53 protein-coding genes, 3 tRNA genes and 1 rRNA gene (1 of these 57 running past the window's edge) are annotated in these 55,316 nt (G+C 62.6%); 26 read left to right on the plus strand and 31 right to left on the minus strand.

The features are described 5' to 3' along the window. Positions 1-6: 6 nt before the first annotated feature. Positions 7-122, plus strand: a 5S ribosomal RNA gene (rrf, locus tag C9F12_RS06610). A gap of 489 nt (positions 123-611) precedes the next feature. On the opposite strand, the gene C9F12_RS06615 is transcribed toward rrf, so the two are convergent. The 3 genes from C9F12_RS06615 to hisC form a co-directional block, all read right to left on the minus strand. Further along, complete coding sequence (locus C9F12_RS06615; protein WP_108448383.1) at positions 612-1,604, minus strand: 2-hydroxyacid dehydrogenase; 993 nt, start codon at positions 1,602-1,604, stop codon at positions 612-614. 66 nt (positions 1,605-1,670) lie between these two features. Next, the gene (locus C9F12_RS06620) at positions 1,671-2,075 is read right to left on the minus strand and encodes a VOC family protein (RefSeq protein WP_108448384.1); all 405 of its coding nucleotides are present in this window, start codon (positions 2,073-2,075) and stop codon (positions 1,671-1,673) included. Between the two features lie 49 nt (positions 2,076-2,124). Beyond that, positions 2,125-3,180 (minus strand): histidinol-phosphate transaminase, encoded by a 1,056-nt coding sequence (hisC, locus tag C9F12_RS06625; RefSeq protein WP_045994655.1) that lies wholly within the window; start codon positions 3,178-3,180, stop codon positions 2,125-2,127. Between the two features lie 136 nt (positions 3,181-3,316). Between hisC and C9F12_RS06630 the strand changes: the two genes are divergently transcribed. Both C9F12_RS06630 and C9F12_RS06635 read left to right on the plus strand, forming a co-directional pair. Continuing rightward, the gene (locus C9F12_RS06630) at positions 3,317-4,213 is read left to right on the plus strand and encodes an AEC family transporter (protein WP_045994656.1); all 897 of its coding nucleotides are present in this window, start codon (positions 3,317-3,319) and stop codon (positions 4,211-4,213) included. Positions 4,214-4,314: 101 nt separating this feature from the next. Beyond that, positions 4,315-4,770 carry a copper resistance protein NlpE N-terminal domain-containing protein gene (locus C9F12_RS06635; protein WP_108448385.1) on the plus strand — a complete coding sequence of 152 codons (456 nt, stop codon included), beginning with the start codon at positions 4,315-4,317 and terminating at the stop codon, positions 4,768-4,770. A 151-nt stretch (positions 4,771-4,921) separates the two neighbouring features. Here the strand turns inward: C9F12_RS06635 and C9F12_RS06640 are convergent, their stop codons facing one another. After that, positions 4,922-5,647 (minus strand): PspA/IM30 family protein, encoded by a 726-nt coding sequence (locus C9F12_RS06640; RefSeq protein ID WP_108131086.1) that lies wholly within the window; start codon positions 5,645-5,647, stop codon positions 4,922-4,924. 5 nt (positions 5,648-5,652) lie between these two features. Then, a complete protein-coding gene (locus C9F12_RS06645; protein WP_045994659.1) occupies positions 5,653-5,922 on the minus strand; it encodes a YiaA/YiaB family inner membrane protein in 270 nt (89 codons plus the stop codon). Positions 5,923-6,112: 190 nt separating this feature from the next. Between C9F12_RS06645 and C9F12_RS06650 the strand changes: the two genes are divergently transcribed. The 4 genes from C9F12_RS06650 to mnmH all read left to right on the plus strand — a co-directional run bounded on the left by C9F12_RS06650 (position 6,113) and on the right by mnmH (position 10,604). Continuing rightward, positions 6,113-6,889, plus strand: coding sequence for a helix-turn-helix transcriptional regulator (locus tag C9F12_RS06650; protein WP_108448386.1), 777 nt, complete (start codon positions 6,113-6,115; stop codon positions 6,887-6,889). A gap of 46 nt (positions 6,890-6,935) precedes the next feature. After that, the gene (gene radA / locus C9F12_RS06655; RefSeq protein ID WP_108448387.1) at positions 6,936-8,312 is read left to right on the plus strand and encodes a DNA repair protein RadA; all 1,377 of its coding nucleotides are present in this window, start codon (positions 6,936-6,938) and stop codon (positions 8,310-8,312) included. A gap of 151 nt (positions 8,313-8,463) precedes the next feature. Then, complete coding sequence (selD, locus tag C9F12_RS06660; protein ID WP_045994662.1) at positions 8,464-9,501, plus strand: selenide, water dikinase SelD; 1,038 nt, start codon at positions 8,464-8,466, stop codon at positions 9,499-9,501. Continuing rightward, positions 9,498-10,604 carry a tRNA 2-selenouridine(34) synthase MnmH gene (gene mnmH, locus C9F12_RS06665; RefSeq protein ID WP_108448388.1) on the plus strand — a complete coding sequence of 369 codons (1,107 nt, stop codon included), beginning with the start codon at positions 9,498-9,500 and terminating at the stop codon, positions 10,602-10,604. Before selD ends, mnmH begins: the two co-directional genes overlap by 4 nt. 4 nt (positions 10,605-10,608) lie before the next feature. On the opposite strand, the gene C9F12_RS06670 is transcribed toward mnmH, so the two are convergent. Beyond that, the gene (locus tag C9F12_RS06670) at positions 10,609-11,298 is read right to left on the minus strand and encodes a type 1 glutamine amidotransferase (protein ID WP_108131591.1); all 690 of its coding nucleotides are present in this window, start codon (positions 11,296-11,298) and stop codon (positions 10,609-10,611) included. Between the two features lie 71 nt (positions 11,299-11,369). On the opposite strand from C9F12_RS06670, the gene C9F12_RS06675 reads away from it, so the two are divergent. Together C9F12_RS06675 and C9F12_RS06680 are read left to right on the plus strand one after the other, a co-directional pair. Further along, entirely contained in the window at positions 11,370-11,663 is a 294-nt protein-coding gene (locus C9F12_RS06675) for an MGMT family protein (RefSeq protein ID WP_045994664.1), read from the plus strand. A gap of 124 nt (positions 11,664-11,787) precedes the next feature. After that, complete coding sequence (locus tag C9F12_RS06680; protein WP_108131089.1) at positions 11,788-12,372, plus strand: YjaG family protein; 585 nt, start codon at positions 11,788-11,790, stop codon at positions 12,370-12,372. Positions 12,373-12,479: 107 nt separating this feature from the next. On the opposite strand, the gene hisF is transcribed toward C9F12_RS06680, so the two are convergent. The 4 genes from hisF to hisB form a co-directional block, all read right to left on the minus strand. Further along, the gene (hisF, locus tag C9F12_RS06685) at positions 12,480-13,253 is read right to left on the minus strand and encodes an imidazole glycerol phosphate synthase subunit HisF (RefSeq protein WP_045994666.1); all 774 of its coding nucleotides are present in this window, start codon (positions 13,251-13,253) and stop codon (positions 12,480-12,482) included. A gap of 9 nt (positions 13,254-13,262) precedes the next feature. Then, positions 13,263-14,003 carry a 1-(5-phosphoribosyl)-5-[(5-phosphoribosylamino)methylideneamino]imidazole-4-carboxamide isomerase gene (hisA, locus tag C9F12_RS06690; protein ID WP_108131090.1) on the minus strand — a complete coding sequence of 247 codons (741 nt, stop codon included), beginning with the start codon at positions 14,001-14,003 and terminating at the stop codon, positions 13,263-13,265. 134 nt (positions 14,004-14,137) lie between these two features. After that, the gene (gene hisH / locus C9F12_RS06695; RefSeq protein WP_108448389.1) at positions 14,138-14,779 is read right to left on the minus strand and encodes an imidazole glycerol phosphate synthase subunit HisH; all 642 of its coding nucleotides are present in this window, start codon (positions 14,777-14,779) and stop codon (positions 14,138-14,140) included. 100 nt (positions 14,780-14,879) lie between these two features. Further along, a complete protein-coding gene (gene hisB / locus C9F12_RS06700; RefSeq protein ID WP_045994669.1) occupies positions 14,880-15,473 on the minus strand; it encodes an imidazoleglycerol-phosphate dehydratase HisB in 594 nt (197 codons plus the stop codon). A gap of 173 nt (positions 15,474-15,646) precedes the next feature. On the opposite strand from hisB, the gene C9F12_RS06705 reads away from it, so the two are divergent. The 7 genes from C9F12_RS06705 to C9F12_RS06735 all read left to right on the plus strand — a co-directional run bounded on the left by C9F12_RS06705 (position 15,647) and on the right by C9F12_RS06735 (position 20,525). Beyond that, positions 15,647-16,096: an acetyl-CoA sensor PanZ family protein gene (locus C9F12_RS06705; protein ID WP_045994670.1), complete on the plus strand. Its 450-nt coding sequence runs from the start codon at positions 15,647-15,649 to the stop codon at positions 16,094-16,096. Beyond that, entirely contained in the window at positions 16,093-18,453 is a 2,361-nt protein-coding gene (locus C9F12_RS06710; RefSeq protein ID WP_108448390.1) for an AsmA family protein, read from the plus strand. The genes C9F12_RS06705 and C9F12_RS06710 overlap by 4 nt, the downstream gene beginning before the upstream one ends. Before the next feature lie 127 nt (positions 18,454-18,580). After that, entirely contained in the window at positions 18,581-19,687 is a 1,107-nt protein-coding gene (mutY, locus tag C9F12_RS06715) for an A/G-specific adenine glycosylase (RefSeq protein ID WP_108448391.1), read from the plus strand. Between the two features lie 164 nt (positions 19,688-19,851). Then, the gene (locus C9F12_RS06720) at positions 19,852-20,124 is read left to right on the plus strand and encodes an oxidative damage protection protein (protein ID WP_045994673.1); all 273 of its coding nucleotides are present in this window, start codon (positions 19,852-19,854) and stop codon (positions 20,122-20,124) included. Positions 20,125-20,219: 95 nt separating this feature from the next. Then, positions 20,220-20,295, plus strand: a tRNA-Phe gene (locus C9F12_RS06725). Between the two features lie 7 nt (positions 20,296-20,302). Continuing rightward, positions 20,303-20,377: transfer RNA gene (locus C9F12_RS06730), tRNA-Gln, on the plus strand. Between the two features lie 72 nt (positions 20,378-20,449). Continuing rightward, positions 20,450-20,525, plus strand: a tRNA-Thr gene (locus C9F12_RS06735). Positions 20,526-20,678: 153 nt separating this feature from the next. Here the strand turns inward: C9F12_RS06735 and C9F12_RS22895 are convergent. Beyond that, entirely contained in the window at positions 20,679-21,326 is a 648-nt protein-coding gene (locus tag C9F12_RS22895; protein ID WP_162816403.1) for a transposase, read from the minus strand. A 566-nt stretch (positions 21,327-21,892) separates the two neighbouring features. Here C9F12_RS22895 and C9F12_RS06750 point away from each other — a divergent pair. The 6 genes from C9F12_RS06750 (at position 21,893) to C9F12_RS06775 (ending at position 28,460) form a co-directional block, all read left to right on the plus strand. Next, entirely contained in the window at positions 21,893-22,975 is a 1,083-nt protein-coding gene (locus C9F12_RS06750) for a hypothetical protein (protein WP_045994473.1), read from the plus strand. Positions 22,976-23,114: 139 nt separating this feature from the next. After that, on the plus strand, positions 23,115-24,233 hold the full coding sequence (locus C9F12_RS06755; protein ID WP_108448394.1) for a hypothetical protein: 1,119 nt from the start codon (positions 23,115-23,117) through the stop codon (positions 24,231-24,233). A gap of 76 nt (positions 24,234-24,309) precedes the next feature. Next, entirely contained in the window at positions 24,310-26,253 is a 1,944-nt protein-coding gene (locus C9F12_RS06760; protein WP_108448395.1) for an ATP-binding protein, read from the plus strand. Next, positions 26,171-27,526: a DUF6638 family protein gene (locus C9F12_RS06765; RefSeq protein ID WP_162816404.1), complete on the plus strand. Its 1,356-nt coding sequence runs from the start codon at positions 26,171-26,173 to the stop codon at positions 27,524-27,526. Before C9F12_RS06760 ends, C9F12_RS06765 begins: the two co-directional genes overlap by 83 nt. A 3-nt stretch (positions 27,527-27,529) precedes the next feature. Next, positions 27,530-27,796 (plus strand): hypothetical protein, encoded by a 267-nt coding sequence (locus C9F12_RS06770; RefSeq protein ID WP_108448397.1) that lies wholly within the window; start codon positions 27,530-27,532, stop codon positions 27,794-27,796. Positions 27,797-27,806: 10 nt separating this feature from the next. Beyond that, positions 27,807-28,460: a DUF1523 family protein gene (locus C9F12_RS06775; RefSeq protein ID WP_108131099.1), complete on the plus strand. Its 654-nt coding sequence runs from the start codon at positions 27,807-27,809 to the stop codon at positions 28,458-28,460. A gap of 540 nt (positions 28,461-29,000) precedes the next feature. Here the strand turns inward: C9F12_RS06775 and C9F12_RS06780 are convergent. The 13 genes from C9F12_RS06780 to C9F12_RS06840 all read right to left on the minus strand — a co-directional run bounded on the left by C9F12_RS06780 (position 29,001) and on the right by C9F12_RS06840 (position 44,076). After that, the gene (locus C9F12_RS06780) at positions 29,001-30,005 is read right to left on the minus strand and encodes an Rpn family recombination-promoting nuclease/putative transposase (RefSeq protein ID WP_108448398.1); all 1,005 of its coding nucleotides are present in this window, start codon (positions 30,003-30,005) and stop codon (positions 29,001-29,003) included. Positions 30,006-30,182: 177 nt separating this feature from the next. Continuing rightward, positions 30,183-31,604 (minus strand): aldehyde dehydrogenase family protein, encoded by a 1,422-nt coding sequence (locus tag C9F12_RS06785; protein ID WP_108448399.1) that lies wholly within the window; start codon positions 31,602-31,604, stop codon positions 30,183-30,185. Between the two features lie 70 nt (positions 31,605-31,674). Continuing rightward, on the minus strand, positions 31,675-32,637 hold the full coding sequence (locus tag C9F12_RS06790; protein WP_108448400.1) for an NAD(P)-dependent oxidoreductase: 963 nt from the start codon (positions 32,635-32,637) through the stop codon (positions 31,675-31,677). 159 nt (positions 32,638-32,796) lie between these two features. Further along, positions 32,797-33,732 carry a LysR substrate-binding domain-containing protein gene (locus C9F12_RS06795; RefSeq protein WP_108448401.1) on the minus strand — a complete coding sequence of 312 codons (936 nt, stop codon included), beginning with the start codon at positions 33,730-33,732 and terminating at the stop codon, positions 32,797-32,799. Then, complete coding sequence (locus C9F12_RS06800) at positions 33,725-34,492, minus strand: IclR family transcriptional regulator (RefSeq protein ID WP_108448402.1); 768 nt, start codon at positions 34,490-34,492, stop codon at positions 33,725-33,727. Before C9F12_RS06800 ends, C9F12_RS06795 begins: the two co-directional genes overlap by 8 nt. A 92-nt stretch (positions 34,493-34,584) precedes the next feature. Next, positions 34,585-36,201: a GMC family oxidoreductase N-terminal domain-containing protein gene (locus C9F12_RS06805; protein ID WP_108448403.1), complete on the minus strand. Its 1,617-nt coding sequence runs from the start codon at positions 36,199-36,201 to the stop codon at positions 34,585-34,587. 4 nt (positions 36,202-36,205) lie between these two features. Further along, complete coding sequence (locus C9F12_RS06810; RefSeq protein ID WP_045992607.1) at positions 36,206-37,441, minus strand: mandelate racemase/muconate lactonizing enzyme family protein; 1,236 nt, start codon at positions 37,439-37,441, stop codon at positions 36,206-36,208. Between the two features lie 95 nt (positions 37,442-37,536). Continuing rightward, positions 37,537-38,961: an aldehyde dehydrogenase gene (gene aldA, locus C9F12_RS06815; protein ID WP_108448404.1), complete on the minus strand. Its 1,425-nt coding sequence runs from the start codon at positions 38,959-38,961 to the stop codon at positions 37,537-37,539. A 231-nt stretch (positions 38,962-39,192) separates the two neighbouring features. Further along, the gene (locus C9F12_RS06820; RefSeq protein WP_108448405.1) at positions 39,193-40,173 is read right to left on the minus strand and encodes an MDR family oxidoreductase; all 981 of its coding nucleotides are present in this window, start codon (positions 40,171-40,173) and stop codon (positions 39,193-39,195) included. 131 nt (positions 40,174-40,304) lie between these two features. Beyond that, positions 40,305-40,973: a TetR/AcrR family transcriptional regulator gene (locus C9F12_RS06825; RefSeq protein ID WP_108448406.1), complete on the minus strand. Its 669-nt coding sequence runs from the start codon at positions 40,971-40,973 to the stop codon at positions 40,305-40,307. 169 nt (positions 40,974-41,142) lie between these two features. Continuing rightward, positions 41,143-42,618 (minus strand): sodium:solute symporter family protein, encoded by a 1,476-nt coding sequence (locus C9F12_RS06830; protein ID WP_108448407.1) that lies wholly within the window; start codon positions 42,616-42,618, stop codon positions 41,143-41,145. Then, the gene (locus C9F12_RS06835; protein ID WP_045992612.1) at positions 42,611-42,835 is read right to left on the minus strand and encodes a DUF3311 domain-containing protein; all 225 of its coding nucleotides are present in this window, start codon (positions 42,833-42,835) and stop codon (positions 42,611-42,613) included. Before C9F12_RS06835 ends, C9F12_RS06830 begins: the two co-directional genes overlap by 8 nt. A 44-nt stretch (positions 42,836-42,879) precedes the next feature. Continuing rightward, positions 42,880-44,076 carry a M20 aminoacylase family protein gene (locus tag C9F12_RS06840; RefSeq protein ID WP_108448408.1) on the minus strand — a complete coding sequence of 399 codons (1,197 nt, stop codon included), beginning with the start codon at positions 44,074-44,076 and terminating at the stop codon, positions 42,880-42,882. Positions 44,077-44,249: 173 nt separating this feature from the next. Between C9F12_RS06840 and C9F12_RS06845 the strand changes: the two genes are divergently transcribed. Then, on the plus strand, positions 44,250-45,140 hold the full coding sequence (locus C9F12_RS06845) for a LysR family transcriptional regulator (protein ID WP_045992614.1): 891 nt from the start codon (positions 44,250-44,252) through the stop codon (positions 45,138-45,140). 103 nt (positions 45,141-45,243) lie between these two features. Here C9F12_RS06845 and C9F12_RS06850 read toward each other — a convergent pair whose 3' ends face one another. The 3 genes from C9F12_RS06850 to C9F12_RS06860 form a co-directional block, all read right to left on the minus strand. Continuing rightward, a complete protein-coding gene (locus tag C9F12_RS06850; protein ID WP_205254648.1) occupies positions 45,244-46,584 on the minus strand; it encodes a Na+/H+ antiporter NhaC family protein in 1,341 nt (446 codons plus the stop codon). Between the two features lie 505 nt (positions 46,585-47,089). Next, positions 47,090-47,308, minus strand: a complete 219-nt coding sequence (locus C9F12_RS06855) for a hypothetical protein (protein WP_108448410.1) — start codon at positions 47,306-47,308, stop codon at positions 47,090-47,092. Next, positions 47,305-47,568: a hypothetical protein gene (locus C9F12_RS06860; RefSeq protein WP_045992616.1), complete on the minus strand. Its 264-nt coding sequence runs from the start codon at positions 47,566-47,568 to the stop codon at positions 47,305-47,307. The genes C9F12_RS06855 and C9F12_RS06860 overlap by 4 nt, the downstream gene beginning before the upstream one ends. 403 nt (positions 47,569-47,971) lie before the next feature. On the opposite strand from C9F12_RS06860, the gene C9F12_RS06870 reads away from it, so the two are divergent. Beyond that, positions 47,972-48,490 carry a fasciclin domain-containing protein gene (locus tag C9F12_RS06870; RefSeq protein ID WP_108448412.1) on the plus strand — a complete coding sequence of 173 codons (519 nt, stop codon included), beginning with the start codon at positions 47,972-47,974 and terminating at the stop codon, positions 48,488-48,490. Between the two features lie 186 nt (positions 48,491-48,676). Here the strand turns inward: C9F12_RS06870 and C9F12_RS06875 are convergent, their stop codons facing one another. Both C9F12_RS06875 and C9F12_RS06880 read right to left on the minus strand, forming a co-directional pair. Then, positions 48,677-49,165, minus strand: a complete 489-nt coding sequence (locus tag C9F12_RS06875) for a phosphatidylglycerophosphatase A (RefSeq protein WP_108448413.1) — start codon at positions 49,163-49,165, stop codon at positions 48,677-48,679. 76 nt (positions 49,166-49,241) lie between these two features. Beyond that, positions 49,242-50,180, minus strand: coding sequence for a transglutaminase family protein (locus C9F12_RS06880; protein WP_108448414.1), 939 nt, complete (start codon positions 50,178-50,180; stop codon positions 49,242-49,244). Between the two features lie 583 nt (positions 50,181-50,763). Between C9F12_RS06880 and C9F12_RS06885 the strand changes: the two genes are divergently transcribed. Together C9F12_RS06885 and C9F12_RS06890 are read left to right on the plus strand one after the other, a co-directional pair. Next, positions 50,764-52,221, plus strand: a complete 1,458-nt coding sequence (locus tag C9F12_RS06885) for a circularly permuted type 2 ATP-grasp protein (RefSeq protein ID WP_108448415.1) — start codon at positions 50,764-50,766, stop codon at positions 52,219-52,221. Positions 52,222-52,225: 4 nt separating this feature from the next. Continuing rightward, positions 52,226-53,212, plus strand: coding sequence for an alpha-E domain-containing protein (locus tag C9F12_RS06890; protein ID WP_240184192.1), 987 nt, complete (start codon positions 52,226-52,228; stop codon positions 53,210-53,212). Between the two features lie 198 nt (positions 53,213-53,410). Here the strand turns inward: C9F12_RS06890 and C9F12_RS06895 are convergent, their stop codons facing one another. Then, the gene (locus C9F12_RS06895) at positions 53,411-54,469 is read right to left on the minus strand and encodes a putative zinc-binding metallopeptidase (protein WP_108448416.1); all 1,059 of its coding nucleotides are present in this window, start codon (positions 54,467-54,469) and stop codon (positions 53,411-53,413) included. A 51-nt stretch (positions 54,470-54,520) separates the two neighbouring features. Beyond that, positions 54,521-55,316, minus strand: partial view of an alpha/beta fold hydrolase gene (locus tag C9F12_RS06900; RefSeq protein WP_108448417.1) — the 3' portion only. It continues 239 nt past the right edge of the window; the window shows 796 of its 1,035 coding nt (coding positions 240-1,035); its start codon lies off the right edge, out of view; it ends in the stop codon at positions 54,521-54,523.

Here is a 55,316-nt window from a genome sequence, read left to right on the forward strand (position 1 = left end):
TTTCCGCCTGACGACCATAGCGAGTGGGAACCACCTGATCCCTTGCCGAACTCAGAAGTGAAACCGCTCAGCGCCGATGGTAGTGTGGGGTCTCCCCATGCGAGAGTAGGTCATCGTCAGGCATTTATTCAGAAGAAGCCCGGTTATCGAGAGATAACCGGGCTTCTTCGCATGCATGGCTCTCTACAAGTTCAGCCCCGCTCTTTATATGTGGGGCCGCACTGCGTGCGGTCCGGCCGCTCGCAAGCTCGCGTCGTTCGTCCCCCCTTGCAGCTTCGCTGCAAAAGCTCGGGGTGACTCACCCCCATGCGAGCGACCTTGCTGTCTAAGCGTCATCGTCAGGCATTTATTCAGAAGTAGGCCCGCTCTTTATTTGTGGGGCCGCGCCGATAACCCCCTAGGTGCGGTCCGGCCTGGCTCTTCTCAAGGGCGGGCTCGCGTCGTTCGTCCCCCCCTTGCGGCGTTGCCGCAGCCCTTGTAAAGAGCGCTGGGGTGACTCACCCCCATGCGAGCGACCTTGCTGTCTAAGTGTCATCGTCAGGTATCTATTCAAAAGAAGGCCCAACTCCAAGAGGAGTCGGGCTTCTTTTGTTCAGGGCAGCGTCGACTCTCTAGAGCTGACAGTGCTGATCGAGAGAACGCCCTTCCTCGAAGGCGGCGAGGCTTTCCAGCGTGGTCGATGCGATCTCGCTCAGGGCTTCCCGGGTGAAGAAGCCCTGGTGGCCGGTGACGACGACATTGGGGAAGCTGATAAGGCGGGCAAAGACGTCGTCCAGCGGGATGTCGTCGCTGCGGTCCTCGAAGAACATGCCGGCTTCCTGCTCGTAGACGTCGAGACCCAGGTAGCCGAGCTTGCGACGTTTCAGGGCTTCGATACAGGCGCGTGTGTCGACCAGGGCGCCGCGGCTTGTGTTGATCAGCATCACCCCGTCCTTCATTCGGGAAAAGGCCGACTCGTCGATCAGGTGGTGGGTGTCTGGGGTGAGCGGACAGTGCAGCGAGATGATGTCGCTGTGTGCCAGCAATTCATCGAACTCGACCTGCGCGATGTCGGCTTGGTTAGGGATGCGGATGGGGGCTGGGTCGGTGACCAGCACGCGGCAGCCAAAGCCGCTCAGGATACCCGCCAGGGAGCGGCCGATCTGGCCGAAGCCGACGATCCCGACGGTCTTGCCGGCGAGGTTGAAGCCGAGCAGGCCATTGAGGTCGAAGTTATCCTCACGCACCCGGTTGTAGGCCTTGTGGATCTTGCGGCTGAGCGTGAGCATCAAAGCGACACAGTGCTCGGCAACGGCGTCGGGGCTGTAGGACGGTACGCGACACACCTGGATGTTAAGCCGGCGAGCGGCGTCGAGGTCAACGTTATTGAATCCTGCGCACCTGAGCGCGACCAGGCGTACCCCTACCACGGCCAAACGCTCGAGCACGGTGCGATCGAGCTCATCGTTGACGAATACGCACACTGCATCGAGTCCCTGGCAGAGGGTCACGGTGCGGGTGCTGAGGCGTTGCTCGAAGTGCACGATACTCAGCTGCGGGTGATGCTCATCGGAAAAGAAGGGGCGTTCGTAGGGCTGAGAGCTGAAGAAGCCTACCTTGAGCATGGTGCTTGCCTCGCGGGTCAGGGACAGTGGCGGAATCGGCTGAAGCGCTGTGTGGTTGCGGTGACGTCAGGCTTGCGTCTCGTAGAGTTCGATAGGTGTTCCGTCAGGGTCTGCGAAGAAGGTGAAGCGGGCACCGGTGAACTCGTCGACTCGGATAGGTTCGGGTCGCGCGCCACGCCGCTTCAGCAACGCGACGCTGGCGTCCAGGTCTGATGTTGCCAGGGCAAGGTGACGAAGACCGCAGGCCTCGGGATAGCTTGGCCGAGGCGGCGGAGAGGGAAAGGAGAACAGCTCGAGCTGGATGCCTCCGGGCAGGGCCAGGTCCAGTTTGTAGCTGTCACGCTCGTGGCGGTAGGCCTCGTTGAGGATGCGGGCGTCGAGCACCTCAAGATAGAAGCGCCGGGCGCGTTCGTAGTCAGCGGTGATCAGGGCGACGTGGTGCACTCCGGTCAACGGCAGACGCTCACTCATGGGGGCCTCTTGCAAAGAAGGGGCGCCGCGCGGCGCCCGATGTTGTGGCCTAGCGACAGAGGTCGCTGAGCACCTCGATCAGCGAGTCCATCTCGTCATCGGTGCCGATGGAAATACGCAGATGATCGCGCAGCGTCTCGGTATTGAAGTGGCGTACCAGGATGCCGCGCTCGCGCAGACCGACGAAAAGCTGGGCTGCGTCGTGCTTGGGGTGTGACGCCAGCACGAAGTTGGTCTGTGACGGCAGCACCTCGAAGCCCAGGTCATCGAGACGCTGGCGAGTACGTTCGCGTGTGGTGATCACCGCCTGACGCGTGGCCTCGAAGTAGTCGCTGTCTTCCAGTGCGGCGATGCCGATGGCGCTGGCCAGGGCGTCCACCGGGTAGGAGTTGAAGGAGTCCTTCACCCGGGTCAGACCCTCGATCAACTCCGGTGAGCCCACCGCATACCCAAGACGAAGCCCTGCCAGGCTGCGCGACTTGGAGAAGGTGCCGGTCACCAGCAGGTTGGGGTAGCGTTCGACCAGGGGGACGGCGCTCTCGCCACCAAAGTCCACGTAGGCTTCGTCCACCAGCACCACGCGGTCGGTGACCTTGTCGAGCAAGGCCGCGATGGCCTCGCGGCCATGGCCGTGACCGGTGGGGGCATTGGGGTTGGCAAAGATCACGCCGCCGCTGTCGCTGGCCAGGGCGTCCAGGTCGACACGCCACTGATCGTCCAGCGCGAAACGCTGGCTGTCGATGTCGTACATGCGGCAGTAGACCGGATAGAAGCTGTAGGAGATATCCGGCATCGCCAGCGGCTTGTCCTGGCGGAAGAAGGCCTGGAAGGCCAGCGCCAGCACTTCGTCGGAGCCATTGCCGGCGAAGACGTTGGCGGAGGTCGTGCCGAGGGCCTGGGCCAGGGCCTCACGCAGGGCGCTCGAGGTGGGGTCCGGGTAGCGCCGCAGATGGTCCGCCGAGAACTCGCGCAGGACCCGTTCCACGCCAGGCGCGGGCGGGTAGGGGTTCTCGTTGGTGTTGAGCTTGATCAGCTTCTCGCGGGGCTGTTCGCCCGGCACGTAGGGGGTCAGTTCCCGAACGTTGGGACTCCACAACTGGCTCATGGTCTCTCGCTTGGCAGGCTTGGCAGAATCGAAGGCTTGATTACCACTTTGGTCATGGTGACCGCTGCCAGAGCCCTGCGCAAGTCGCTGACGTGCTAGGCTGCGAGCGCTGACCGTTTGCCGCCTAAGAGACTCCATGACCGCTCAGATCCTCGCCACTCTGCTACCGGTATTTCTGATTTCGGGGGCCGGTACCCTCTATGGCAAGTTGCGCTCTCCCGACATCCGTAGCCTCAACACCCTCAACATGGAGCTGTTCGTGCCCATGCTGGTATTTGTGGTGCTGGCCGACCGCCAGGCGCCGCTTGAGGACTACGCCTGGCTGGCGTTGGCCGGCGCCGTGGTGGTAGTGGGGTCAGGGCTGCTGGTATGGCCGGTGGTGAAGTGGCTCAGGCTCGAGCCGAAGACCTTTGTGCCTCCGATGATGTTCAACAATTCCGGCAACATGGGCATCCCGCTGCTTATCCTGGCCTTCGGCGAGCAGGCGCTGCCGGCGGCAGTGGTGCTGTTCATCGTCGAAATGCTGCTGCACTTCTCGCTGGGACTGAAGATGCTCAGTCCCCATACGCCGCTTTGGCGCCTTTTGCGCATGCCCATCGTGCTGGCGAGCCTCGCTGGCCTGGCGGTTAATCTGTCCGGGCTTTCGCTGCCGGGCTGGCTGCTGGAGGCGATGCATATGCTGGGTGGTGTGTGCATCCCGCTGTTGCTGTTCGCCCTGGGCGTGCGGATGCTCGATATCGACTTCGGAGACTGGAAGACCGGACTGCTCGGAGCGGTGCTGTGCCCGCTTTCCGGGTTATTGCTGGCCTGGCCGTTGATCATGCTGCTGGAACTCGAGGGACTCAAGGCCGCGTCGCTATGGGTGTTCGCCGCCCTGCCGCCGGCGGTGCTCAACTACCTGGTGGCCGAGCAGTATCGTCAGCAGCCGCATTCGGTGGCGTCGCTGGTGCTGATCGGCAACCTCGGTAGTCTGATCGTGATGCCGATCGTGCTTGGCCTGGTGTTCGCCCACGTGATGCCACCGGTGTCGTGAGCCGGCAGCGATACAGGGCTGTGCGCAACGAAGCTGGGAGGTTATGCTGTCGGCAGGCTGCCGATTCGTCGGTTCCATGCTCAATGGTTAGGAGGACTAATATGCAACTCAGGACTTTGCTGGCGGGATCCGCCATGCTCGCCCTTTTGGCCGGCTGTGCGAGTGGCCCCAGCGACGAGGGAACCGGTGGTGAAGCCATCCAGGCGACCTCGGCGACCTACCAGGGGACCCTGCCGTGCCGTAACTGCGACGGCATCGCCCTGACGGTTACCATGGAAGGTGAAGACCAGAGCGCCCCGGCGCAGCGCACCTTCGATCTGACCGCGGCCTACCAGAACCATCCCCAGAATCCGCCGAACGAGAACTACTCCGGCAACTGGGATGTGCTGACCGGTACCGCCGACAATCCGGAGGCCACCGTCTACGAGCTGGTCCCCAACGGTGAAGGCCAGACCTACTACTTCATGCGCGTCAATCCGCAGACTCTGGAGCTGATCGACCCTCAGCGTCGTCGCTTCCAGAACAACGACATGCTGCAGCTGACCCGCCAGCAGTAAGTCGCACGACATGCAAGTGTCGAACACAAAGGGCGGCCCCAGGTGGGCCGCCCTTTGGCGTCTTGACGTGATGGTATTGTGCCGACAGGTTCGCTCGGCACCGCCTGGAGCTGTTTCGAAGCGCTGGCGGTGCTCGCGCTGATCGCAGGGCTCATGCCCCACTGGGCGATTCGCCTGGAACGGCAGCCGCGCTCCCTTGGGCCTTCAGCCTGGCAAGCACACTCCTGGCGTCCATCGATCCCTCGAGGATACCCGACGTCCTGAGGCGTCGATCCAGATCCTGGCCGCTGGCCTCTTCATCCAGCTCCTTGAGGGCCGTCGTGACCTCTGCCTGGTGTTGCTGGGACGTGCGGATGCGTTCGTAGCTGGTTGCAATTTCGTCCATGTGTCGCTGGAGCCCGGTACTGCAAGCGCCCAGTTTCCGCCCAAGGCCAGCATTGCCACCTCGCGCTTTGGCCAGTTTCATTTCGCGCTGGTAGTGGCGCAGTGACTGAGCCGCTTGCCCGAGCTCCTCGCGCAGGGTCTGTTCCTGTCGCGACAAGGCCTCGGCGTGCTGTCGCTGTGAGGTCAATTGGCTTTCGACCTCGGCGATGCGGCTGGCCACGGCCAAGGCCAGTGCTTCATCGTCCTGTTCGAGGGCCGCGCGAGCCTGGTGCTCTCTGGCTTCGAGCTGCTCGGCCAGTTGCTGGTTGTGGCGCTCGAGCTGTCTGCGTTCGGCGATCAGGCCAGCGAGATCGAGGCGTGCCTGGTGCAAGGCCTGCTCGGCCTCACGGATCTCCTGGGCCATGATCCGCAATGCGTTGGCATCCACCAGCTTCTCTACCGGTTCGTGAGCTGTCGCCCGAACCAGGGTGTGCAGTTTCGTCCAAAGTGACATGGTGGCTACTCCGTGTATTCCTTGAGAAGTTGCTGGGTGCGGGCCTCGGAGATGCGGTTGTGGAAGCGCCGGCTCTCGTGGTCATCGCGTAGCGTCTTGGACAGGGTGATGGTGGTGGAGACCAGAAACAGTGAACACACGCCGAGATAGCCTTTGACCAGCAGGTCGATGGGCGCCATCACGATGCCGACCGCCATGGCGGCCAGCGCGATGGCAAAGGTGACCTTGACGAAGAACAGCCAGCCTGACGAATTGTTGCTCGCTTCATTTTCCATGGAGATCTCCTGCTTACTGGGTGGTGGAGCCGACATCGCCTACAGGGTGTGGCGAGCGCGGCGTCGATGGCACTATGGCGAGGTCGGGGCGCGGTACGCCAGCAGGATCCGGAAGGTAGCGTGTTGTTGAGCCGTGAGTCGCGTATTCTGCTACCTTGGCCGGGGCTTTCGGCGATGAGGGATGTGAGTCATGGCGCAGACGGTGGCGATTGTGGATGCGCTCAAGGCGGCACTGCGGGCCAATGGCGTCACCTATCAGCAGGTGGCGGCGGCGCTTTGCCTGTCCGAGGCCAGCGTCAAGCGGCTGTTCGCCGAGCGCCAGTTTTCGCTGCAGCGCCTGGATCAGGTGTGTGCCCTGGTCGGTCTCGAGATCACAGACCTTGTACGCCAGCTGGAGCCCCAGGCGCTGGTCGACGCGATCGCCCCTGAGCTTGAGCAGGAGCTGGTCTCTGACATGTCGCTGCTGCTGGTGGCCTTCTGTGCGCTTAATCGCTGGCGCTTTGAAGATATCTGTGCGACCTATTCGCTCGGCGAGCCTCAGGTGATAACGCACCTGGTGCGGCTCGATCGTATGGGATTGATCGAGCTGCTGCCGGGCAATCGCATCAAGCTGCTGATCAGCTATGACTTCCAGTGGCAGCCGCAAGGGCCTATCCAGCGCTTCTTCGAGTCCCGGGTCCAGGAGGATTTCCTGGCGTGTCGCTTCGATCGCCCGGGCGAGATAAGACTGTTCGTCAATGGCATGCTGTCGGTGCGCTCCAATGAGGTGATGCAGCAGAAGCTTCGTCGGCTGGCGCTGGACCTTCGCCACTGTCATCAGGAAGATCTGTCGCTGCCGCTCGAGCAGCGCTTTGGTGTCAGCCTGATGATCGCCATGCGCCCCTGGGAGATGGAGGTGTTTCGCCGCTACCGCCGTGTTGAGGACGACAAGTGCTACCCGGGACACGGCGGCAAGCCGCAGTGTTGACCATCGCTGACGAACGAACCCGATTGAACCGATAGAGAGAGGATTCATGGCCAAGGCCAAGAGCGCCTTCGTGTGCACCGAGTGCGGTGCCGAGTACCGCAAATGGCAGGGGCAGTGTTCCAGCTGCCAGGAGTGGAACACCTTGACCGAGGTGCGTCTGTCCTCGCCTGCCAGAAGCGGGTCGAGCGCCGGCGCGACGGCGCGCGGTGGCTACGCCGGCAGCCTGTCGCGTGAGGTGGTGGATCTGGCCAACGTGGATCTGTCGGAGGTGCCGCGGTTGTCGTCGACCTTTGCCGAGTTCGACCGCGTACTCGGCGGCGGTCTGGTGCCGGGCTCCGCGGTGCTGCTGGGCGGCCACCCCGGGGCCGGCAAGTCCACCTTGCTGCTGCAGACCGCCTGCAAGCTGGCTCAGGAGCGCAGCGTTCTCTATGTCACCGGCGAGGAGTCGCTGTCCCAGGTGGCGATGCGCGCCCACCGCCTGCAGTTGCCGACCCAGGGGCTCAAGATGCTGGCAGAGACCAGCGTCGAGACCATCCTGGCGGTGGCCGAGCGTGAGCGCCCCGAGGTGCTGGTGATCGACTCGATCCAGACCATGCATCTGGAGGACATCTCGTCGGCACCGGGTGGTGTGGCCCAGGTGCGCGAATCCGCGGCGGCGCTGACCCGCTTCGCCAAGCAGTCCAGCACGGTGCTGCTGCTGGTCGGCCACGTCACCAAGGACGGTAGTCTGGCAGGGCCCAAGGTACTTGAGCACATGATCGACGCCTCTCTGCTGCTGGAAGGCGGCGCCGACTCACGTTTTCGTACCCTGCGCGGCCAGAAGAACCGCTTCGGCGCGGTCAACGAGCTGGGCGTCTTCGCCATGCTGGAACACGGCATGAAGGAGGTGAAGAACCCCAGCGCGATCTTCCTTTCGCGTCAGCAGGAGCAGGCCCCCGGCAGCCTGGTGATGGTCGTGTGGGAGGGCACCCGGCCGATCCTGGTGGAGGTGCAGGCGCTGCTCGACGAGTCGGCGTTGGGCAACCCGCGCCGTGTCGCGGTTGGCTTGGATGCCAATCGTCTGTCGATGCTGCTGGCGGTGTTGCACCGCCACGGGGGCCTGTTCACCGGCGACCAGGACGTCTTTCTCAACGTCGTCGGCGGGGTCAAGGTGCTGGAGACCAGTGCCGACCTGGCGGTATTGCTGGCGGTGGTGTCGAGCCTGCAGGGCAGGGCATTGCCGCGCGAGCTGGTGGTATTCGGCGAGGTTGGTCTATCCGGTGAGATACGCCCCGTGCCGAGCGGCCAGGAGCGTATCGTCGAGGCCGCCAAGCACGGCTTTACCCGCGCCATCGTGCCCCGGGGCAATGCCCCCAAGACATCCCCGGCGGGGATGGAGGTGGTGGCGGTGGACAAGCTCGCCGACGCCCTCGAAGTGTTGTAACCCCACCCATGAACTGATCACCAGGGCGCCAGACCATACCCTGATCACAGCCTGTTACCCGGGATGTGATCAGGACGATGGTGACTGCGCCGTGCCGATTCCGCCGGTCCTGCTGGTGTAGAATGGGCCCATCATTGCCAAGGAGACTTCCATGAGCGCCATCCGCTTGACCCAATACAGTCACGGTGCCGGCTGTGGCTGCAAGATCGCCCCCGATGTGCTCGACAGCATCCTGGCCAAGGCCGGTCCGGGAGCGAGCCACTCGAAGATGATCGTCGGCAACCAGGGACGAGAGGACGCCGCCGTCTTCGACCTGGGCGACGGGCGCGGCATGATCAGCACCACCGACTTCTTCATGCCGATCGTCGATGACCCCTTCGACTTCGGCCGCATCGCCGCCACCAACGCCATCAGCGACGTCTACGCCATGGGCGGTGACCCGGTGATGGCGTTGGGCATTCTGGGCTGGCCGCTGGACAAGCTGGGCGCGGACATCGCCGGTGACGTGGTGGCCGGGGCTCAGGCGGTATGTCGTGAGCTGGGCCTGGCGCTGGCGGGCGGCCACTCCATCGATGCCCCGGAGCCGATCTTCGGTCTCGCGGTCAACGGTCTGGTGGAACTCAAGCACCTGAAGCTCAACAAGGGCGCCAAGCCCGGCGATCTGCTGTTTCTGACCAAGCCGCTGGGGGTGGGCATGCTGACCACGGCGGAGAAGCAGGGGCTTCTGGAAAGCGGTCACCATGGCCTGGCGCGGGAAACCATGCTGATCAGCAACCGTATCGGTGCCGCCCTTGCGCGCATCGAAGGGGTGCGTGCGATGACCGACGTCACCGGCTTTGGCCTGGCTGGCCACCTGTCCGAGGTGTGCGCGGCCAGTGGCGTGGCGGCTCGCATCGACTTTCGCCGCCTGCCGCGCCTGGCCGAGGCCGAGGCTTACCGGCGCCAGGGCGCGGTACCCGGCGGCACCCGTCGTAACCGTGACGCCCTGGGGGCCAGCCTGCCGCAGATGGATGAGGCCCACTGGCAGTGGCTGTGTGATCCGCAGACCTCGGGCGGTCTGTTGATCTCGGTACACCCGTCCTGGGAGGACGATGTCGAGCGGGTCGGCCGCGAGTTTGGTATCGAGCTTGCACCCTTCGGCGAGGTCGTCGAGGCCAGCGGTGAGGCGCTGATCGAGGTGCGCGGATGAAGCTGCCGCTGGTCCCGGCGGATCCCGCCCTGCTGGTCGAGGGGCGCACCTTGATCGACGTGCGGGCGCCGGTGGAGTTCGCCCAGGGCAGCCTGCCCGGGGCGGTCAACCTGCCGCTGATGAACAACGAGGAACGCCATCAGGTCGGGATCGCCTACAAGCAGTCCGGCCAGCAGGCCGCCATCGCCCTGGGCGAGCGGCTGGTGTCCGGCGAGATCAAGGCCGCGCGCATCGAAGCCTGGAAGCGCCAGCTCGAGGCGGCCCCGGACGCCATCATCTACTGTTTTCGGGGTGGCCTGCGCTCGCAGATCGCCCAGCGCTGGCTGCTTGAGGCCGGCGTCGAACGACCGCGCATCGAGGGTGGCTGGAAGGCAATGCGCCAGACGTTGTGCGCACGCATCGATGACGCCGCCGCCCAGCCCATGCTGGTGGTGGGTGGCCTGACCGGCTGCGCCAAGACGTCCATCGTGCAGGCCCTGGACAACGGTCTGGATCTGGAGGGCTGCGCCCGTCACAAGGGCTCGGCCTTCGGCCGCCATCCACTGATCGCCCCCAGCCAGATCGACTTCGAGCACGCCATGGGCCTGCGACTGCTGTCATTGCACGGGCCGCTGGTGCTGGAAGACGAGTCGCGCCACATCGGCGCGGCCAATATACCGCTCGAGTTCTGGCGGGGAATGGAGCCGGCGCCGAGGATCCGCGTCGAGATGCCGCTGGACTGGCGCCTCAACCAGATCCACAAGGACTACATCGACGACCTGTGGACGATCTATCGCAATCAGTTCGGCGAGCGCCTCGGTTGGTCACTGATGCGCAAGCAGTTGTCGACGGCGCTGGGGCGACTGAAGAAGCGCCTGGGGAGCGCGCGACTGGCCCGCCTGCAGCGGCTGCAGACGCTGGCCTTCCGCGAGCACGAGGCCGGAAACCGCCAGGCCCACGAGGCCTGGCTGGCGCCTTTGCTTACCGAGTACTATGACCCCATGTACCGCTATCAGTTGGAGAAGCACACCGAGCGTCGCTTCCTGCATGTCGGTGACTGGGACAGCTGCCTCGAGTTCGCCAAGACCTGGAGTCAGCAGCAGTGGGACGCGGTGGCGAGTTAGACAATTAGACGTCCGGTGCCGTGCGCAGCCACTGGCTCAGCAGGCGATCCAGCAGCGGCGCCAGGGTATCCAGGCGCCGTGCCTCGGCAAGGATCGTTTCCGGCGACTGGGTCCTGGGGCTTGCGTCGGCGCCTTGCGGCAACGGCATCGTCTCGAGAAAGGCCGTCAGGCTCTCCTGGTGATGATGCAGGTGGCAGGCCAGGCCAACCACCCGGCCGGCGTCCCAGGCGAAGCCGAGCACCGGGCTTGTCGGCGTGCCGCCCAGCGGCAGGGCGTCATCGGGTAGTCCGAACACCTGGCGATGCCACAGCAGGGCGGGGAAGTCGTCGGGCAGGTCGAAGGGGCTGTCGTCGGCCAGGCTGACGGTCTGCCAGCCGGCTTCGGCCTGGGTGCCACGGCCCACCGGAGCGTCCAGCGCTTCGGCGATGCGCCGGGCGCCGGCGCCGAGCCCGAGCAGCGGCTTGTGGCCGTCGAGCATCTGGTCGATCAGCTTGCGTTCGGCCTTGAGCCAGGGCGCCTGGTCGCGGTCCTCGAGATCGTCGAGGATGATCAGGGCGTCGCAGTCCCCGGGGCGCGGCACCAGCTCACCGTCGTAGAGGTGGAAGACGGTGAAGCTGTGGCCCATGCTGGCAAGCCAGTCGCCGATGCGTGCGGGGCCCAGGTCAGGATGGTGCTTGAGCAGATGAAGGTGCATGGGGGCCTCGCTCAGATTGAGGGTGGGCGGCGCCATCCCTCGATGAAAATGCAACCAGAACGAAAGGTTACATGAATCCGGACGTCCGAGAACAGATTCTTACCATCATCAGCGAGATTCCTTCGGGGCGGGTGACCAGCTACGGACGCATCGCCGCCATGACCGATGGGGCCAGCGCACGCATGGTCGCGCGGGCGCTGCGCGATCTGCCGTCGGGGCATGAGCTTCCCTGGTTCAGGGTGGTGACGGCCTCGCGCAAGCTCGCCGACCACGGCGGGGCCGACGAGCAGCGCAAGCGTTTGATCGATGAAGGTGTGGCCTTCGATGAGCGTGGACGGATCGCCCAGGAGCGCTTCTGGCCTTGAGTCGCCCAGTCCGCTTTCGGCCATCGCCGTTTTCCCGACATTCGACACGCGACCCTCGACTCTCGCCCCTTGAACCTTGAATAAAGGGACCGGCAGCCCGTTTATTGCCAGCACAGGAGCCATCATGGCAAAGCCAGGATTTCACCAGCGCCTGCAGGCGCTGACTCTACGTCAGCAACAGGCCTTCATGGCCGCGTTGACCGAGCGCATGCTGCCCAACTATGCGCTCTACGCCGATACCAGCGGTCACGGGGATCTGGCGGGCATGAGGGCGATCCTCGACCTGGTGTGGGAGCAGTTGACGGTCAAGGACGCCAAGATCGACTTCGATCTCCAGGCCGAAAAGCTCGGCGAGCTGGAGCCTCCTCAACAGGACGACAGCTTCGGCGCCCGTCGTGCCCTCGATGGGGTGGTCGCGCTATCGGCGATCCTCGATACCCTGAGAGGCGATGCGCCGGACGCGGTGCTTGAGGTCAGCAAGGTCTCGAAGGCAGCGGTGCGCTCCTTTATCGAGCTGACTGAGGGAGAGGACGACGCCGAAAAGCTCGCGCAACTGGTCAAGCAGCACCCGTTGATGGAAGACGAGAACGACTTTCAGGATGCGGCGCTGGAGGCGGCCGAGGAAGAGCCGAGCAAGAAGCACGTCAAGGCGTTGAGAAAGCTTGGACGCAACGGTGGTGTCAGCAATCTGGGGCTGACCCTGGACTGAGGTCGGTTTCAGTCCGTACAAACGACCACCCCCACCGGGCTACCCGGCGGGGGTGGTTGGTTGCTGGCTCTGCAAGCCCTGGCTGAAGAGCCAGCCAAAGGCGTCGGTCAGAGGCGCATGGTGATGCCCTTGTCGGCCATATAGCGCTTGGCCTCGGGGATGGTGTACTCGGCGAAGTGGAAGATGCTGGCCGCCAGCACCGCATCGGCGTGGCCTTCGGTCACGCCCTCGACCAGGTGGTCGAGGTTGCCGACACCGCCGGAGGCGATGACCGGCACCGCCACCGCATCGCTGATGGCGCGGGTGACGCCCAGGTCGAAGCCGGCCTTGGTGCCGTCGCGGTCCATGCTGGTCAACAGCAGTTCGCCGGCCCCGTACTCGACCATCTTCTTGGCCCATTCCACCGCGTCGAGCCCGGTGGGGCGACGGCCGCCGTGGGTGAATATCTCCCAGCGAGGGGCTTCGCCTTCCTCGCTGACGCGCTTGGCGTCGATCGCCACCACGATGCACTGGCTACCGAAGCGCTCGGCGGCTTCACGCACGAACTCAGGGTTGGTTACCGCTGCGGTATTGATCGAGACCTTGTCGGCGCCGGCGTTGAGCATGGTGCGGATATCGTCACAGGTGCGGATGCCGCCGCCTACCGTCAGCGGGATGAACACTTCGCCGGCGATGCGCTCGACCATCTCCACCGTGGTGTCGCGGTCCTCGTGGCTGGCGGTGATGTCGAGAAAGGTGATCTCGTCGGCGCCCTGCTGGTTGTAGCGCTGCGCCACCTCCACCGGGTCGCCGGCGTCACGGATGCCGACGAAGTTGACACCCTTGACCACTCGGCCGGCGTCGACGTCGAGACACGGGATGATGCGTTTGGAAAGAGCCATGGAGCCTCCTCAGCCTTGGGTCAGTTCGTCGCACAGGCGCTGCCCTTCGGCGACGTCCAGGCTGCCTTCGTAGATGGCGCGTCCGGTGATGGCGCCGAGAATGCCCGGCTCGCCAGCCGCCACCAGGGCGCGCAGGTCATCGAGGTTGGTCACGCCGCCGGAGGCGATGACCGGAATGCCACCGTCCCGGGCCAGGGCTGCCGTGGCCTCGACGTTGACGCCGTTCATCATGCCGTCGCGAGCGATATCGGTGTAGACGATGCTGGAGACGCCGTCGTCGGCAAAGCGCTTGGCCAGATCCACCGCCATCACCTCGGACACCTCGGCCCAGCCGTCGGTGGCCACACGGCCATCATGGGCGTCGAGGCCGACGATGATATGGCCGGGGAAGGCGCGACACATTTCGGTCACGAAGTCAGGCTCCTTGACCGCCTTGGTGCCGATGATCACCTGGGAGACGCCGGCCTTGAGGTAGTGCTCGATGGTCTCGGCGCTGCGAATGCCGCCACCGATCTGGATCGGCAGGTCGGGGTACTGGCGGGCAATGGCGGTCACCGCCTCGCCGTTGACCGGACGCCCCTCGAAGGCGCCGTTGAGGTCGACCAGATGCAGGCGCCGCGCGCCGGCCTCGACCCAGCGAGCGGCCATGGCGACGGGGTCGTCGCCATAGGTGGTGGCCTCGTCCATGCGGCCTTGCTTGAGACGAACGCACTGTCCGTCCTTGAGATCGATGGCGGGAATTACCAGCATGTTGTGTCCTCGGGGTGCCTTTTCAGGGGCGTGCCAGTGTGATCGATGCAGGCAGGGCGTAGGCCGTGCCGATGCAGATGTCGGGCGGCGGCCAGGGCAAGCGAGCGCCTGCCCGGCCGGCGCTCAGGTCTGGGTCAGGGGTTCCACTGGACAAAGTTCTCGAGCAGCCTGAGGCCGGCGCGAGCGCTCTTTTCCGGGTGGAACTGCACCGCAAAGGTGGCGTCACGACCCACCGCCACATGGGCGCTGACGCTGCCGTAGTCGGTGGTACCGAAGACCTCGGCGTCATGCTCGGCGGCCACATAGTAGCTATGCACAAAGTAGAAGTGCGAACCGGGCTCGATACCCTCCCACAGCGGGTGGGCGTTGGGCTGCGCCACCAGATTCCAGCCCATGTGCGGGACCTTCAGGCGAGCGCCGTCACTGTTCTGCATGTCCAGCGGAAACCGCTTCACCTGACCGGCGAGGTGGCCCAGGCAGTCGATGCCGCCGTTCTCGTCGCTGTGGTCCATCAGCATCTGCTGACCCACACAGATGCCCAGCAGCGGCTTGGACTGGCTGGCCAGAAGCTCGCGAACCAGGCCGCTGAGCTCGGTACGCTCCAGTTCGCCCATGCAGTCGCGGATGGCGCCCTGTCCCGGTAGCACGACACGGGTCGCGCCCTGGATCGAACGAGCGTCGCGGGTCACCAGCACGTTCTCGTGGGTGACGTGTTCCAGTGCCTTGGCGACGGAATGGAGGTTGCCCATTCCGTAGTCGATGACGGCAATGGTCATGAAGCGCTCCTTGGTGGTTGGCCCGGAGGGGCGCCGCTGCCGGCGACCGCCTCGCTTGGTGTCTTGTCGTCTTGTTGCTGTTGGACCGCAGCCGGCGGCGTTAGAGGCTACCCTTGGTGGAGGGCAGCTTGCCGGCCATGCGGGGGTCCTCGGCGGCGGCCATGCGCAGGGCGCGGCCGAAGGCCTTGAAGATGGTTTCCGCCTGATGGTGGGCATTGAAGCCCTTCAGGTTGTCGATATGCAGCGTGACCTGGGCGTGATTGACGAAGCCCTGAAAGAACTCCCAGAAAAGCTGGGTGTCGAAACGCCCGATGGTGGCGCGGGTGAACTCGACGTTCATGGACAGGCCGGCACGGCCGGAGAAGTCGATGACCACCCGGGACAGTGCCTCGTCCAGCGGCACATAGGCGTGGCCGTAGCGATAGATGCCGCGCTTGTCGCCGATGGCCTGGTTGAACGCCTGTCCCAGGGTGATGCCGAGGTCCTCGACGGTGTGGTGGTCGTCGATGTGCAAATCGCCGTTGACGCTGATGTCCAGGTCGACCATGCCGTGGCGGGCCACCTGGTCGAGCATATGGTCGAGGAAGGGAACCCCGCTTTCACCCTTGAGGTTGCCCTCGCCGTCGAGGTTGAGGGTGACGCTGATCTGGGTTTCCTTGGTGTCACGGCTGACCGTGGCAATACGCTCGGACATGTCGTCTCCTGCGCTCACGCGCATGTCGGAATTGGGGGCCTTGTTTCTAAGGTGGGCCGGTCGCGGTGCGAGGCGCACAAGACAGCCATTATAGTGAATCGGCACCCCCATCCGCTACAATGCAGCCATTCCAGTGGCGGCCGTCGCCGCCCTCCGGCCAAGGGAGACAGCGTATGCCGGTGACCCTCTTTCGCGTCGACCAGGATGTCTGGGACGCCGATGAACAGGTGCGGATCGATCTGACCCGCATTTATGCCGATGCGCCGGAGGAGCGCATCAAGCTCCCGCCGGGAGCCTACGTGACCCGCCAGCTCGAACATGGTTTCTTCTGGGCGGCGCGCTTCAATGATCGCCTGCTCGGTGCCGTCGCCGTCAGTCCTGGTGACGGGCGCTGGCGCATGTTCGACCTCTGTGTTCGCAAGACCACTCGTCGGCGTGGCGTGGGCTCGCGCCTGCTGGCGCTGATCAGCGCTGCCGCCAACCGTGACGGCGTGGCGCTGAGCGTGGCCGGTTCGCAGCTGACCCTGGCCGACCAGATGCTGCTAAAGCGTCTGGGCTATCAACTGACGCGAAGCGGCGATGATTTCCAACTCGATCTGCCCACCGGAGAAAGCGGCAAATGAAACGACTCGTAAGAACCCTGCTGGCGGTCGTCGGCGTCCTCGCCCTGGTCACGGTGGGCGCGGTGGTCTACGTCACCACCTTCTTCAACCCCGAGGACATGAAGCCGAGGCTGGTGTCCGTGGTGAAGGAGCACACCGGGCTCGAACTGTCGCTGGAAGGCCCATTGGAGTGGTCCTTCTATCCGCGCATTGGTGTCAGCGTGGCCGAGGCCGAAGCGCGCCTGCCGGATCAGGCGGATGACGCTCAGGCCTTTGCTGCCTTCTCCGAGGCCTCGGTCAGCCTGGCGTTCACACCGCTGTTGCGCGGCGAAATCGCCATCGACGGCCTGACCTTGGATGGGCTGTCGCTGAATCTCGAGCGCGACAGTGATGGCACCGGCAATTGGGAGGCGCTGCTCGAACGCCTCGAAAACAGGGCCGATGACGCCGAAAAGGCGCTGGCGCCGGCTAGCGCAGGCCCCAACCCGGATGATGAAGGCGGTCTGTCGGTGGCCCTGAACATCGCCAGCGTCGAGGTGACCAAGGGCCATCTGAGCCTGGTCGATCATCAGGCCGGCCGCGAGTGGCAGGCCGAGAAGCTCACCATCAACGGCAGCAACGTCAATCCGGATACCGCCTTTCCGCTTAGCTCCACCTTCCAGCTGAAGGTGTTCGACCAGCTCGATGGCGGCGGTGAGGGCGAAACAACGGAAGAGCGCACCCCTGGCCTGCAAAGCGATGTCACCCTGGAGAGCGACGTCAATCTGGGGCTCGCCGACAGCCGCCACGTGCTCAGCGACGTGATGCTGGAGACCAGTACTCTCCTGGCCGGTGCCTCGGAACCCCAGGAGGCGACCCTGACCAGCGACGAGGTGGTGCTGAACCTTGGCGAGCAGCGTCTGCACATGGCGCCGAGTCAACTGGACGCCAGCCTGCTGGCACCCCAGTTAGGCGAGAAGCGTGTGGCCATGACGCTTTCGTTCCAGCTGGAGTCGGACTTCGACGCCGGTACCGCCCAGCTGCGCGATATCGCCTTGAGCGGCCCCGATGGTCTGTCGATCAAGGGCAATCTCAACCTGAAGGAGCTGAATTCGGCGCCACGCTATGACGGCCAGGTGCGTCTGGCACCCTTGTCGCTGCGTGCCTGGCTTGCGCGCATGGACGCCATGCCCAGCATGTCCAGCGACGAGGCGCTGTCGGAAGTGGCGCTGACCAGTCCGGTGGAAGGCACCCTCGAGCAGCTCTCGCTCAATGGTCTGACGCTGGTGCTCGATGACAACACCTTCTCCGGTTCCCTCGGTGCACGCTTCGATGGCACCCGGGTCGATCTCGATCTGGAAGGCGACCGCCTCGACGCCGACAGCTATCTGCCGCCGCCCGAGCAGGACACCGCCGCCAACGGCATTCCCGGCATCGCGTCGGCGCTGGCCCAGGACCAGGACGGCGCACCGGCGATCCTGCCGAAAAGCTTTCTGGCCGGGCTGGACGAGAGCGTATCGCTGGCGCTGGGTCAGCTGATCCTGGGCGGCCAGCGCTACCAGGATGTGTCCTTGAGCATGCAGGGCGAGGGTGGAAGGCATCGTCTGACCGGCTTCGAAGCGGGCTTCCATGAAGGTCGGCTTAAGGCCACCGGGGTGATAGACGCCAGCGGCGATGACCTCGCCTGGCAGCTGGCGCCGGAGGTCGAGGGCGTGCGTCTGGAGTCGTTGCTGACATCGCTTGGGCAGGAGCCCGCCCCGCTCAGCGGCTCGCTGCATGCTAGTGGTGAACTGACCACCCGCGGCAATGCTCGCCATGAGCTGACCCGTAACCTCAACGGCACCCTGGACACGCGGATCAACGAGGGCAGCATTCCCCGCGCCAATATTTCGCGTCAGTTGTGTACCGCCGTGGCGCGCCTCGAAGGCGAGCAGACCACCCGCGAGTGGAGCGAGAACACCCGCTTCGAGAACATCAGCGCGCGCTTCACCATCCGTGACGGCGTCGCCCATAACGACGACCTGTTGATCACCCTGCCGGGTATCGAGGTCAGTGGTGGTGGCCAGCTCGATCTGGGCAGCCAGCGTTTTGATGCCAACGGGGCGGCCCGCTTTGTCGACACCGCCGATGCCGCCTGCAGCGTCAATCGGCGTCTCGAAAAGGTGCCCTTCCCGGTGCGCTGCGAAGGCAGCCTGGAGGGTGACAGCAGCCAGTGGTGCGGCTTTGACGCCGACGCCTTCAAGGCCAATCTGGGCGAGCTGGTCGCCGAAGAGGCCCGCTCCCGCGTCAACGAAGAAGTCGAGGAGCGGCTGGGCAAGGAGCTCGAGCGTCTCGACGAACGCATCGGAGAAGAGGCTGGCAAGGAACTTCGTGACGCCGTCCGTGGTCTATTTAATTGAGCATCAAGCAAGCCAGTCACTGCGCCGACCTCCGTGTCGGCGCTTTTTTTCGTGTCTGACTTTTGAGTGATGGTAACTAATTGGTTTTATGAAATATTTATCAGAAGTCTCTGGCCCTGACAGTTGGATGAAAGGCGACAAGGATAGCGGTCGAGTGTCGCCGCTGCTCAGTACAGAGGTGTTTTCCCGGCGCCTGCTCGACTGGTTCGATGTGCACGGTCGCCACGATCTTCCCTGGCAGAATGATCGTACTGCCTATCGGGTGTGGGTCTCGGAAATCATGCTGCAGCAGACCCAGGTTACTACTGTAATTCCCTATTTTGAGCGGTTCATGCAGCGCTTTCCTGATGTGAAGGCCCTCGCCGAGGCCAGCCAGGACGAGGTCCTTCATTTGTGGACCGGGTTGGGCTACTACGCCAGAGGCCGGAATCTGCACAAGGCGGCCCGGGTCGTGGTGGAACAGCATGCAGGCGAGTTTCCCACCGACAGCCTCGATGCTATGGCCGCGCTGCCCGGCATTGGCCGCTCGACCGCCGGGGCGATCATCGCCCAGAGCACCGGCAGGCGAGCCGTCATTCTGGATGGCAACGTCAAGCGCGTACTGACGCGCCTGCACGCGCTGGAAGGCTGGCCCGGTCGGCCAGCGGTGGAACGCGAGCTCTGGCACCTGGCCGAGCACTACACGCCGGAACAGCGAGTGGTGGATTTCACCCAGGGCATGATGGACCTTGGGGCGACACTGTGCCGCCGTGGCCAGCCGGACTGCGAGCGCTGCCCGTTCGCCGATGTCTGTGTGGCCCGCGCCCGGGGGGAACAAAAGCGCTTCCCGGAGTCCAAGCCGAAGAAAGCGATCCCCTTGCGCCATACCCGCATGCTGGTGCTCAGCGACGAGGCCGGGCGCATCCTGCTGGAGCAGCGGCCTTCCCAGGGGCTGTGGGGCGGGCTGTGGGGGCTTCCCCAGTTCGACAGCGACGCCGAGATCGATGCCTGGCTCGATACCCACGCGCCAGGAGCCGAGCGAGACGAGCCTTGGTCGAGCTTCGTTCATGTGTTCAGTCACTTTCGCCTGGAAATCACGCCGGTGCCGGCACGTGGCGGGCGAGTCGATGGCGTTGCCGAGGGACGGCTGTGGTACGACCCCCAGGCGCCGGAGTCGGTGGGGCTTGCCGCACCGGTAAAGAAGCTGCTCGCCTCACTTGCTCCCTTTGCCTTGAGCCAGCCACCGTCGCGTTGACGTCGGTGCTGCCCCCCGCGCTGATCTTGGCGCACAGGGAGCCTGGGACGAGCGCCACGGCTCTGCAGCAACAGAACGCTTAAGTCTGGGCGGGGCACACTGCTATCCTCGTGCCAGCAGGCCACACCGTAGCCAGCAGGCCGTACCATAGAAAGGAGACCGCCATGAGTCAGACCGTGTTTTGCCGCAAGTACCAGAAGGAGCTCGACGCCTTGCCCTTCCCCCCGCTGCCGGGCAAGAAGGGGCAGGAAATCCAGGCGAGCGTGTCACGCCAGGCCTGGGAAGAATGGCAGGCGCTGCAGACCCGTCTGATCAACGAGAAGCATCTGAACATGATGGACCCGGCTAACCGCGAGTACCTGATGGAGCAGATGGAACGCTTCTTCGACAATGAAGAGACCGACCGCGCCGAGGGCTATGTTCCGCGTGACGCCTAGCCTTGCGACGCCTTGAAAAGCGCTCGCCATCATTTTGAAAGAAAAGGGGTTGACGGAAAACGGAGGAATTGGTTTAATACGTCGCGTTGGCAAGGGGCCAGATAGCTCAGTTGGTAGAGCAGGGGATTGAAAATCCCCGTGTCGGCGGTTCGATTCCGTCTCTGGCCACCAACTCTGCTGGGGTATCGCCAAGTGGTAAGGCACCGGTTTTTGGTATCGGCATGCGCAGGTTCGAATCCTGCTACCCCAGCCACGCCAACCCCGTTTCGGGTGAGACGCCCAAGGCGTAACACCAGAGTAGCAAGCGACCTTCCGGTCGGCCCGAGCCGGCATAGCTCAGTTGGTAGAGCAACTGACTTGTAATCAGTAGGTCCCGGGTTCGACTCCTGGTGCCGGCACCATCTAAAAGATGGTTATGGATCAACGACTTGCTGCAACATCAAAACCGCCCAAGAGGCGGTTTTTTTGTGCGTGGGTGAATCATGGTGTCGTGCCCGGCAGCGCGGGGGCACTTCAGGCGTTCGGCACCTGCGCAGGCACTCTTCGTACAAGTCCTAGCGCTTGAGTTCGTCTCTCAGCGTCCTGACCTGCGCGATGTCCAGCCCCGACAGCTCCGACACCGTCTGGTCATCTAGCTGAGTCCGCTCGATCATGTTGCGGGCGACCTCCAGACGAGCCTTCTGTTCGCCCTTCTGTTCGCTTTCCAGCAGGCCTTCCTCACGTCCTTCCTTGCGGCCTTCCTCACGTCCTTGCTTGCGGCCTTCCTCACGTCCTTGCTTGAGGCCTTCTTCAAGACCCTGTTGCTTCCACTGCTCGGGCCATCGTTTTGCACGCTCCGCCAGCATGTTGTGTACCTCATTGAGTTTGTTGAGATTCTGCCACTCAGTTCCTTCGCTCTCGGGTATCCAGTTGGGCAGCAGCACGCGCTTGATCCAGATGGCGAAGTGACGGCGCAGACGAGTCTGGTCCGGCGCTTCGAGCCATCTTGCCAGCAGCCCGATCAGTTCGACCGCCTCCCTGGTGCCACGGTGGTGTTCCAGTCGAAATATGGCGTCTACCACGTTGCGTGCCTCCGGCGACCAATGCTCCGAGTCCACGATGGCGCCTTCGTCCAGCAGAAGATAGGGCATTCGTGGACGGTATCGCTCCAGCTCCCTGGGCACGCTTTGCACGAGGTCCGATACGTCGACGCGGCGTTCCAACGCTTCTCTCCATTGTAGATGAAGCCTGTCAGGAGGACTCGATATTGAGCATTGATTGCCCGGGTTAGGCTGTAGTAGATGGTTTTACTTCTTGATCCACATCATGAAGTTGTATGGCTTTCTCGATGGCGCATTATTCTTGGTGGCGAGATTGACCTGATGTTTGTTTGTCTCTTCTGGTTCCCGCCCACCATTCATGAATCATTGTTGTTGTGTGTGGCAGTTGGCCATGGCTAGTCATGATGGTAAATCATGTGTTTTTTGTATGTTTATGGGTGAAATCTTACAGGTTTGCCACATCCGGGATTAGGCGATGCTTTGAAGAAGATATCGCTGATATTGCAAAGATTACGTGTGCTTTTATGCAAGACGTAGGAATAGGATGGGAGAGAAAGTCGTCCTGATTGAAGATGTGCAGGTATATCACAGGACACATGGTTTTCTCGAAAAAATGTGGCGTTTTGGTTGCTGTTTAACTCAGAAGCGGTATAGGCGCAGTCAAGGTTAGGATTTGGGTCGCGCTAGATGCCTTTTATCCGGACAGATCACAGGGAAATATCGAAAAAATGAAGAAATCCCATTTCGATACCATGATTGAAGAATCGAGCAACAAGGTAAAAGAGTCGCAGCGAAAAATCGCCGAGGTCACTGCCAGTGTTGAAGCCGCTCGTGCCCGCGCAGATGCAGGAGACTCAGTAGGCTTCAACATCGAAGTTGCTACCTTGGATGACGTTCATGCCCACACCGAGACCATGAACGCCAATATCGCAGAGTTGATCATGGGGCTTGATGACACTACTGCCGGTTTTTCCAAAGATTTTGACGAAATGCGCAACAAGTCCAGTATGGAGAAGTTCGTCGGAATCTTTAGCAAGGGGAAGGCTGAGTCCATGCGTCAGGAGCGAATGAGGAGCGCAAGCATAGACGAAAAGCTGCAGGACCTCATCGCCAAATCCGACATCATCGTAAAACTTCTGGATGGCCAATTACAGGAGCTCGAGAGCCAGCAGGAAAAGGTCCAGAAGAATCTGGAACGATCGCTGGGTGATAGAGAGGCAGCGGTAGCAGAGCTTGAGTCGCTGAGAGCCGAAATAGAGGCACTTGACCCACAGCTCATCGATCTGGAGAGCAAGATATCCGTGGAGCAGGATGCAGCGCAGCGTACTCGCCTGGAAACCGAGCTTGCAGACACGAATACACGCTACAACGCGCTGGTCCAGGATGAACAGGTCAGCATCTCCCGCTCGCAAACGCTCGAGCGCTACATCGAGAAGGGGAAAACCTGGTTGGACAGTCTTCAGAATCAGGCAGCGACTCAAAAGGTGCTGATCAACAAGCTCCAGACAGATACTCAGCAAAGAGTTGTGCTATATGACGCCCTGAGTAAGTCGTTGAAGACGGCTCAGCAGCAGGACGTAGCGCACAGGATCAACGAAATTGGCTCGCAGACAGACCAGGAAGCTCAGACTGCGATGGCAGGCATCGGCAGTGCAACCAACCAGCGCATGGCCGATATGCTCGAAGCACATGAAGGCCAGATGGTGTATGCAAGAGACGTCCTGGAGAAAAAGGCCCGCGCTGACGAGCGCTTTGCTCGAAGATTTTCAAAGATCGTCGAGAAACATGACAAGAATCTGTATGGGCGTTGAGGGGTATGTTCCCCATTACTCGAGACGTGATAGGTAGAGGTTTTATACCAGCTTCCTTCTGGAGGCGATCATTCGGTGAATGATGTCATCGTTGAATGAAAATGATGTGCTAGCCGGTACTCGCCGAAAAGAGGGTGCGATGGATTCGTCAGATTGTGATCATCTTGAGTTAGTTGACGTGTATGCTTCGCGTCATTACTTTCGGAGATTCAGCGAGATCCTCCAGCGGCTCGAGCGAGTGGCGGCAGCCATGCATGCCGGCGATCAACTGAACCGCATAGATGCAAGAGCACTGACGGATTATCTGAAGCGTCTTGATTTTACCTTTGACGCCTTGAGCACCAAGTATTTGATGGTGGGGCAAACCCCCTCCCGGAGTCTCGGTAGCCTCACCGTGGACCGGCGCGAGAGTGGCTTTCCGGTCGCCAGCGAGTTGATGCGTATGGCTAATGACGCTCAGCAAGCTTCACGCCATCTGACAAATATGCCAAGTACACGCGAACTCAAGGCTCAGATGATTCGCACCATCCTTGGTGAGTGCCGTTCGCCTACCCGACTTCAGTATGCCATGTCCCAGCGACTCTATTACGAGGAAATCTCTCGAGGCGCTCTTTTCTGGATTCAAAATGACCCTCAGTGCGAGATGCTGGACAGTGACGGTGGGCGAAGGCGTTTTTTCATCCATTGGGCTGTCTATGACAGCCAGGTCAATCTGCCTGTCATCTACTTGATGGAGGTCGATGACAGTGGTTCTGTTCCTCTGCCAAAAGACGAATACCGTTGGCCAGCTGTCCAGGCTCACCTGATGGCCCAGTCCCTTGCTGGACTGACATTGCTGACCATTGCCCGTGGGTTGGATGCGGACTTCGATGACGTTCATCCAAAACGGCTCCACCGCTATCACATTGGGCCCATGTACTCGTCCTCCTATACCGAGCAGGCCGGACCGTTGCGGCAGATTCTCGAGCAGGCCTGTCCAGGGGGAGAGGACGATTGGGCCTTGGCCTGGACCCAAGAGGAGCTCGATAGTGATGGGACGCAAGAAGAACGTAGTGGATGGTTCAGTAAGGTCGAGCGCGAAATCTTTGCCCTGGACCCCTTCTCTGATGGTGCAGGTCATTCCGGAGCTACTCGTACGTTACGCTCCATCATTTTGCCTCAGCGTCCGTATCAGGTTCTGGCTGAGCTGGCCCCCTCCGGGTTTGCCGATGTGCAGAAGTTTGTGGTCAGCCCATCGGGACAGGTGCTGCACTTATAACACGATGACGGCGCCGTCCTGAGGTGCGAAGCAACAATAGATAACCGTGGCAGGAAGGCCCGGTAGCGAGGGATAGATGAGTCTTGACAGCGATCAGATGGAACTGCGCGAAGATGATATCCAGAGGCACTACGCTGCGGCTGAAAGGATGCTGGAGGGCTTTGATCACAGTCCTCGTATCGCCCGCCCACGGCAGCAGCTTACGCTTGACGAGAAAGAAATATCTCCAGGTATAGGTCGTGCTCGCAGGCTTCGATCGACCACGCCGGGGCTCGCCACACGCTCCACGGGGCGCCCGGATGGAGTGCACTTGGGGGAACGGATAGCGACAAGCAATGGAGGAGACCCATTGATGTCTCCGCTCCAGGCGACCGTCCAGCATGGCCTCCGGCGATCCATCGCGATTGCTCTGGCGATTGGCGAATGCTGGGCCGAGCGCAATGGCTTGCTGGAGCTTAAACAGGCCAATCTCTCTGGCTCACTGGCTTCATCGCGGCGTACCGAGTTCACGGAGCTGCTTGCCGCCGAGGCGCTGATCTCCACCCATGTTCTTGCCAACGCCTTGGCATGGCTATTGCTCGATCATGGCAGCGAGACACAGGTTGAGGTGGGCGAGTTACAAGAACTGGTTACTGACAACGCTCAACTGGCTCTTCATGGTGTCTTGTGGGAACTGGATCAGATTGTCGCTTTGCATGCCAGCGATGACGTTCACCTTGTTGCCGCCCTGCTTGCCTGGACCGAACAGTTGTTGGAGAAGGTGGTTCTAAGAGCAGAGAACGCTCCGCGACTGGGAACCTTCACCGCCAGCGTATGGAGAGTAGAGGCAGATAGGCTCACATTGAGAGGTTTCGAGCCGGCGCGTCGAGGTGGATCCAGTAATTTGAACATGGTGTTCAAGCGACCTGAAGAGGTCATCGGAAATCATATCGCCAAACACCAGGCGCAGAGGCTTGCCCGTATGGTGATGGCGTACGACTTTGAACGTCGCATGAACCCCTTCGCCGAGCTGGGAGGTTTTATCTTCACCTTCATGGGGGACGGTAAACCAGGCACCGGCAAGACCACTCTGATCCAGATGATGGCGGGATTGATTCATGACTACTGTCAAGTGGCGGGTTACCCCTTCCGCTACCAGAACTTCGGTGTTGACAATATTGACAGTTATCAAGGCAAGTCGGGACAGAACGCCAAGGCCTTCATTCATCATGTCATGGATCCTTCGGTGATAGGATTTGGAACTATTGATGATATCGACCAGATTGCTGGAAAGCGCGGTGACCGTCAGTCCTCCGCCGGGCAGCAGGAGGTGACTGCCGTGTTGATGGAGGCATTTGCCGGCGCCAATACCGTGGTAAGAGGGAATTGTACTTTCGGAATGTTTTCGAACTATCCGGAAAATGTCGACGACGCTCTTCGCCAGCGGGCGGGTGCCAGATTTCTGGTTGATGGACCAAAAACCAGAGAGGACTATATCGATATTCTGCATCTTTTGCTGGGTAGTCACCATGGTATCCCACTCGGAAAGCACGAACTCTATTCTTCTCAGAGCATAAAGCAAGCAATCGCTCAATCCTTTTCTTCCTACAATAGGCCTGCTGAGCCACGCCTGAAAGAGGTTTTTGATCGAGTTTTCGAGAAATTCGGCGATATTGATTCGGTTGCTGCTTTGGGGACATATCTGAAGGAGATTCAGCAGGTTGATGAGAGATTTACCGGTCGCGCAATAAAAAACATAAGCGACGCGGTTAAAGTTCGCTCGATGGATTTCGATATACCTGATGAGTGGATGGAGGTTCCGGATGTCTTTCTGGCCAAGGACTATGAAACGAAGAAGGCGATGATTTCAGAGCTTCGTGTCCCGATCACTTCAAATATGGTCCTTCAGGAAATCAATCGCTACGCTGACAGCGAGTTTCGCTATGCAGGAAGCTCCGATGAAGCAGCGATTGATGCCTTGGTACGTGATATGGAACGTCGTCACGAAGCTCAGCGTCGCTTCCAGGATGGCAGAGGGTGATCCTATGCAGAGGCTGATCGAAAGTGGTCTGATGTATTCCAATCTTTTCCACGTCGACTCGCCTGTGTTGGTGGATCGCTACAACAGAGCACTCGAGCACCTGACTGGTGCGACCACCCAGCTTTCCGAGTTTCATGTTGATGTTTCCGGGTATTCCCCGGAAGTTGGTTCAGAGTTGGGTGATCATCAGTATTTGAATCATGGTGGAGTCAATCGTCAATTCATTCTATTGAGTAACGAACAAGGCCGATGCCCCTTGCTCAACGCCCATTTTTCCACCAGTCGGCAAATCTTGAACCGATTTATCAGAGAGAATGAACGACAACTATTTGCCTTGACGGCGACCGACGCCATAGCCGGTGAATTGGAGAATTCTGTTTTCAGTGTCGAGAGCCCCCGGGACCTTTTCGATATTCGTCAAATCAAGGTGGTTGCGGACACGACGAATGGCACCATTGCCAAGGCAGGCCACCTTGCCAGGCTGGTGGATCGTTTCCACGATGAGAAGGATGGCTGGTTCAATGAACAACTGATCAACGAAATGATCAATGTTGCTCGTTGTACTGGTGATGTCACGCGGAACCCGGTCCAGCTCCAGCATGCTGTCTTCGAGCAGAGGAATTTCTGGACGTCTTTGTTTGGCGGTCTGTATATCTTTCAAGATATGGAGAAGCCGAGTGTTGTTGTGCGCGAAGAGAAGTACCGGCGCCAGCTGCCGTCGGCGCTTGTAATGCTGCTCGATGATCGACGTGATGTGGCCCGTTTTTTGAGCGACAACGAGCTCGTCGAGACTGTCGTCAAGTTTCCAGGCGATGAGGGTGTTGCTGTCCTGCGCCGAAAGCTGGACCTTATGCTTGGTCTGGAGTTGGCGAAAAAGTCTGTTGATTCAACTGGACATGCCGGGTCTCGACTACGTCGTCTTGCGGCCCGCAATGGCGTCTCACTACCCATGGAGTATGAAGGGCTGGCGTCCATTGTCCGGTGGGCAGAGGCCGGTGGAACAAGGCCAAAGGTCGGCATAAGTCACCCCGCCTACTTTGCCACCCTTCGTGCTGCTGATACGCCGGTGAAGGATCTGGTCAATATGCTGCTGGCGGAACTGGTTCCGAATGACGTTCTACAGCTCTATATCTGTCACAAGGATGAGTTCTATCGCCGCTACCGCAGCTGGCCACGTGAGGTCAGAGATTTTTCCGTCGATGCTATTGTTCGTGAGTATATCTCCGATAAAGACTCCGCTCGCGCCATGCTATTTGGCAGTAACAAGGAATAATGCGTGATTGCTTTTGCTCGCCTGATCCTGGTCGTCATGGTGCTTATGACGATCTGCTATATCATTGTCAATGTTTACCTTTTTTTTCGTTGGCGCAAGGGACTTGAAGATGAATGGAAAAGGCGTTCTTCAGCGGGTGACGAGAGAGTCTTTGTGCGAAGATCGATGCGTCGGTATCGTCGCCGCTGGCGGCCTATATTGATATCCTTGATTTATATCTTTCCCGTCACGTTGATGACTGTTTTGGTGTTTGTTATCAATTTTTTCTAGGGGGCAGTCAATGGCAATCGTGAAGTGGAGTTTCTGGGGTGTTTTCTGGCTGATGGTCGGAGCGGTCATGCATTATAGCCTTCCCCAGTATGACGTCGTTCGTATCGTCGATACCTACGAAAAGCGACAGGATATCAACGATTGGACGCGCATCTTTTGGTCTGATCCGGATGATTTGACCAATACGCTGGAAAATCGTGATGTTCAGTTCATACAAGCAGTTTTTCCCAGTGGTAAAGCGATCGTCTATCGCAATGAGGATACCGGCTGGAGCTGGCCACCTTACTTCAAGTTCGATACCGCAAATCTTTATACGGAGGCCAGTGACCGGATTTCGACACGGGCGGATCCTCAATGGGTTTCTATCATGCATTACGGTTGGCGCAACCAATTCTTTTCCATCTTTCCTAATGCTGTCTCGATTGAGTCGGTCGAAGGTCCCAATGACAAGCCATTCAATTGGTTTACATATGGTTTTCTGGTGCTGATGGGAAGCGCTGTCGCTTTCCTGTGGCGAGCCTGGGTGCGCTTCAGGCGGCGCCATCTCGACCCGGTGATGGAGGAAGTCGAAGGTGGCCTCGATAGTGCTGGTGAAGCTGTAAATCACCGTTGGCACCGTCTACGCCGATGGCTGGATACATGGAAGGGCCGCAACAGGCGCTAGGTGTCGGGTCGCGGATGAACCTCGGTTCTTGGAAAAACCGCATTGAAGGCGGTGTACTCGGAAACTGCGTCCGCGCACGCCCTGCTCGAAGTGCTTTGGCATCAGAGGCAACGACGGTGGAACAGATCGCCGAGCGCCGCCGGCAACGCTAGACCTATTGGTAGATTGCCCAGGCGCTGGGGATTGGCTAGGGCTTGTCTGAAAAGTGCCTGCGCTCGGTAATACGGCGTTAAAAAACGGCTGGTGCGCCAGCCCGGTCAAAATGCTCATTTACACCCCGTAAACTGCGCTTTCTCACCGATTTTTGCCTTGTCTAACCTTCGCTCGTCGACTTTTCGGACAGCGCCTAAAGCACGGTGGCACGTATTTTCAAGCGCGAGTGGGCCTATCCCTGGTTTTACGGAGCTCGGAGGAGTGAGGCCAGCAGCTGCGCGCCTGGCTTCATCAGGACAACTGGCACCGACCACATGCCTTCCTGAATGATCAGTCTCGCGTTGGCCGGCTGGCCCGCTCCGTGAACAACCTGGCGGGTTTTCACACCTAGCGTTTGAGTTCGTCTCTCAGCGTCCTGACCTGCGCGATGTCCAGCCCCGACAGATCCGCCACCGTCTGGTCGTCCAGCTGAGTCCGCTCGATCATGTTGCGGGCGACCTCCAGGCGAGCCTTCTGTTCACCCTTCTGTTCGCCCTTTTGTTCGCCCTCCTGCAGTCCTTCCTGACGTCCTTGCTTGCGGCCTTCCTGGCGGCCTTCTTCAAGACCCTGTTGCTTCCACTGCTCGGGCCATCGTTTTGCACGCTCGGCCAGCATGTTGTGTACCTCATTGAGTTCGTTAAGATTCTGCCACTCGGTTCCTTCGCTCTCGGGTATCCAGTTGGGCAGCAGCACGCGTTTGATCCAGATGGCGAAGTGACGGCGCAGACGAGTCTGGTCCGGCGCTTCGAGCCATCTTGCCAGCAGTCCGATCAGTTCGACCGCCTCCCTGGTGCCACGGTGGTGTTCCAGTCGGAATATGGCGGCTACCACGTTGCGTGCCTCCGGCGACCAATGCTCCGAGTCCACGATGGCGCCTTCGTCCAGCAGAAGATAGGGCATTCGTGGGCGGTATCGCTCCAGCTCCCTGGGCACGCTCTGAACGAGGTCCGATACGTCGACGGCGGCGTTCCAACGCTTCTCTCCATTGTAGAGCACGACGGGCAGCACCGGGGGCAACCTGGCGTGGGGCGAGAGCTTCTGCTGCTTGATCAGGTCCTGATACAGGAGGCCCACGTAGGTCATGATGCGCAGCGCCATGAAGGGATCGATGGTGCTCTGGAATTCGATCAACAGATAGACGTAGATCCAGTCATCGCCGAAGCGTGCGCGCCAGATGACGTCGGACTCCCGATCGCGCAGGTCGTCGCTGACAAAGCTGCTGCTGACCTTCTCCAGTGAGTCGAGGTCGAGATGCGCTATCCAGTCCTCCTTGATGAAGCCTGTCAGGAGGTCTCGAATGACTCTAGGTTCGCTGAACAGCAGTTTGTAGCTGTGGTCGTGCTGGTGGTTCATGGGATATCAGCCGCCGACTGGCGAGAGCCAGTAATGGAAGGAGATGGCAATCATCCTGGCGGCTAATGGCTGGCATGTACGGCTACGGAGTCGATTGGGTGGAAACCTGACCAAATGTCAGAAGTTTGAGCAAAGTCTTGTTCAGATCTTTTTAGAGAGAGGCGTAGTGACAAGCCCTCAGCCCCCCAGGATGGCCTTGGTTTCCAGATATTCCTCCAGGCCCTCTTCGCCCCATTCGCGACCGTTGCCGGATTGGCCGTAGCCGCCGAAGGGGGCATCGAAGGAAAAGTCCGCCCCTTGCAGGTAGCACTGGCCGGCCTTGAGCCGGCGGGCGATGGGCAGGGCGGCTTCGGCGCTGGCGGCGTAGACGGCGGAAGACAGCCCATAGGGCGTGCCGTTGGCGATCTCGATGGCCTGTTCCAGGTCGTCGTAGGGAATCAGGCACAGCACCGGGCCGAAGATTTCTGAGCGTGCGATCGCCATGTGGTTGCTGACGTCGCTGAAGAGGGTGGGGCGAACATAGTAGCCCTGCTCCAGCCCCTCAGGGGCCTCGGTACCACCCAGCATCAAGCGCGCTCCCTCGGCGATACCCTGCTGAATGTATTGGCGTACGCTGTCGCGCTGGCGCCGGGACACCAGCGGCCCCATGGTGGTGGCGGTGTCCGCCGGGTCGCCCACCACCTGCTCCCGGGCGACCGTCAGGGCGATGCGTTCGGCGTCGGCCAGACGAGAACGTGGTATCAGCATGCGGGTGAAGGCGTCGCAGGTCTGACCACTGTTGGCCATCACGTTTTCCACCCCGAAGCGCACCGCCCGGGGCAGGTCCGCGTCCGCGGTGATGATCAGCGGCGACTTACCCCCCAGCTCCTGGCACACTCGCTTGACCCCGGCGGCGGCGTTGATGGCCACCTCGATACCGGCGCGGGTGGAACCGGTGAAAGACACCATGTCGACCCCAGGGTGGCTCGCCAGCAGAGGGCCGATCTCGTTGCCGGAGCCCGTCACCTGGTTGAAGACCCCGGCGGGGAGGCCGACGCTCTGAAAGATCTCGGCCATGATGAAGTCCTGCAGCGGTGTCTGTTCGGCTGGCTTGGTGACCACGGTACAGCCTGCCGCCAGGGCCGGGGCCAGCTTGCCGATCAGCTGATGCAGTGGGTAGTTCCAGGGGTTGATCAGCGCGCACACGCCGACCGGCTCGCGGACGATGGCGACGCCATTGCGGCGTTCGATCTCTTCGGAACGCAAGGCCCGCTCGGCGTAGTAGCGCATGCCTTCGATGGGGCCATCCACGTGCATGGCGGGTGTGATCTGGACCGGGCAGCCCAGGGTGATGACGTGCGCCTCGACCAGGTCTGCGTGGCGCCTTTGCATCTCGTCGGCGACGGCGAGAAGTATCTCGCGCCGTTGCCCGGCGGGGGTCGCCGACCAGTCGGGCAGAGCGCGCCGCGCCGCCTCGACGGCGGCGTCGATGTCCGCTCGGTGCGCTCTTGGCACCGAGGCGCACAGATTCTCGGTGGCAGGGTCGAGGATGCCAAAGCGCTCGCTGTCGCTGGGCGTGTGCCAGCGGCCATCGATAAAGAAGTGTTCTCTGTAGTGCATGGCGAGGTCCTCGTTGGCTCGGATGATGATCAAGACCGGCGTATGCCGTCGCGGTCAGCCTGGCAGCCCTTTATCCGGACCTGCCGCGCACGACCACTTCATGGCCGACCTCTTCCGGCTCGGTGTCGGTCAGTTCGGCGGGGAAGCCGTCGCCGAGCACCTCGACGTCGCAGTCGTCCTCGAGGCGCCGGATGATGTTGGATGACCACTCACGGGGGCCATAGCGCTCTTGGCCATCCTGAAAGATGTCGAGCAGCAGCGGCGATATCTCGAGGGGCACCTCGAGGCTTCTGGCCAGGGCGTCGAACAGGCCCACGTCCTTGAGCACCAGATCCATGGTGAAGCTGATATCGCGGCTACCGTTGAGAATGACCTGGGATTCGGTCTCGTGGACAAAGGAATTGCCCGAGGAGATACGGATGGCCTCGAAGGCGGTGTTCATGTCCAGGCCGGCCTTGCGAGCCACGGTCAAGGCCTCGGCCACCGAACACAGATTGGCGGTGGCGAGGTAGTTGGTCAGTACCTTGAGCATCGAGGCCGTGCCCAGAGGTCCGGTGTGCAGGACCCGACGCCCCAGGGTGGTCAGCACCGGCAACACCCGTTCAAAGGTGTCGCGATCACCGCCGGCGAAGATCGAAATGTTGCCGGTGGCGGCGCGGTGGCAGCCGCCGGAGACCGGTGTCTCCATGGCGAGGGCGCCGGTGGCGGCGACCCTGGCGGCGATGCGTACCAGTTCCTGGGCATCGGTGGTGCTCATCTCCAGCCACACCTTGCCGGCAGAGAGCCCGGCGATGACCCCATCCTCGGCTTCCATTACCGCGCTGCAGGCGCGAGGAGATGGCAGGCAAGTGATGATCATATCGCTGGCCTCGGCCACTGCTCTGGGGCTGCTGGCGGCGGCAGCGCCCTGGTCGATGAAGCGTCGAGTGATCTCGGGGTCGAGGTCGCGGATCGTGACGTGATAGCCGTTGCGCAGCAGGCTGCCGGCGAGCTTGCCGCCGACGTTGCCAAGTCCGATAAAGCCGATGTTCATGGGAGGTCATCTCATGCCGGTGAGCCGATCACCTTGCAGTGACATCCTTGCGCGGTGGCGGATGAAATGCTGCAGGTAGGCTTCACGCTAGGCACGGCGGGGGCAGACGACAATTCATCTTTTCTTGGTGATTGGTCACTTTTGTTGAGTGAAGGCGACTCAGCCCCGCTGACTCAGCAGCCAGGTGCTGAAGGCCTCCACTCGCGGATCGTCGGCCAGATGGGAGGGGTAGGCGATGCCCCATTCGCCGCTGGCGGGCTGTACCTTGCCCGCCGGGTTGATCAGCCGACCCGTCGCCAGGTCATCCTCGGCGAAGGGGCCATTGACCAGGGCGACGCCTTCACCTCGGGCGGCCATCTCGAGCGCCGCCGCCAGGGTGTCGACCTGAAGGGCGCGTGGTGGCGCGGGCCGTGTGGCAGAAGGCGACTGGGTGTCGAACCAGCCCTGCCAGCTCCAGCTCTCGGTGTAGACGCTGATCAGCGGGAAGGCCTGCAGCGCCTCGGGGGATAGCGGCAACGAATGCCCCATCACCAGCGAGGGGCTGCACACAGGGGTCAGCGTCGAGGGAAACAGCGGTGTCCAGTCAAGTCGAGAGGGTAGTGGGCCATCACGGAAGAGGATGGCGATATCGGCGTGAGCGCTGTCGAAGGTCCAGTCCAGGCTGTAGGTCTTTATCCTCAGTTCGGTCTCGGGATAGCGCTGGTGAAATTGTGCCAGTCGTGGGGCCAGCCAGCGGATCGAGGTGGTTACGTAGACCTGCACGCGCAGAGGCTCAAGGCAGGACTGGCGACGCAGTGTTTCGGCGCCCAGGATCAGCGCTTCCAGGGCGTCGCGCACAACAGGGTAGAAACGTCGCCCGGATGCGGTGAGCTCGATATGCCGACCCCGGCGGGCGAACAGTTTCGTCCCCAGGCTCTGCTCCAGACGCTGTATCTGGTTGGCGATGGCGGGGTGGGAGAGGTGCAGCTCCTCGGCTGCGGCGCGCAGGCTTGATAGTCGCGCCGCGGCCTCGAATCCCTTCAGCGCACTCAAGGGCGGCAGGCGATCCAGCGGCAGCGGTGCCGTGGATGTCTGATGACGCGGGACGTCAGACAACGCGGGACGACAGCTGGCGCGCGGCCTGCACCAGGTTCTTGGAGTAGCGGCGCGCCTCCTGGGGGCTCAGGGTGTCGCTGCTGATGGCGGCGCTGATCGCTGCGATGGGCTCGTTGCGCAGGTTGAGCACCGGTGCGGCGATGCAGCTGACGCCCTGCTCAGGCGCGCCGTTGGAGGTGGCGTAACCGAGCCGATGGGCCCGCCCCAGTTCCGCCATGACGCCTTTCACTCCCTTGTTCTCGGGAGCAAGACCAAGCTCGTCGGCGAGATAGCCCTGCCAGGAGTCCTCGTCGCGCATTGCCAGGATGATCTTGCCACTGGCGGCTTCGTGCAGCGCCATGGTCTTGCCCACGTAAAGGTTGAAGTTTGCACCGCTGGCACCGTCGATCTTGGTCACCACCACTACCTTGTTGCCGATGGGCACGCACAGAAAGATGGTCTTGTGGATTTCGTTTTTCAGGATTTCCGCGATCGGATAGAAGTAGGGTATCAGGCTCTGCTTATTATAGATGGTGGAGGATATCTGGAAGATGCGTGAGCCGATGCAGTAGGACTTCTTGCGGCTTGGATCCTGGGCCACCAGCTGGTGGTGAAGCAGGGCGTTGATGACACGGTGACCGGTGGCCGGCGAAATACCGGTAGCGTCACAGATTTCCGAAAGCGTCATGGGATAGCTGGTGGCCGCCAGCAGGTCCAGGATCATGACGCTATGATCGACCGCCGGAGCCTTGGTCTTTTCCGAGGTCCTTTCCGAATTCATGATCAGCCGCGGTCTCCAAAACGCGAATGCGAGGACGAATGCAGATGACTCGTCCGGTCAGGCTCAGGGGCGATGTGGCTCCTGGGCGTCGTTCAGATCGGGTGGTCCTGAAGGATCAGGTCGGCCCCCTTTTCCGCCACCATCATCACCGGTGCATTGAGGTTACCCGAGGTGATGTTGGGAAAGATCGAGGCGTCGATGACCCTGAGCCCGGACACGCCATGCACCCTGAGACTGCCATCGACCACCGCCTCGCGAGGGTCGGGCCCCATGGCGCAGGTACCGCACAGATGATAGATGGAGCCTGCGTTGGCGCGAAAGTACTCTAACATGCTTTGGTCATCGTGGACGGCATCCGCCGGAGTGACCTCGGCGTCGATGACGGCACCCAGGGCCGCCGTTTCGGCCAGCGCGCGAATGAGCCGGCTGCCCTGAATGGCCTCGTCCTGATCTCGCCGGCTTCCCAGATAGTTCGGCCGGATCACCGCCGGCTCATTGGCATCGGCGCTGGCCAGCTCGATGGCGCCACGACTGTCGGGACGGCAGGAATTGAAGGCCAGCAGGAAGCCGGAGTAGGCATCCGCGGTCAGTGTCGTGTCCGGCGGTGCCGGGATGCGATAGGACAGCGGGTTGAAGTAGAGCTGGATATTGGGCACGGGTTCGTCGGCATGGCCGCGAAAGAAGCCGCCGGCCTGGTTGACGCTCATCGCCAGCGGGCCGCTGCGATTGATCAGGTACCTCATCGTTGCCCTGGTCAGGCCGGGCAGAGAGTTGAAGTCGTCGTTCAGGGTCCGGCAGTTGGCGCGATAGAAGTAGCTGACGGCCAGGTGATCCTGCAGGTTTCGGCCCACGCCGGGCAGCTGCTGGAGCGCTGCGATCCCGTGTTGTCGCAGCTTCTCGCTGTCCCCGAGCCCCGATAGCATCAGCAGCTTTGGCGAGTCCACCGCACCGGCGCAGACGATCACCTCGCGGCGTGCGCGCAGGGTCTTCAACTGGCCTTGCTCTCGGTATTCAATGCCGCTGGCGCGACGCTGATCGTCGAACAGCACCCGTTGAACCTGGCTGACGTGCTTGAGGGTGAGATTGGAGCGCTCGAGCGCCGGCTTCAGGTAGGCAGTGTTGCTGGAATCGCGACGGCCTCGGCGGATGTTCGTCTCATAGAGGCCGGCACCTTCGATGGAGGCGCCATTGAAGTCGTCATTGAGCGGGTAGCCGAGTTCATCGGCAGCCCTGAGGTAGGACTGGCAGATCGGATGGGCGATTTCCTTGAGCGGGGTGATGCCGATCAGTCCCTGGCTCGAGTGGAATTCGGTATCGCCCGCAGGGTGCTGCTCGAGTTTCCTGAAATAGGGCAACAGCGCCTGGTAGCCCCACCCCGGGTTGCCCGCGCGCTCCCAGTCATCGAAGTCCGATGGCTGGCCTCGCACATAGATCATGGCGTTGATCGAGCCCGATCCTCCCTGGACCTTGCCCCGGGGTGTGTAGATCCGCCGGTTGGCCAACGCCGGCTCCTCGGCGCTGTAGTACATGTAGTTGTAGCCGGGGTGATAGTAGGTCTTGGCAAAGCCCACCGGCACCCGAAGCCAGGGGGAACTGTCACGGCCGCCGGCCTCGACGATCAGTACCTTGTGGCGTCCGCTGGCACTCAGCCGGTGGGCCAGCACGCAGCCTGCGGAACCTGCACCGACGATGATGAAGTCGTAGTCCATCGCCTCAGGCCTCCGGTCGGGTCTTCCAGCGGGTGCAGGACTGCTGGACGACGTCGTAGGGCGTGGCGTCCATGCTCAGGTGCAGGCGCTTGCCGGTGTAGGGCGAGTGGGCCCTGACCACCGCCATGTCCAGTTCCACCCCGAGCCCCGGTCGATCGGAGGGAATGATAAAGCCGTCACTCCACTCGATCTTGGCTTCGAGCACCTCGGCGTGGAAGCCGTCCCAGGTGCCGATGCTCTCCTGGATCAGGAAGTTGGGTGTGGTGGCGGCGAGCTGAATGCTGGCCGCCGCACCCACCGGGCCGTTGTACAGGTGGGGCGCTATCTGGGCGTAGTGGACCTCGGCCAGGGCGGCGATCTTCTTGCCTTCGAGGATGCCGCCGACCCGGCCAAGGTTCATCTGCAGGATCGAGGCGGCCTGGTGGCGCAGCAGGTCATGGAACTCGTACTTGGTGGTCAGCCGCTCACCGGTGGCCACCGGGATGGAGGTATGGTCGGCGACCCTGGCCATGGCCTCGCTCTGGCCGGGTGGCACCGGCTCCTCGAACCACAGCGGGTCAAAGGGTTCGAGGCGCTTGGCCAGGCGGATCGCCGAGGCCGGCGTCATCTGGCCGTGGGTACCGAACAGCAGGTCGCAGCCGTTGCCGACCGCCTCACGGATGCGCTGGCAGAAGGTTGCGCTCTTTTCCAGCGCCTCCAGTGACAGCATATGCCCGCAGTAGGCGGTGTAGGGGCCCGCCGGATCGAACTTGAGCGCGGTAAAGCCGAGGGCCTTCTGCTCCAGGGCGCACTCCACCGCCAGCTCGACATTGTCGTAGTCATAGTCGCCGCCGGGGGCCCGGGGGTAGAGATAGGTGTAGGAGCGCAGCCGGTCGTGGAGCTTGCCGCCGATCAGTGCATGTACCGGCTGGCCGGCCGCCTTGCCGACGATGTCCCAGCAGGCCATCTCGAGGCCGCTGAGCACCCCCATCATGGTCAGGTCCGGGCGCTGGGTGAAGCCGCTCGAGTAGGTCTCGCGATACAGCCGTTCCAGATGGTGGGGATCCCGTCCCTTCAGGTAGCGCTCGAACACGTCCTCGATGGCGGCGACCACCACCTGCGGGTGGAAGGTCGCCGCATAGACCTCGCCGACGCCCTCGATGCCACAGGCGGTTCCCAGTTTGACGAAGATCCAGTACATGCCGCCGATGTGGGGCGGAGGTGTGGCGACCACATGGCTTTCACAACTGACGACTTTCATGAACGGCGAGTCCTCTGAAAAGGGCAGCAAGCGGCCGACCGCCCGGCGTAGACGCGGCGGTGATGGGCTTGGGTGTGGGGTGGCGCGGGATGGCGTCAGTAGTTCAATACCACCAGCCGGGTCTGGGTGTAGTCCAGCATGCCGTGCTTGCCGTCGTCGCCACCGAGGCCCGAACGCTTCCAGCCGGCGTGGTAGCCCTGGTAGGGGTCCGATGGGGTGCGATTGATGTAGACCTCGCCTGCCTCGATGTTGTGGGCCACCTTCATGGCGGTGCGGTAGTTCTCGGTGAACACCACCGAGGCAAGGCCGAACTGGTGGTCGTTGGCCAGCGCCAGGGCTTCATCCACATCGGCGTAGGTCAGCACCGGCAATACCGGGCCGAAGATCTCTTCCTGGACGATCTCCATGTCCTGGCGGCAGTCGGTCAGCAGGGTCGGCGGGTAGAAGTGTCCGGGGCCAGGGGGAATCACGCCGCCGGTGGCCAGGGTGGCGCCGTCGTCGATGGCACGTTCGACCATCTGGTGGACATTGAGGCGGGTGTTCTCGTTGATCAGGGGGCCCATGTGGCTGGGGTCCTCGGCACGATTGCCGAAGGTGCAGGCCTCCATGTTGGCCTTGAGCAGGGCGATGAAGGGCTCGGCGATGGACTGATGCACGTAGACCCGCTCGATGGCGGTACACAGCTGGCCGCAGTTGGTGGTCTTGGAGGCCACGATCTGACGGGCGGCCTGCTCGAGGTCGGCGTCGGGCTCGACGATGGCCGGTGACTTGCCACCCAGTTCCAGCGACGACTTGGCGATATTGACCTGGGAGTACTCCAGCACCTTGCGGCCGGCGCCGACGCTGCCGGTGAGGGTGATCATGCCGACCCTTGGGTGAGTACACACGGCCTCGGCGGTGGCGTGGTCCATGCTCAGGATGTTGACCACCCCCGGCGGGATCTCGGCCGCCTGGACGGCCCTGGCAATTTCGAAGGCCGAACGCGGAGTGTTGTTGCTCGGGCGCACGATCACGCTGTTGCCGGTGATCATCGCCGGTGCAATCTTGCGCAGCAGGGTGAAGACGGGGTAGTTGAAGGGAATCAGGCAGGCCACCACGCCGATCGGCTCCCGAGTGAGCAGCAGGCTCTCGTCAGGGGTGTCGCTGGGCACGATATCGCCCTCGATCCGTCGCGCCCATTCGGCGTGGTAGCGGGTGATATCGGCCGCGTATACCGCCTCGTTGGTGGCGTCCTCGAGGCTCTTGCCCGACTCTTCGGCCAGCGCCCGCCCAATGGCCTCGCGACGCTCCATCAGGGCGTCGGCCAGGCGCTGCATATGTACCGCCCGCTCGGCACTGGTCAGCCTGCGCCAGTGCTTCTGGGCCCTGGCCGCGACCTCGACAGCTTCCATCGCCTGGGCGTTGGTGGCGGCCTGGACCTCGCCCACCATCGCTCCCGTGGCGGGGCAGTAGACCGGGATCATGCTGGCCTGGGGGGCGCTGACAAAGTCGTTGTTGATGAAGTTCCCATCGGTGCTCATGGCTGATTCCTCGTCAAGTTCAAACCAGCCTAGGAAGCGACCCTGAGGGCGTCAAGAAAATTCCCTATGTAGAAATAAAATTCCGCATATGGAATATGTGGCGGTGTGCTGGTGCCTGTATGCGAGCCGGCAGGAAGCCATGACAGCGCCAGGTAAGGCCCGAGAAAGCGCCGAGGAAAGCAACATCAGGCGCCCTGCCGGCGACGGCCAGCAGGGCACGTGTCATCGGGCCTAGCGGGTGGCGACCACCACGCGGCCTCTGACCTTACCTTCCATCAGGCGCTCTGCGGTGGTGATGGCCTCGCTCAGCGGGATCTCGCTGGCGATGTCGTCGAGACGCTCTTCAGGCATCAGCTCGGCCAGGCGCTGCCAGGCTTCCAGGCGAACTTCTCTGGGCTGCATCACGCTGTCGATGCCGGCCAGGGTCACGCCGCGCAGGATGAAGGGCATCACCGTGGCGGGAAGGTCCATGCCCTGGGCCAGGCCGCAGGAGGTCACCGTGCCGCCGTAGCGGGTCGAGGCCAGCACATTGACCAGGGTGTGGCTGCCGACGCTGTCGACGGCACCCGCCCAGCGTTCCCTGGCCAGGGGCTTTCCGGGCTGTTCGAGCTCGCTGCGGTCGATGATCGAGGTGGCGCCCAGTGCCTTCAGATAGTCCGCCTCCTCGACCTTGCCGGTGGAGGCAACGACTTCGTAGCCCAGCTTGGCCAGCAGGGTGATGGCAAAGCTGCCGACGCCACCGCTGGCGCCGGTGACCAGCACCTCGCCCTGGTCCGGGGTCACCCCGTGGCGCTCCAGCGCCAGCACCGAGAGCATGGCGGTGTAGCCGGCGGTGCCGATGGCCATGGCGTTTCTGGTGCTGAAGGCTTCGGGCAGCGGGATCAGCCAGTCGCCGTTCAGCCTAGCCTTCTGGGCCAGCCCGCCCCAGTGCTTCTCGCCGACGCCCCAGCCGTTCAGGACCACCCGGTCACCCGGCTGGAAGTCCTGGTGCTGCGAGGCTTCCACCACGCCGGCAAGGTCGATGCCCGGGACCATGGGGAAGGACTTGACCACCGGGCCCTTGCCGGTGATGGCCAGCCCGTCCTTGTAGTTCAGGGTGCTGTAGTCGACGTTCACGGTCACGTCGCCCTCGGGCAGGGCCTGGTCATCAAGTGCCTCGATGGCGGCCTTCTGAGTGTCGCCTTCCTTGCGGATCACGATGGCGTCGAACATGGCGGTCTCCTTTTTAGACGGTTTGTCTATAAATTGGCGCAAGCAGTATCAGGGCGCCGTATACGACCCCGCAGGAGCGGGCTCTTGGTTCAGTGTCGGACTATTGTCAAGTCAGGTCGGCTCAGTTCAGTTCATGGCGACGGACGACCCTGGCGTTGGGTGTCCAGGCTCGAAAAGAAGCTGTCGGTGAACACATCGATCGGGCGCGGGCTGCGTTCCAGCCTGGCGCGCATGATGGCGCCCTCCCAGCCGATCCAGAAGGCCTCGGCCAGCCGGTCAGGGTCTCTGTCGGAGGCGATATCGCCGTGGTGGCGGGCTTCTTCCAGGCAAGCGGCGAGACGTCGTTGCCAGTCGGCGAGCGTGGCGATCAGCTGCTCGCGGTAGTCCGGTGGCAAGCCAGCCGCCTCCTGACCGAGATTGCCCACCAGACAGCCACGGCGATAGTCGTGGCGTGCCATGCCGGCCTTGGCATCGTCGACAAAGGCCTGCACGCGCTCGAGCGGTGGCCGGGAATCGTCTTGCAGATGGCGGTCTAACTTGTCGGCAAAATAGCGGGCGTAGCGCTCGAGCACCGCCTGGCCGAAGGCTTCCTTGCTGGCAAAGTAGTGATAGAAGGAACCCTTGGGCACCCCGGCACGCTTGAGCATGCCGTCGAGTCCCGCGCTCAGAAAGCCGTGTTCGGTCAGGGTCTCGAGGCCGCTGGCGATCAGCGCCGCTCTGGCGTCGCCCTGGGTGGCGCCGACGCTGTAGTCGGTCTTCGGCGGTCGCCCCCGGCGCCTGGCTATCGTCGGATTGGTCATGCAATGATTTTAGACCAGGTGTCTATAAAATCAATGATGGGGCTGACCACGAGAGGAAACGAGAAGACACGCGAGGGTGGCCACGGGGGGCGACAGCGTCACCTGACACGACACCAGCGGCCCGGTATCGGGCCGCTGGCGCTTGGAGCAGGTCATCGACGAGGGTCTATCAGACCTGGGGTGACAGGCACTCGACCGGCGAGCGAGACTCGCGCGACTTGCGCATCAGGCTGATGACGACAAAGATCGCCGAGTTGACCACCAACCCGCAGAAGCCCGGGTGCCAGCCGAAAGGCGCATCGATGCCGAATTGCAGCAGCAGGGTGATGACGGCGCCGACACTCAGCCCGATAAAGGCCGCGGTCTGGGACGCGCGACGCCAGAACAGGGCACCCAGCAGCATCGGCAGCAGTTGCACAATAATGCCGTAGGCTCCGAGCAGCAGGCTGACCAGCGAGCCGGGGTTGGCCAGTGCCAGCAGGTACGCCATCAGCGATATCGCGATGACCCCGTAGCGCGTCAGTGACAGCGCCTTGTGCTCGGGCAGGGCGCGCATCCTGGGCGTGAACTGGACCACGTCACGTACCAGGATGGTGGCCGAGGTGTGGGCCAGGTTGGCGGCGGTCGACATGGCCGCCGCCAAGGCGCCGGACAGTGCCAGTCCGATCACCCAGGCGGGCAGGTCGGCGAGTTCCACCACGATGGTCAGCAGCACCCGGTCAGGCGAATCCAGTGGCGTGTCGGCGAGCAGCACGATGCCGGCGAAGCCGATGATCAGCAGCGGTACCAGCAGGTAGCTGTAGAGCGGGTAGAGCACAAAGACACGCTTGAGCGTCCTGACGTCCTTGGCGCTGTAGAACTTCATGAAGATGTGAGGCCACATCACGCAGCCCAGCGCGCTGACCAGCACCGCAGTGGAGAAGGCGCCCCAGCCCATCCCGGTGGCACCGGGCATGGTCAGATATTCCGGCGCCTGGTCCTTGATCTGCTGGAACATTTCACCGACGCCGCCGAAGAACTGCTTGGCCGTGGTCAGCCCCAGTGCCCAGGCGATGACGACCATCATCAGGCCCTGCATCAGGTTGGTCCAGCCGATGCCCTGAAGGCCGCTGGCGTAGACGTAGGCGGCCACCACGCCGCAGGCCAGTAGACTGCCCAGCCAGAACGGAATGGTGCCAGAGGTCGCCGCTTCGAACAGCATGCCGGCGCCAGCGATCTGGATGGTCAGGTAGGGAATCATCGCCAGCACGCTGACGACACCGATGACCAGGCCCAGCACATTCTTTGGAGTGGGGTAGCAGGCCGACAGAAACTCGGCCTGGGTCAGAAAGCCGTGGCGGCGACCCAGCCGCGAGATATGCGGCGCGATCAGCCACCACACGATCACCGCCAGCGTCAGGTAGGCGATGATGTAGAACGCCGGGGCGCCCTTGCTGTAGGCCCAACCCGGTGCACCGAGGAAGGCAAAGGCGGAGAAGATCTCGGCACCGAGGATGAAGAACAGCACCAGCAGGCCCATATGGCGACCGCCCGCCACGTAGCCTTCCAGCGAGGAGCCCTGGCCACGCCTTGCGCGCAGGCCCACCAGCAGCACGATGACCAGATAGCCCACCGTCATGGCGGTGATCAGCAGAGAATCACTCATGGTCTGCCTCCTCGCCGGTATCCTTGCGATAGGCGATCAACAGGCCCACGAACAGCGCGAAGACCCAGGCCACGTACCAGAACATGAAGAACGGCATGCCGAGCACCATCGGATCGATGCGATTGGCGATCAGCGCACCCGGCCACACCATGGCCAGGGTGCACAGCACGAAGTAGATCAGCAGGCCCTTGGAAGGCATGCCTTTTTGGTGGTTCATGGGAAGACCTCTTGTTGTTGAGTGTGGTCGTTGTCGGCATCGCCTCAGCGATGGTCGCTCAAGGCGCCAAGAGCGATGGCAACCAGCAGTCGGCTGCCCACGGGAATGATGGCGTCGTTGAAGTCGTAGCGAGCGTTATGAAGCGGCGGGGTGGTGTCCGATTCGGCGCTGCCGAGGAAGAAGTAGGCTCCCGGGCACTTTTCGAGCATAAAGGCGAAGTCTTCACCACCAAGGCTGGGATTCACGTCGCGCTCCAGTGCGGTCTCGCCCAGCAGTTCCTTCGCGGTGGCGATGACGTGGTCGGTCGCCGCCGGGTGATTGACCGTGGCCGGAAAGATGCGCTGGTGATCGACCTCGATCTCGCCGCCGTAGGTCGCCGCCACACCATCGCAGGTGCGCTGGATGGCCTCGGCGATGCGATCCTGGGTAGCGCTGTCGAGGGTTCGCACCGTGCCGCTCAGTCGGACCTCGTCGGGAATGATGGCGAAGCCGTCGAGTTCACCTCCCTTGATGCCGCACAAGCTCAGTGCCGCTGGAGACAGCGGGTCGGCATCGCGCGAGACCACGCTGTGCAGGGCCTGGATCAGAGCGCCGGCCATTCTGACCGGGTCGGTAGAAAGGTGTGGGTTCACCCCGCCGTGGCCGCCCTTGCCGCGGATGCAGATATCCAGGCGATCGGTGGCGGCCATGATCGGGCCCGGGCGAATCGCCACCTGCCCCAGGGGCAGAGCCGGCCAGTTGTGCAGGCCGTAGATCGCATCCATGGGGAAGCGCTCGAACAGCCCCTCCTCGACCATCGCTCGTCCACCGCCCAGGCCTTCTTCCGCCGGTTGGAACACCAGCTGGATGGTGCCGGAAAAATCGCGGTGGCGGGCGAGGTAGCGAGCGGCGCCGATCAGCATGGTGGTGTGGCCATCGTGGCCGCAGGCATGCATGACACCAGGCACTTCGGAGACATGGCCGTGGTCGCTTGCCTCCTGAATCGGCAGCGCGTCCATGTCGGCGCGCAGGCCAATACGGCGACCGTTGTCGGGGCCAAGCCCTCTGATGGTGGCCACGACACCGGTGCTGCCCAGGCCGTGGTCGAAGGGTATGTCGAGCCGCTCGAGTTCATCGCAGACACGCGCGGAGGTGGCGTGTTCCTTGAAGCCGAGTTCCGGATGCCGATGAAAGTGCTGGCGCAGTTCGGTCAGACTGCTGTGTTGGTCGTCGAAGAAGGTGGGGTCGATAGGCTGGGTCATGATATTCCGGACGCTTGTTGATTGTGTCCTTCATCATGGTTGGCGGTATGTCATAGATAAAATATTATTATTTTTATATTTCCATGCTTTTATTGTATGGATTTGCCGTATGAGCCGTCGACTTGGGTGAATCCTGGCACTGGCGTGGTGGCCCCGCTCAACAAGGATCGAACATGGACTTCAAGCAGCTGCGCTACTTTCTGACGGTGGTCGAGGAGGGCGCGATTTCCAGCGCGGCAAGAAAGATCCCGTTGGCCCAGCCGGCCTTGACCCGCCAGCTCAGGCTGCTGGAGGAGTCGGTGGGAGCCACCCTGCTGGAGCGATCACGTCAGGGCGTAAGCTTGACCGCTGCGGGGGTTGCCTTTCACGGCGAAGCGCGACGACTGTTGCGAGAGTTCGAGACCGCCAAGCTCGATGCTCGTCGGATTGCCGATGGACAGCTCGGACAGCTGCGTCTGGGCGTCACCGTCATGCACCTGTGGGTGCCTCAGATCGTCAAGCTGCTCAACGGGTATCGCCAGCGTTACCCGGACGTCAGCCTCAAGGTACAGTCGCTGCTGTCCGCGCCCCAGGTGGAGGCGCTGCGCCATCATCAGCTGGATGCGGGGATGCTGTTCTTTCCCCCTGACGATGATGATCAGCTCGACAGCCACTGCCTCTATGAAGACCGTCTTGTGCTGGTAGCCAGCGAAGGGTCGCGCCTGGCGCAGCATCCCCCCTCTCGACTGGCGGACCTGGCCGGTGAAGACTTCATCTGGTTCGAGCGTAGCGCGACACCGGTCTATCACGACAAGCTGATCCATGCCTTTCAGCGACGTGGCTTCACCCCCCACGTGGTGCAGGAAGGCACCGACAACGCCACCATGCTGTGCCTGGTGGCGGCGGGCATGGGCTGCACGATATTGCCGGAAATGACCATGGCCGGGGCCCCGGAAGGCGTGGTCAGCTTTCCTCTGGAGGATCTGGATATAGTGCTGCCACTGATGCTGGTCTGGCGCAGGGATGCCAGCCTGCCGGCGGTCCGACGCTTGATCGAGGTGGCAGAGTCGCAATCGCTGGCCTGAACGGCCGCGCCCTGTTATCTGCGCTTGGCCTGGTGCCGTGCAAAAGGCCACCCGAGGGGTGGCCTTTGCCATTGCTGCGAGGCTTGGTGTCAGGTGCTGTGCATTACAGCACCATGGCGGCGATCCAGGCGAACACGAGCATGCCGATGTTGCAGTGCAGGAAGGTGGGGATGACGCTGTCGCGAATATGGTCGTGTTGGCCATCGGCGTTAAGCCCGGCGGTGGCGCCCAGGGTGATGGTCGAGGCCGGGGAGCCAGCGTCGCCCAGGGCCGCCGAGGCGCCCAGCAAGGCCATCGCCGCCAGCGGGTCGAAGCCCAGGGTCAGCGCCAGTGGCAGGTAGATGGGTGCCAGGATCGGCACGCTGGCGAAGGAGTCACCGAAGCCGATGGTGATGAACAGTCCCACCACCAGCATCACCGCTGCGCCCAGCGCCATGTTGCCGCCGATCAGTTCGGCCGACGCCGCTACCAGAGGCTCGATTTCGCCGGTGGCGGTCAGCACGCCGGCAAAGCCGGAGGCGACGGTGATGATGACCGCGATCTGCGCCATCATCCGCAGCCCGTCGGTGAAGACGTCATCCTGCTCCTGCCAGCGGAAGATACCGGAGACCCCCAGGATCAGAAAACCGACCATGGCTCCGAGCAACAGCGAGTCGAACTTGAGCTGAAAGACCAGGGCCACCGCCAGGGCTCCCAAGGTGATGACCAGCTGTAGCGGCTTCAGGCGAGCCGGCGAGGCGGGCCTGGCGGCGGCGGCGGTGGTGCTTGGTGTGACGTAGTCGCGCGGGCGGCGATAGCTGATAAAAACGGCCACCAGCAGCCCCGCGACCAGGCCCAGCACCGGTAGTGCCATGGCCTTGGGGGCCATGTCGGCGGTGGCGGTCAGCCCGTAGTCCGCGCCGACGCTGTTGACGTTGGCCAGCAGGATCTCGTTGAGAAAGATGGCACCGAAGCCGGTGGGCAGCAGCAGGTAGCTGGCGCTGATCGAGCAGGCCAAGATGCAGGCCACGGCGCGGCGGTCGACTCGCAGGCGATCGAGCACCACAAGCAGCGGAGGCAGCAGGATCGGAATGAAGGCGATGTGCACCGGCACCAGATTCTGCGACATCAGTGAGGCGACGATGAACAGGCCGAACAGCGTCCACTTCACGCCCTTGCGGGTACTTTGCTCGTCGCTGCCGAGGCGCGCCGAGATAGCATCGGCCAGCAGTTCGAGCAGGCCCGAGCGTGACAGCGCCACGGCGAAGGCGCCGATCATCACGTAGGTCAGGCCGACCTGGGCGCCGACCAGCAGGTTGTCATTGAAGGCGCCGATGGCGTCGTTCATCGACAGCCCGGCGTGCAGCGCGCCTAGCATGGCGGCGCTGATCAGAGCGATGGCCACGGGGATCCGCAGCAGGCACAGCACGATCATGCTGAGGATCGTCAACACCGCCGCGTTGATGTGGTAGCCGACGGCCAGGGTCGAGGCGTAGATCAGGGCGCACAGAGCAATGGTCGGCAGTGCGCGGGTGCGGGCAAAACGGTTTGCCTTGGGAGAAGGGTCGGTAAGGGCGGTCTCTTGCATGGGGTCTCCGGCTCGTCATGAGCCACGTGTCCAGGGGGCGTGAGAGTGCCGGCGAGCGTGGCGTTACCGCGGAGGGCTGGTCCTCTTCTAGGGGAGGTTGAAGCCTGACGGCCGTTCGCTAGCGGGCGAATGATACCCCAAACCTGGGCCGTGGCCCGCACTGGTCTCGATAGTTGCCTCGATAGCTGTCTCGATAGTGGTCTCGATAGTGGTCTCGATAGTCGCCGCCATGGTGGCAAGGGGGGAAAGGAGGAAAGGAAGAAAGCAAAGACGCGGCTACGCTGCCTTCCATTAAAAACGCCGCCCCGGAAGGGGCGGCGTGAATCGCCAGGACGCGTCGGCGAAAAGCGGGGCGCTGAAACGCTGTCTCTCAAGCCATCGCTCAGGCGGGTACCGCCTGGGCGGCGCCAGAGGAAGTCGGTACTGCAGGCATGGACGTTGGCAGAGTCGCCATTAGCGCGCGCTCCAGGTCCATGGCCTTGCACTTGTAGGCGGTGCAGTTGGCGCAGTGAACGCTGTCGCCGTCGTCTTGACCAACAGGCAGCGTGAAGCGGGAGTGGCCACAGATGGTGCAGCTCAGGTCCAGGGCGACGGTGATCATGCGACTCGCTCTCCCTTGGTGTGCTGCTGCTCGATCAAGGCATCGTGCTCACGTCGCATGGCCATCATCAGGCTGCGAGACTTGTTGAGAAAGCGCAGGCGGTCGGGCGTCTGCTGTTCTTCCCAGGCGCCCAGGGTGGCATGAAACTCACCGCACTCGGTGCAGTTCAGCTCTTCCCAGTCATTGGGCTGAGCCGTTACAGGTCCCGGTGTGCTGGCCAGGTCGTGGCCACAGCGGGTACAGGAAATCGGGTAGTACACGGGTCGCCCTCCTTGGCGCATGACGTGCCGTCGTTCGTTCCGTTGTGGAAGCGAGGCTGCGTATGGCCCTCCTAGCCGAGCCTCAACGGTACGAAAGGTTCTCATCGCCAGGCTTGATATGCAAGTATTGTATAGGTTTTCTGTCGCCGGAAGCGTATCGACATTTCGCCGTCATTACCGTCTTTCCGAGCAGCGCCCATATCATGACGTCAAAAGATGACGCCTTGATGATCAGAGTGACGAAAGCTGTCGTAAAACTTTTTCTTGTACGTTACTTGTTCTTGATCTAATTTTTGTACATGAACTGCGTCGTCCTGGTTGAACAGCCCCGACAGAGAGGTTCCCGGAAGGCGCGCAGTGGCGACGCGACATCTCGGAGCAATCACCGCAAGGAGGCGAGAGCATGAAAAAAGCAATGTCTGCCGCAACGTCGTTCCTGCCGAGCTGCGTGCTCGGCGTAGCGCTGCTCGCTGGCGGGGTGGCCGAAGCGGATCAGCAGCAACAGCAGGATCCCTCACGCAATCTGCTCGAAGTCGCCCAGGCCGACGGACGTTTCTCGACATTGCTTGATGCTGTCGAGAAGGCTGGCCTCGACGAGCCGCTACAGGGAGATCAAACCTATACGCTCTTTGCTCCAACGAACGAAGCCTTCGGTACCCTGCAGCCAGGACAACTCGATGAGTGGATGAGCGACGACAAGGCCTCCCACCGACGTCTGGTCGAGGTCGTTTCCTACCACATGGTGGAAGGAGAAGTGTCACTGGAGGAGTCATCCGAGGTGACCACCCTGCAGGGAACCGACATGGCCATCGACGCCCAGGAAGGCTCGGCAAGCGTAGGCAATGCCGCCGTGGTGGAGTCCGACATCAAGGCCAGCAATGGGGTGATCCACGTGGTGGACAGCGTGCTGATCCCTGAATAACCGATGCTGAGTGACTGACGCCAGTGCAACATCTGCTGCACTGGTCGCCAGAGGCCGGGCACGAGTTCCCCCGGTCACTGTTTCGATAGACCCCTGTCCCGTTTGGCCGCCCGTCGAGGGCGGTTTTTTTGTGTCAGGGCTGTGGATATAGGAAGCAGCGCTCGGCATTGGCAGGCCGCTATTGGCTTAAGAGGACTGCTCGGGATCTCGCTGCCAGTAGCGGCGGGTCAGGCGCACCAGCAGTATCAGGGTGAGGGCTGCATACAATGCCGCCATTGCGTCGTCGGCGACGATGCCGAGTCCCCCGCCAATACCTTCGATCTCGCGTACCGGAGACAGCTTGGAGATATCGAACAGGCGAAACAGTAGATAGCCCAGCGGCAGGATGATGCGTCGTCGGTAGCGCGAGAAGGCCAGCACCGCGATGGGCAGGGCCACCCATTCGTCGAGCACGATCTGGGGCAGGTCGCCGCCGCCCAGCCACATCGAAGCGAAGTGGCAGACGGGAACGGCCAGCACGAGGAGCGTCAGGGTAACGGCCAGGCGCGTGCCGAGCGGCAGCCGGAACAGCCACCAGGCGACCGGTAGTCCGATCAGGGAGCCGACCGTCCCCGGCGCCCAGGGGGAATAGCCCAGGCCGAAGCCGGTGGCAATCCAGATCAACAGGTCCTGCATGGAATCTCTCCTGAGAAGACGGTGGGCAGGGCAGGGCAAGGCCGGGCAGAGCCTGCGCAATATAAAGGACAGCGAATCAGCCGGCTATCGGCGCTGCCGGGTGATCGCCAGGGATGGCGGAGGTCGGTCCGGTGGCCGCGAATTCCCCGGCGGGAACAACGTCCACTTCCACCTCGAGGCGCTGGCGCCCACCACCGGTCACCACGCCCTTGAGCGGCGCCACGTCCTCGTAGTCGCGGCCCCAGCCAAGCAACAGGTGTCGTTCGCCGGCGCGCACACCGTTGGTGGGGTCGAAGTCGAGCCAACCCCAGCCGGGTATCAGCACGGAGAACCAGGCGTGGGAGGCGTCGGCGCCCATCAGTCGAGGCTGTCCTGGAGGCGGTAGCGTCTCGAGGTAGCCGCTGACGTAGCGCGCGGCCAGACCCACCGAGCGCAGGGTGGCGATGGCCAGGTGGGAGAAATCCTGACACACCCCACGGCGATGCTGGAGCACCTGGGACGGTGTCGTCTCCAGGTCGCTGAACTCGCTGTCGTAGCGGAATTCCTCATGGATGCGACGGTTCAAGCGCTCCACGCAGTCCACCAGATCGCCACCAGCGGGAAAACAGTCTTCTGCCCAGGCGGCGAGTAGCGGGCGGCGCTCGATATAGGCGGAGTTTTCAAGAAACGGCTGTGCTTCGCGGAAACCTGGCTGGTGGCGGTCTGCCAACAGCTCTCGACACCGCTCCCAGCCCATGATGGCCTGCGGTGGTGTGGCGCGAGGCGAGGTCATGACCTGCGCCTCCAGCGTGATCTCGAGCTGGGTATGGGGGGTGTCGACCGCGAACAGCGCGATATGGTTGCCGAAGGCGTCCTGTCGGCTCTGGCGTAGCGACTCTCCCGGCGAGATCGACAAATGTGCCCAGGCAACCTGCTGGTAGGCCATCTCACGGGGCATCAGGCAGGCCTCGTTCTCGCTCAATGTCACGATCTCGCTGTAGTGGTAGCGCGTGGTGTGGCGAAGTCGATAGATCATCTGCCGGATCCCGCCGTGACACCCCTGCCAAGGCTGGCCACACGGCACCGCCTGGCGCCGCTGTCTTGAGCAGGGCAGGACAGCGGTGCGCACGAGCCAGGGAGGGCGGAACGAGAAGAGGCAGGCATGGGAAGCGAGGAGGCTCCTGGGTGTAGGCGAATGTTGCAGAAGGTGACGATATCCCCCCCGAACCGTGGCGACAAGATGTACCCGACTCCTGCTGATTGCTCAAGCTCGAAAGGTGGACGTTGTCAGCAACAGGGGTTTTCGACCGGCGTCGCAAGGGCTGATGATAGCTGCCGCTCACGCTCGCCAGGTGCCGCCCGGATTGCACCAGATCGGTGCTCGCTGCCCCTTCTTGCTGGCTCGTGGCGCACTTTCGGCAGGAGCAAGTGGTCGCTTTTTGTCCAAACTGCTCAATTGCGCCCGTCGGTCCGGCGAGAAGGCGCGGCGCTGTGTCCTATTCTCGGCGGCCTGGTACAGAGCTTGCTATACAGCAAGGAGGGACCCGGTACGGTCGAAGGCGGGGGTGCCATCGTCGTTGTCGGGTCGCCGGATGCCGAAAACAATCGAGGGTGTGCCGATGAGCCATGTGGATTGGCAGCAGTACGACTGCGCAGGGTTCTATGACGAACTGGTGGCGACGCCCGGGATGCCGCGGGAGGCGGCCAAGATGCTGTGTAACGTGCTCGCGGGCTTTGCCCCTGACGAGCTGGAAGAGCGCAAGAACGCAGCAGAGATCGCCATTCGCACCATGGGGATCACCTTCACGGTGTATTCCGAGGGCAGCATGATCGACCGCGCCTGGCCTTTCGACATCGTGCCTCGCATCATCCCCGCCGACGAGTGGCGACGCACCGAGGCAGGCCTCAAGCAGCGGGTCGAGGCGCTCAACCTGTTCATCGACGACCTGTACCACGACCAGAAGGTCGTCAAGGATGGCGTGCTGCCGGCGGCGGTACTCGAGCAATCCGTCAACTTTCGCCCCCAGTGTGTAGGGATCGATCCACCCCACGGGGTCTGGGCGCATATCTGCGGCTCCGATCTGGTGCGTGGTGGCGACGGCACCGTCTACGTGCTGGAGGACAACCTGCGGATACCGTCCGGGGTGTCCTACATGCTCGAGAATCGCAACGTGACCAAGCGCGTGCTGCCGGAGCTGTTCGCCTCGGGCAAGATTCATCCGGTCGACGACTATGTGCCCCAGCTTTACGACATGCTGGCGGGCATGTCGCCACGCCATTGGGACGATCCCCAGGTGGTGGTGCTGACCCCGGGTATCTACAACTCGGCCTACTACGAGCACGCCTACCTGGCCCAGCAGATGGGCGTGCAGCTGGTCGAGGGGCCGGATCTGCTGGTCGATGACGACGACGTGGTCTACATGCGCACCGTCCAGGGGCTGACCCGTGTGGACGTGATCTACCGCCGCGTCGACGACGCCTTCCTCGACCCGGAGGCGTTTCGCAAGGACTCGGTACTGGGCGTACCCGGATTGATGCGGGCCTGGCGCAGCGGCAAGGTGGCGCTGGCCAACGCCCCGGGGGCCGGTGTCGCCGATGACAAGGTGGTCTACGCCTTCGTGCCGAAACTGATCAAGTACTACCTGGATCAGGAGGCGCTGCTGCCCAATGTGCCGAGCTACCTGTGCATGCTCGAGGAAGACCGCCGCTATGTGCTGGAGCACCTGCATGAACTGGTGGTAAAGCCCGCCAACGAGTCCGGCGGCTACGGCATGCTGATGGGGCCTCAGGCCTCCCAGGCCGAGCGTGATGCCTTCGCCAGGCTGATCCAGGAGGACCCGCGCAACTACATGGCCCAGCCCATGCTGAACCTGTCCACCACCCCCACGCTGTTCGATGGCAGGCCCGAGCCGCGCCACGTCGACCTGCGCCCGTTCATCCTGTCGGGCCAGGACGGCGCCTACGTCACCACCGGTGGCTTGACCCGTGTGGCCCTGGTCAAGGGCTCGCTGGTGGTCAACTCGTCCCAAGGGGGCGGCAGCAAGGACACCTGGATCGTCGAGACGGGGGAGGACTGAGACCATGCTGATGCTTTCCAGAGTCGCCGAAAACCTGTACTGGATGGCCCGCTACATCGAGCGTGCCGAAGATACCGCCCGGCTGATCAACGTTTCCAGTCACCTGATGCTCGACATGCCCTACCGCCAACCGCTGGGATGGGCGGCGATGGTCGATATCACCGGGGGCGCCGAGGTGTTCGAGACCCTCTACGACGAGCCCAACGATCGCAACGTGGTGCAGTTCCTGTGTGCCGACCGACGCTACTCCGGCTCGATCCTGTCCGCCCTTGCCCAGGCCCGCGAGAACCTGCGTACTACTCGGGACGTGGTACCGCGGGAGGTATGGGAAGAGATCAATCAGCTTTACATGACTGCCGGTGCCCACGCCGATGCGGGCCTCGGCCCGGGTCGTCGCGAGCGCTTCCTGAAGCTGGTGATTCGTGGCTGTCAGACGTTGATCGGGTTGATCGAGGGCACCCTCAGCTACGGTGGGTCACGGACCTTCATGATGCTCGGGCGCCAGCTCGAACGGGCCGACATGATCACCCGCATCATCGATGTGCGCTCGGCCAACCTGCTGCAGCGTGACAGCGACGAGATTCGTCCGTTCGAGCACCTGCAGTGGATGAGTGTGCTCAAGTCGTTGACGGCCTACCAGATGTATCGACAGCACGTGCGCTGTCGGGTCAGGGCCACCGACGTGCTGCGTTTCCTGGTGCAGGACTCCCTGTTCCCGCGTTCGGTGTCGCGCAGTCTCAAGGACAGCATCCGGGCGCTGCGCTCGCTGCCGCGACATGAGCGCGCCCTGGCCACGGCGACGCTGGTGCTGGCCGATGTGGCCGAGGCCGACGTCCGTGCCCTGGTGCGCTCCCCCGAGGCCCTGCACGACTTTATCGACGTGCTGCAACAGGGCTTTGCCGAGCTGCATACGGCGATCGCCCGCACCTACTTCCCGACCCTCGATGACCTGGGCGATGGCGAGCTACTGGCGGCCAGCGACCAGGCGTGAAGCCAGGCGGGCCCGGTATCCCATGGCCCGCCTGCCCTGAGCCACTGCTGAATCTAGCCAAGGTGGATCTTGCCAGGCCGGATCTAGCCAAGCCGTATCTAGCCAGGCCGGATCTAGCCAAGCCGGACCTTGCCAAGCATTGCGGCCCCTCCTGGAAAGGGAGGGGCGCATGGTGGTGCTAGGTGGGCACCGGGCGGTTCACTGCTGTCGTCGCGCTGCCAGCACCATGTCGTGGATATAGCAAAGCTTGCAGGCGATGGTCGGGGTGATCACCTCCGGCACCAGGTCGAGCAGTCCCATCTCGCGATTCATCTCGTTGAAGCCGAGGCTCAGGCGGCGAAAGGTGGTCAACATCGCTTCGAGGTCCTCGTCGAAGCCGGTGGGGGTGATGCCGAAGTGTCCGGCGGTATCGAGGATGGCGACCATGTCCAGGTAGAAGCCGAAGGTTTCGGCGAAGTCCTCCCAGGGGTGCATGGTGGCGTAGGCCGACACGAAGCGGCCGCGCCAGTCATTCGGTGGTCCCTGCTGATAGTGGCGATCGAGGGCTTCGCTGTAGCTGGGGTTGTTGTGGTCACCGAATACCTCGATGTAGGCCGACTCGTCGCGCCCCTTGATCAACAACTCCCAGTAATAGTGTCCGATCTCGTGGCGGAAGTGGCCGATCAGGGTGCGGTGGGCCTCGTTGAAGTCGTTGCGCAGGCGCTCGCGCTCGACGTCGTCGGCTTCCTTGACGTTGATGGTGATCAGTCCGCCGGCGTGACCGGTGAACACCGGCATGCCCTCGTCGCTGGAGTGCCAGTCGCCTTCCGCCGCCACTTCGTCGGCGAGGAAGGCGAAGGCCAGCGGCGGGTTGGCGCGGCGGCCATCTACCTCGTGGGGCAGCCCCAGCAGGTCGAGGGTGTAGAAAAGCCGGCGCTTGGCACTCTCGAGCTTGGCCCAGCGTTCACGATGGCCGGGCACCGACAGGTCGGGGATGGCCTGGTTGTGGCGACAGCAGTCACACAGCGTCATGCCACGGTCGGCCTCCTCGCTGGTGATCATGCGGTTGCAGACCCCTTCCACGGAATAGTTGTGGCACTTGACCAGCAGCGTAGCGCAGGTGTCGTCGACGCAGCGGTAGCGACCATCGGGCTGAAGATCGACCGTCACCAGGGCATGGCAACCCGGGCACCAGCCAAGTTCGGAGTGGCATACCAGGCAGAGGGTATTGTCGAAGAACAGGCGGTTGTCACAGCGTTGGCAGGGGTAGTGGCGCATTCGCATGCCCTCGGGCGTGGCCAGTCAGGTGTCGTCGCCAGTATAGCCAGGCTACCGGGCGGGCGGCGGGTCGGTCTCGTCTGGAGTGTGCTGAGGCGACTCGGTGGCGTGGGCCGTGGGCGCTGGCGCCGGCGCCAGCGCCTGGGCGAGAAATTTCCGCTGGTCGTCGGCGAAGGCCGCCCGCCAGTCGCCCTCGTAGATCTCGAAGTGGCCGGTGTCGTAGGTCTTGAGTGTGGCCTGTGATCCCAGTGCTTCCGCCAGCCGGTAGCCGGGGGCGATCGGCGCGACGCTGTCACGCAGGCAAAGTTGCAGCAGCACCGGACAGTGAACCTGGCGGGCCCGGGTGACCGGACGGTAGAGCCCGAGCGCCAGCAGGGCGCGTGGCGCAATACGATTGTCGAAGTCGTCATCGACAAACGACAGGATCCCCGTCAGGGCGTCCGGGGCGGAGAGCGCGGCCAGGGTTCCCGGCTCGCCGGCCAGTGGCAGGTACCGGGGCCCTCGGCCGAGGCAGCCCCTGGCTAGGTCGGCGAGTCCTACCCCGGTCATGCGCAGGAAAGTACCAGGTCCTGCGTCCTTGAGCTTGAGCAGCGACGAGGCCCGACCGTCGAGCATCGGATTCATGGCGATGACCGCAGCGACATCGTCGCGACGAGCCGCCAGAGTGATGACATGGGCCGACGAGAATGACGTACCCCAAAGCACCAGCGGGAGGGCCGGTGCCCGGTCCCGGGCGTAGTCGATGGCGGCCGTGTAGTCCTGTTGCTGGCGCTTGATACCGAGTAGCTGGCGAGGCTCGCCGTCGGAGCGGCCGAAGTGACGATAGTCGAAGACCAGCACGCTGTGG

Source organism: Halomonas sp. BN3-1 (assembly GCF_003056325.1).
In the GTDB taxonomy this organism is placed as follows: domain Bacteria; phylum Pseudomonadota; class Gammaproteobacteria; order Pseudomonadales; family Halomonadaceae; genus Halomonas; species Halomonas litopenaei.

Bases quoted from the DNA above. Each gene is read 5' to 3' on its own strand.
- C9F12_RS06615 (WP_108448383.1), bottom strand. From the start codon at position 1,604: ATGCTCAAGGTAGGCTTCTTCAGCTCTCAGCCCTACGAACGCCCCTTC.
- C9F12_RS06620 (WP_108448384.1), bottom strand. From the start codon at position 2,075: ATGAGTGAGCGTCTGCCGTTGACCGGAGTGCACCACGTCGCCCTGATC.
- hisC (WP_045994655.1), bottom strand. From the start codon at position 3,180: ATGAGCCAGTTGTGGAGTCCCAACGTTCGGGAACTGACCCCCTACGTG.
- C9F12_RS06630 (WP_045994656.1), top strand. From the start codon at position 3,317: ATGACCGCTCAGATCCTCGCCACTCTGCTACCGGTATTTCTGATTTCG.
- C9F12_RS06635 (WP_108448385.1), top strand. From the start codon at position 4,315: ATGCAACTCAGGACTTTGCTGGCGGGATCCGCCATGCTCGCCCTTTTG.
- C9F12_RS06640 (WP_108131086.1), bottom strand. From the start codon at position 5,647: ATGTCACTTTGGACGAAACTGCACACCCTGGTTCGGGCGACAGCTCAC.
- C9F12_RS06645 (WP_045994659.1), bottom strand. From the start codon at position 5,922: ATGGAAAATGAAGCGAGCAACAATTCGTCAGGCTGGCTGTTCTTCGTC.
- C9F12_RS06650 (WP_108448386.1), top strand. From the start codon at position 6,113: ATGGCGCAGACGGTGGCGATTGTGGATGCGCTCAAGGCGGCACTGCGG.
- radA (WP_108448387.1), top strand. From the start codon at position 6,936: ATGGCCAAGGCCAAGAGCGCCTTCGTGTGCACCGAGTGCGGTGCCGAG.
- selD (WP_045994662.1), top strand. From the start codon at position 8,464: ATGAGCGCCATCCGCTTGACCCAATACAGTCACGGTGCCGGCTGTGGC.
- mnmH (WP_108448388.1), top strand. From the start codon at position 9,498: ATGAAGCTGCCGCTGGTCCCGGCGGATCCCGCCCTGCTGGTCGAGGGG.
- C9F12_RS06670 (WP_108131591.1), bottom strand. From the start codon at position 11,298: ATGCACCTTCATCTGCTCAAGCACCATCCTGACCTGGGCCCCGCACGC.
- C9F12_RS06675 (WP_045994664.1), top strand. From the start codon at position 11,370: ATGAATCCGGACGTCCGAGAACAGATTCTTACCATCATCAGCGAGATT.
- C9F12_RS06680 (WP_108131089.1), top strand. From the start codon at position 11,788: ATGGCAAAGCCAGGATTTCACCAGCGCCTGCAGGCGCTGACTCTACGT.
- hisF (WP_045994666.1), bottom strand. From the start codon at position 13,253: ATGGCTCTTTCCAAACGCATCATCCCGTGTCTCGACGTCGACGCCGGC.
- hisA (WP_108131090.1), bottom strand. From the start codon at position 14,003: ATGCTGGTAATTCCCGCCATCGATCTCAAGGACGGACAGTGCGTTCGT.
- hisH (WP_108448389.1), bottom strand. From the start codon at position 14,779: ATGACCATTGCCGTCATCGACTACGGAATGGGCAACCTCCATTCCGTC.
- hisB (WP_045994669.1), bottom strand. From the start codon at position 15,473: ATGTCCGAGCGTATTGCCACGGTCAGCCGTGACACCAAGGAAACCCAG.
- C9F12_RS06705 (WP_045994670.1), top strand. From the start codon at position 15,647: ATGCCGGTGACCCTCTTTCGCGTCGACCAGGATGTCTGGGACGCCGAT.
- C9F12_RS06710 (WP_108448390.1), top strand. From the start codon at position 16,093: ATGAAACGACTCGTAAGAACCCTGCTGGCGGTCGTCGGCGTCCTCGCC.
- mutY (WP_108448391.1), top strand. From the start codon at position 18,581: ATGAAAGGCGACAAGGATAGCGGTCGAGTGTCGCCGCTGCTCAGTACA.
- C9F12_RS06720 (WP_045994673.1), top strand. From the start codon at position 19,852: ATGAGTCAGACCGTGTTTTGCCGCAAGTACCAGAAGGAGCTCGACGCC.
- C9F12_RS06750 (WP_045994473.1), top strand. From the start codon at position 21,893: ATGAAGAAATCCCATTTCGATACCATGATTGAAGAATCGAGCAACAAG.
- C9F12_RS06755 (WP_108448394.1), top strand. From the start codon at position 23,115: ATGGATTCGTCAGATTGTGATCATCTTGAGTTAGTTGACGTGTATGCT.
- C9F12_RS06760 (WP_108448395.1), top strand. From the start codon at position 24,310: ATGAGTCTTGACAGCGATCAGATGGAACTGCGCGAAGATGATATCCAG.
- C9F12_RS06765 (WP_162816404.1), top strand. From the start codon at position 26,171: ATGAAGCAGCGATTGATGCCTTGGTACGTGATATGGAACGTCGTCACG.
- C9F12_RS06775 (WP_108131099.1), top strand. From the start codon at position 27,807: ATGGCAATCGTGAAGTGGAGTTTCTGGGGTGTTTTCTGGCTGATGGTC.
- C9F12_RS06780 (WP_108448398.1), bottom strand. From the start codon at position 30,005: ATGAACCACCAGCACGACCACAGCTACAAACTGCTGTTCAGCGAACCT.
- C9F12_RS06785 (WP_108448399.1), bottom strand. From the start codon at position 31,604: ATGCACTACAGAGAACACTTCTTTATCGATGGCCGCTGGCACACGCCC.
- C9F12_RS06790 (WP_108448400.1), bottom strand. From the start codon at position 32,637: ATGAACATCGGCTTTATCGGACTTGGCAACGTCGGCGGCAAGCTCGCC.
- C9F12_RS06800 (WP_108448402.1), bottom strand. From the start codon at position 34,492: ATGAATTCGGAAAGGACCTCGGAAAAGACCAAGGCTCCGGCGGTCGAT.
- C9F12_RS06805 (WP_108448403.1), bottom strand. From the start codon at position 36,201: ATGGACTACGACTTCATCATCGTCGGTGCAGGTTCCGCAGGCTGCGTG.
- C9F12_RS06810 (WP_045992607.1), bottom strand. From the start codon at position 37,441: ATGAAAGTCGTCAGTTGTGAAAGCCATGTGGTCGCCACACCTCCGCCC.
- aldA (WP_108448404.1), bottom strand. From the start codon at position 38,961: ATGAGCACCGATGGGAACTTCATCAACAACGACTTTGTCAGCGCCCCC.
- C9F12_RS06820 (WP_108448405.1), bottom strand. From the start codon at position 40,173: ATGTTCGACGCCATCGTGATCCGCAAGGAAGGCGACACTCAGAAGGCC.
- C9F12_RS06825 (WP_108448406.1), bottom strand. From the start codon at position 40,973: ATGACCAATCCGACGATAGCCAGGCGCCGGGGGCGACCGCCGAAGACC.
- C9F12_RS06830 (WP_108448407.1), bottom strand. From the start codon at position 42,618: ATGAGTGATTCTCTGCTGATCACCGCCATGACGGTGGGCTATCTGGTC.
- C9F12_RS06835 (WP_045992612.1), bottom strand. From the start codon at position 42,835: ATGAACCACCAAAAAGGCATGCCTTCCAAGGGCCTGCTGATCTACTTC.
- C9F12_RS06840 (WP_108448408.1), bottom strand. From the start codon at position 44,076: ATGACCCAGCCTATCGACCCCACCTTCTTCGACGACCAACACAGCAGT.
- C9F12_RS06845 (WP_045992614.1), top strand. From the start codon at position 44,250: ATGGACTTCAAGCAGCTGCGCTACTTTCTGACGGTGGTCGAGGAGGGC.
- C9F12_RS06855 (WP_108448410.1), bottom strand. From the start codon at position 47,308: ATGATCACCGTCGCCCTGGACCTGAGCTGCACCATCTGTGGCCACTCC.
- C9F12_RS06870 (WP_108448412.1), top strand. From the start codon at position 47,972: ATGAAAAAAGCAATGTCTGCCGCAACGTCGTTCCTGCCGAGCTGCGTG.
- C9F12_RS06875 (WP_108448413.1), bottom strand. From the start codon at position 49,165: ATGCAGGACCTGTTGATCTGGATTGCCACCGGCTTCGGCCTGGGCTAT.
- C9F12_RS06880 (WP_108448414.1), bottom strand. From the start codon at position 50,180: ATGATCTATCGACTTCGCCACACCACGCGCTACCACTACAGCGAGATC.
- C9F12_RS06885 (WP_108448415.1), top strand. From the start codon at position 50,764: ATGAGCCATGTGGATTGGCAGCAGTACGACTGCGCAGGGTTCTATGAC.
- C9F12_RS06890 (WP_240184192.1), top strand. From the start codon at position 52,226: ATGCTGATGCTTTCCAGAGTCGCCGAAAACCTGTACTGGATGGCCCGC.
- C9F12_RS06895 (WP_108448416.1), bottom strand. From the start codon at position 54,469: ATGCGCCACTACCCCTGCCAACGCTGTGACAACCGCCTGTTCTTCGAC.